The following is a 57671-nucleotide window of genomic DNA, read 5'->3' as shown; positions in this document are numbered from 1 at the left end:
CTACCCCAGCGGGCATTGGCGGCATTGAGTGCGTAGCGGGCGTTCATTACCGGGACTACCAGCTGCGGACCAGCCAGCGTAGCGATTTCCTCGTCCACATTCTCTGTGGAAACATTAAAGTCTGCAGGCTCTTCAACCAAATAGCCGATCTCGCGTAAGTATTCCCGGTAGCCTTCAAGGTCACGAAAAACCTCGGGGTTATCTGTGTACCAACGATCCAGGGTTTCCTGTAACTCATCGCGCTTTTCCAGCAGGGCCCGATTAGCCGGCGCGAGGTCACGGACAATAGCGTCAAGCCCAGCCCAGAACTCATCGGCGCTGACCCCCGTTCCTGGAATCACTTCCTCGCAAACCAGATTGTAAAGCTCTGGTGCTATTTGCAGATCACCGATTTGGACTCGTTCCGTCATACCCTGGGCCTCTCACTGATTGTTGGAATTACGGCATTCTAAACAGCCATTTCGACATACCGCTAATTTATAGGTGCAATTTCCACTATTCATAAACTAAATTTTTATGAGCTCAGTCACCACGTGAAACACTTTCGGTAGAACTGGCCGTTCACTACCAACGCGTATGATTCCAAACCTGGCCGGTCACCTACAGCGCCCTGCCAATATCCAATATCAGGCGCCGCAACCAGCGGTGTGGTGCACTCTGCTGCAGCAACGGGCTCCATGCCATTTTGAGTTCCAACGGGGGGATATCCAATGGCGGGTCCCTGCGTACCACCCGCGGATTATCGCTAGCCAGCTGTGCCAGGCGTGTAGGCACCGTCACAATTAGGTCACTCTGTTCTGCTAACAACGTGGCCACTTGATAGTGACGGGTGAATACAGAGATATCGCGCTTCTCTCCCAGCTTACCAATGGCTTCGTCAACCCAGCCGAGCCTCTGTACATCTTCGGGGTTGACCCCCACCCCCACCCCCATACCGGTTTTGCTCACCCAGATATGCTGGGCCTTTAAATAACTTTGCAGATTGTAGTCCTCAAGGATCGGGTTATCCGCACGCATCACGCAGGAAAAGCTATCGCGCCATACAGTAGCCTGATGAAAACTCTGGGGCATGCTATCAAAGCGGTTAATCACCATATCCACTTTGCCCTGCTCCACATCCACAAAGCTCACATCACTCGGCGTCATGATATCCAGGCTAATGCCAGGGGCGTCGTTGCGAAGCTGCTTGAGCAGGGGCGGTATCAGGGTGGACTCAGCATAATCACTGGCCATGATACGGAATGTGCGGCGGGTGTTAGCTGGGTCAAAATCCCGGTTTGGCTGGATTACCCGGTCGATACTGGAGAGGGCTTCTCGCACCATCGGCTGTAATTCCAGCGCCCGCTCAGTGGGCATCATACCCTCGCGGGTCCGCACCAGAAGTGGGTCATCAAATAGCTCGCGTAGTCGCTTGAGGCCATTGCTCATGGCGGGCTGGGACAGCCCGAGATAATTAGCAGCGCGGGTGACGTTGCGTTCACGAAGAAGGACATCCAGATATACCAGTAGGTTCAGGTCAGCTCTTTCCAGTTGCATACATTATTTGCCAGATCGATAGTGAAAATAAAATCAATAAATTAGGCAAATTATGCCACTCCTCCTAAGATACTCAACACCTAATCGCAGTCACCGTTTTAAGGAAACACTGTCATGTCCACTTACACTCAAGACATCGACGCGGTAGCTAAGCTCCGTGACAGCAAGAGCGGCACTTGGGATGCTATCAACCCTGAATCTGTTGCCCGTATGCGCGCCCAGAACAAGTTCAAGAACGGCCTGGATATTGCCAAATACACTGCCAATATCATGCGCGCTGACATGGAGAACTACGACAGGGACTCTTCCAAGTACACCCAGTCCCTGGGCTGCTGGCACGGTTTTATCGGCCAGCAGAAGATGATTTCCATCAAGAAGCACTTCGAAGGAAACACCGACCGCCGCTATCTGTACCTGTCCGGCTGGATGGTTGCTGCCCTGCGCAGTGAGTTCGGCCCCCTGCCCGACCAGTCCATGCACGAGAAAACCTCTGTTGCGCACCTGATCAACGAGCTGTATACCTTCTTGCGCCAAGCTGACGCCCGCGAACTGAACGACCTGTTCCGCGAGCTGGACGCTGCCCGCGAAGCCGGTGACAAGGCTACTGAGAAAGCTGTTCAGAACAAGATCGACAATCATAAAACTCATATTGTACCGATCATCGCCGACATTGATGCCGGTTTCGGTAACGCTGAAGCCACTTACCTGATGGCCAAACAAATGATCGAAGCGGGTGCTTGCTGTATCCAGATCGAGAACCAGGTTTCCGACGAGAAGCAGTGTGGACACCAGGATGGAAAAGTGACTGTTCCCCACGAAGACTTCCTGGCCAAGATCCGCGCAGTTCGCTACGCATTCCTGGAGCTAGGCGTAGATAACGGCGTTATTGTTGCCCGTACCGACTCACTGGGTGCCGGCCTGACCAAGCAAATCGCGGTAACCAAGGAACCGGGTGACCTGGGTGACCAGTACAACGCCTTCCTGGATTGCGAAGAAATCGACGCTGCCCAGCTGGCTAACGGTGACGTTGTAATCAACCGCGAAGGCAAGCTCCTGCGTCCCAAGCGCCTGGCTTCCAATCTGTTCCAGTTCCGCAAAGGTACTGGCGAAGCCCGCTGCATCCTGGACAGCATCACCTCCCTACAAAACGGTGCTGACCTGATCTGGATTGAAACCGAGAAGCCCCATATTGGTCAGATTGGCGGCATGATGGACGAGATCCGTAAAGTGGTTCCCAATGCGAAACTGGTTTACAACAACAGCCCGTCCTTTAACTGGACCCTGAACTTCCGCCAGCAGGTATTTGATGCCTGGAGTGAAGAAGGCAAAGACGTATCCGCTTACGAACGCGCCAACCTGATGAGCGCCGAGTACGATAACTCTGAACTTTCTGCAGCGGCTGACGAGAAGATCCGCACCTTCCAGGCCGACGCGGCTCGCGAAGCAGGTATCTTCCACCACCTAATCACCCTGCCGACTTACCACACTGCGGCCCTGTCTACCGATAACCTGGCCAAAGAGTACTTCGGTGAGCAAGGTATGCTGGGCTACGTGAAAGGTGTACAGCGTAAGGAAATCCGCCAGGGTATCGCCTGCGTTAAGCACCAGAATATGGCTGGCTCTGACATTGGCGACGACCACAAAGAATACTTCGCTGGCGAAGCTGCCCTGAAAGCAGCTGGTAAAGACAACACTATGAACCAGTTCGGCTAAACAGGCTTTATACCTTTTCGATGCATAGAGGGCGGCGCAAGCCGCCTTTTTCTTTTGTATATTAGACGGCCACAACTCCGAGGCCACTGACTTCACTTGGGTTTGTTAATGCCTTCTTTGGGGGCTCTGCCGAAGAAGAACAGTAGGGGCAAATTCTGATTCAATCGCTGCACTTTGAATTTGCGCTGCCATCTTGGCCCTTATTCGCTCTTCGCCATTACCAGCCTTTTTGGAGAATTTTGCGCCACCTCGACTAACCTTACTTTACACCCTCCATGATTTGCCCATATGCCCGATCCAGGCTTGGTACTCATACTCAACTGCGGCAGCTCCTCATTGAAGTTTGCTGCGCTGGACCCCACCAATGGGGAGGAGCACTTGAGCGGCCAGGCTGATGCTCTGGAAAGTTCCGTGGCCACACTCAAGTGGCGATACCGTGGTGAAAATAATCTCCTTCAACTGTCCCCCAACGATGACTTCCGGAGTGTAATTGAAGGATTAGTTGAACGGATGGATGGTCCCTGGTCCACCTTGAAAACCCAGTTACTGGCCATTGGCCACCGGGTGGTTCATGGAGGCGAACACTTTGCCAACTCAGTTTTGATAGACCAGCAAGTTTTGACTGCGATCCGATCCTGCTGTGAGCTGGCACCGTTGCACAATCCCGCCGCCCTGCAGGGTATACAGGCCGCTCTACTGGCCTTCCCACAGTTGCCACAGGTAGCCGTATTCGACACCGCTTTCCATCAGGATATGCCAGATTACGCCTATCTCTACGCCCTCCCCTACAAGCTGTACCGGGAGCATCATATCCGTCGTTACGGTATGCACGGCAGTAGTCATCGCTATATTGCCGAACGCAGTGCAGAGCTGCTGGGAAAGCCCTCCTCTGAAATCAATGTCATATCCGCACACTTGGGAAACGGCGCCTCCATTGCTGCAATCAAGGGCGGGCACAGTGTAGACACCAGTATGGGCCTGACCCCATTGGAAGGCTTGGTCATGGGCAGCCGCTGCGGTGACCTGGACCCCGGCCTGCTACTGCACCTGGGTGAAGCCTTGGACTACTCCTTCACTAAGTTAGAGCAACTGTTAAACCGGGAAAGCGGTCTGCTCGGTCTATCAGAACTGAGCAACGATTGTCGAGAATTAGAAGAGGCCATGGAAAACGGCCACAGTGGAGCCCGCCTGGCTCTGGAGGTATTCAGTTACAGGCTGGCAAAATATATCGCCGCCTACACGATACCCTTACACAGGGTAAACGCTCTGGTATTCACCGGCGGTATCGGGGAGAACTCCACCTGGGTTCGCCAGAAAACCACTAACTGGCTCAGTGCCCTCGGCTATCAACTGAGCCAGGAGCAAAATGAATCCACCCGCTTTGGTATCGAAGGACGCATTTCCAAAGCCAGCACACCAGAGATATTAGTGATCCCTACCAGGGAGGACTGGGTGATAGCGAGGGATGCTGCACAGTTGGCATCGGGAGCCCGCTGAACATGTCTCAAAATACCCGTATCCTGATGCTGGTACCCCTTGGCGCGGGTGTGGGCATCACCTCAGTCAGCCTGGGTCTGATCCGCGCCCTGGAACGCAACCGAGTTGAGGTGCAGTTTTTCAAACCGGTATCTGAACCAACACCACCAGACGGGACAATAGAACGCACCACGGAAATACTGCGGCAAACTTCCAGCTTAGATATCCCGAGTTCTTTTAATGCTCAGCACGCTGAGTCCATGATGTCTACAGGGCGAATGTCGGAACTGCTCGAAGATATTTTGGCCCGCTGCCGAAGTAGTAGCCAACACGCCGAGATAATAGTGGTTGAGGGTATCTTGCCCAGTAGTGACAGCCAATTCGCCAACCAGCTCAACTTTCAGATTGCCAAGACCCTGGATGCGGAAGTGATACTGGTAGCCTGCCCACAGACGGGCAATATCAAACAGTTGAAAGAGCGATTGCAATTCGCGGTACGCACTTTTGGTGGTGACGTATCCAACCGGGTGGTGGGTTGTATTATCAATAAACTGGGCGCCCCCTCACAACTCTCGGATACCCCCGGCGCTCACTTCGCCAGCGTCCACGCACGACGGGAGATACACCAGGAAATCAATGCTGCAGTTACCCGTGATTCCCTTTACCGCCAGATTCCGCTGCGGATCGTCGGGTGTGTTCCCTGGAATAAAGACCTTTTAGCCCCCCGCGCAATGGATCTCGCCCGACATTTTGATGCACAGATTATCAACCGGGGCGAACTGGATACCCGGCGGCTGCGCAATGTCACTTTCTGTTCGCGCTCCCTTGCAAATATGCTTAGGCGTTTTAAACCCGGCGCTATGTTGGTAACTTCCGCCGACAGGCCCGATGTAGTCGCTGGAGCCTGCCTGGCAGCAATGAACGGGGTAAAAATTGGCTGCCTGCTGTTAACCGGCGGTTATCGTTTGGAGCGTGAGGTACACAAACTCTGCACTCCCGCTATGGAGACTGGCTTACCGGTATTATTAGTCAGCGCGAATACTTGGCGCACCGTAGTAGACTTGCAAACTTTTAACCTGCGTACACCAGCAGATGACCGCGAACGGGTAAACCGGGTGCAGGACTTCTTTGCCAGCCATATGGACGATAACTGGGTGGAGTCCCTGAGCCGGATTTCCACCCGCCCCCGAAGACTATCACCCCCAGCTTTTCGCTATCATTTAACGGAACTGGCCCGCCGTGACTTGAAGCGTATCGTCCTACCAGAAGGGGAAGAACCTCGCACGATCAAAGCAGCCCTGATCTGTGCCGACCGCGGCATTGCTCAGCCCATCCTGCTGGGCGACAGCAAAAACATTGCAAGGGTAGCCGAACAACAGGGATTAAAACTCTCTGACAAGTTGCAGATCATTAACCCGAAAGATGTGCTGGACAACTATGTTGAGCCCATGGTTGCATTGCGCAGGGGCAAGGGGCTGACTGAAGTGGTGGCAATGGAACAGCTCCATGACAATGTAGTGCTGGGCACTATGATGCTGGCGCTGGGTGAAGTGGACGGGCTGGTATCTGGAGCGATTCACACCACGGCAAACACCATCCGCCCCGCCCTGCAACTGATCAAGGCAGCACCGGGGGAGAAGCTGGTGTCCTCTATTTTTTTTATGCTACTGCCAGAACAAGTATTAGTCTACGGTGATTGCGCCATCAATCCTGACCCCAATGCGCAACAACTGGCCGCAATCGCCATACAGTCCGCAGATTCCGCAACCGCATTTGGTATCGAGCCTCGCGTTGCCATGATCAGCTATTCTACCGGCACATCAGGCAGCGGCTCCGATGTGGAAAAGGTGCGCGAAGCCACCAAAATTGCCAAGCAAAAGAGACCCAAATTGATTATTGATGGGCCCCTCCAATACGATGCGGCAGTTACAGAAAATGTGGCTGCGCAGAAGGCGCCACATAGCCCGGTGGCTGGGCGTGCGACTGTTTTTATTTTTCCCGATTTGAATACCGGCAACACTACTTATAAAGCGGTACAACGCAGTGCTGATTTGGTGAGTATTGGCCCTATGCTACAGGGGCTGCGCAAGCCAGTGAATGATTTATCCCGAGGAGCTCTGGTGGATGACATTGTCTACACCATTGCCCTCACGGCGATTCAGGCCCAACAGCGGGATGATAATTAAGCTGGTAAAGAAATACTGGGGCAAATTCGCGTAACTTCGCCAGTATTTCACGGGTCTCGCCTACTATGGCCAACGGTGGCGCATCCTTATGCCGCATTAACCTGTTAACATATTCGTTTGCCAAGTTAATAGGCACTATTCCCAGCTCAGAGGACGACGCATATCTAAATAGTCCTGCAGTGCGGCGGCAACGATATATGCTTCCAAGCGGTGCTCATAAGTATCGGTGTGATCATAACCCATGCGCGCCAGGCAACGCTGAATATGCTCGGTACTTGTGGACTTGTCATGCCAGACCTTACGCCCTTTGATCACTGCTACTAACATCCTCCACCAACTGCGATCTGCCGCCCGTAATTGCTGTAATGCTACCGCTAGCAGTGCCTCTTCGTCAGTAAAATCGGTACCCAGAGGGTAATAGGGTAACATTGATAAGGATTTTTCATCGGAGAAAATCTCAGCGATATGCTCCGGTGTGTTATTGTTGAACTCTGCGGGAATGGTAAAGCTCTTTTCAATTTTTCCAGCGTATTTGGCCTGCTCAAGCAAAACTGCCTGAAAGCGTGTATCGCAAATACTCAACATACTCACCATGACATCCCGATCAGTTTTCCCTCGAAGGTCCACTGCTCCGTATTCAGTGACCACCACATCACGTAGATGTCGCGGAATAGTCGTATTGGAATACTCCCAGACAATATTGCTCTCACAAATACCACCGCGCATCCTTGTGCTGGGCAGGGCAATAATCGAGCGCGCATCGGGCAACGCAAAAGCCTGGGCAACAAAATTGTACTGCCCCCCAACACCACTAACCACTTGGTTATCAACCAACCCGTCGGATACCACTGCACCTCCCAAGGTGACCATCATGGCAGAGTTTACGAAACATGCCTGTTTGCGCTGTGCCTGCTTCAGCTCCCGCTGCGCTTGGACGTCATTGGTAAAATCAATGTCTATCATATCAATGCCAGCGCGTTCCTCGGGCAAAAGGTCCCGCAACTCCTGATACATCACTTCAGGGCCAAGGTAAAATCCACCGTGCAGCCAGGTTCCACCCCGCAGTTTTTTATTCAAGCAATTTCCAATCAAACGTCTGCGGCCGTGCTCACTGTGTAAATCACACTCTTCTTCTTCTCCCTCCGGGGTCAACAGCTTGTGCCCGCGCCAACTATAACTGTCATCCACAATGCCAAACTGCTGAAGGAATTGAGTGTCCTCGGGTGTCAAGGGACAGCTGATACGACCAGCTTTTTTTAATGCCAGCAGGGTTTCCTCACTCACTATATGGATGATTTCATCGGCATCAAGAAGTTGCTGCAATTGAGCATCCCCGTATACCTCACGGGTTAAGACCCCCGCCTTACGCAATTGCAGAAATCCATGAGATACCATTTCGCTGAGACCGTACAAACCCTGCTGAAAAGTCTCAACCATCAGGGGCAAGTCTTCGCGGTAAGTCAGGGATTCACAGCCGACCAATTCTTCAACCAGTCGCCGATAGAGAGCATTTTCCTTATGGCGCAAGCGTAGCGCATGGCAAACAGCATCCCCGAGAGCGCCAATGCCTACCTGCAGGGTACCGCCATCGGCAACCAGGCTAGCGATATGAAAAGCAGTGCCATACTCGGTAAAACTGACTGGTATCGCGGGAGCGGCAAAAAGCGGTGTATTGAAGGTATCACCTTCCAAAAGGAAATCGAATTTTGTTTCCTCAAGCTCACTGCTGCCAATCATGAAGGGTAGCTGGGGGTTAACCTCTCCCACGAGAAACAGCGGAGGTTCTTCGCGATTGCCAGCCATTTTCAGCAGGGGCAGAGTCAAATCGGGGTTACAGCTCAAACTGTAACGCCCTCCCCCCTCTGCTGGCGCCACCATCTGAGCTATTACATTTACCCCATAACGCAGAAGATCTTCCGGCACCTGCGTATAATTTGCACTCACATAATGCTGCTGGGCATAGTGATTCCCCAGCAGCGCACCCGGTTCCATATAGAACTCAATAACATTGATATTATCCGGCAGCCGTCCCTTGCGGCGAGTGACAACATAACCGAGGTCCTGGTAGTTACTGTATAGGCGGTCCAACAGTGGCTGGATAAAGCGGCGGCTAATATCACTATCGCCTCTGGGGCGTTCCAAGGTCAGGGCGGTGTATATCGTTAAGGAAATTGAAGGATCGGAAACGGCGCGTGCGTAGATAGCATTGGCAAAATGATTGGCCTTTCCTAACCCCAAGGGCAGCCCCAATACAATTTTCCGCCCGGCTTTCTCCAGCAGTGCATCAATACACTTCTCGACATTGGTAAATCGCTCAGGGGGTTCTTTGCAAGGAGTTTCCATGGTGGTCTGTTTTCCCATGCAACGCTATTCAACCCTCCCCGCTGCTTCCCCTAAATGATCGAAATGATCAACCTGTATCGCTTTATCCACCGCATCGGCGGCATCAATCAGGGCTTCGGCCTCCTCATCGCTGATCAGGTTACGCTGCAACCCGTCTTCCACTGACTCGCGGCTGAGTGTGCGTATTCCGCCCCTCTTCAGCTTTTCCCGGGCCTTTTCTGTGGCGCAGACTTTTAAAAATGCTTGCTCAACAATTTCCACACCATCGCCAGGATTACCGACAAATACACCACTGGTGAGGCGATCTCTTGTTTTGGAGGGACTCAATAACAGTTCTGCACATGCGCGGGCCTGACGATCCGACGCGGTATGGATACTATGCCCCCAGGGCATAGTAAGAAAATGCAATAGCTGGCCAAAGAAGGGGCGAGGGAAATTTTGAAAGACCTCCAAGAGGTTAACCTCTATTTTATGTAGACCATCGCGCATGGAGTATTCAAGCAGGGGCAAATCGTCTTTGGGGTTGCCATCATCATAAAACCGCTTGAGGGTGCAGCTGAGCAGGTAGAGCTGGCTAAGTACATCCCCGAGGCGGGAGGAGATCAGCTCCTTCCTCTTCAGTTCCCCACCCAGACTCATCAGTGAGACTTCCGTTACCAGAGTAAGTACCGCGGAATAACGGTTCAATTGGCGATAATATTTTGCTGCGCCACCCACATTACGTGGACTGCTGGCAAAGAGGCCCACTGTCCAACCATGAAAGATCCCGCGCAGCAGAGTTTTGAACTGGAACCATATATGCTTGGGCAGTAATTTATCCAACTGCTCCAAACCCTCCTCTTCGTCAGGATTCTCTGCCGCGAGCATTTCATCCAGCAGGTAGGGGTGACAGCGAATTGCGCCCTGACCAAAGATCATCAGGCTGCGGGTCAGCAAATTAGCGCCTTCCACTGTAATCGCCACGGGTACCGCACGATAGGCATTGCCCAGGTAGTTCATTGGGCCATCCATAATCGCCTTGCCAGCATGAATATCCATGGCGTCATTAATGGCATGACGCAAGCCGGAGGTGGCACTAGCCTTCATAATGGCAGTGATTACCGCAGGCTTAAGCCCATCATCAAGGGCGCGGGTGGTCGTTTTGTGGGCGCTATCAAGTACAAATGCGATGGAAGCAATCTCTGCCAAGCGCCGCTGCACCCCTTCAAAGCGCCCCACCGGTACATTGAATTGCTCACGAATACGCGCGTAAGCGCCAGTAGTGCGTGCCGCCATCTTGGCCCCACCAGTCGAGAGAGAGGGAAGAGAAATCCCTCGCCCGGCGGCAAGTGCGCTCATCAACATTTCCCAGCCTTTGCCAACATTTTCCTGACCACCAATAATCCAACCCATGGGAATAAAAACGTCTTTTCCCCAGTTCGGACCATTTTGAAAAGCCTGCATGGCTGGCAGGTGGCGCTGGCCGATAGTGATCCCCGGTGTATCGGTAGGGACTAAGGCGACAGTAATTCCCAGTGCCTCCTGATCCCCCAGGATATGCTCAGGATCGTAGAGTTTGAAGGCCAGCCCCAACACTGTGGCAACAGGCCCGAGGGTAATATAGCGCTTATGCCAATTCACACGCATACCGAGCACCTTCTCACCCTTGTACTCCCCGTAGCAAATCTCACCGCGATCAATCATCGAGGCAGCATCGGAACCAGCCTGGGGGCTGGTAAGGGCGAAACAGGGAATATCAGAACCATCCGCAAGGCGAGGTAAATAGTGATCCTTCTGCTCTTGTGTGCCGTGTGAAAGCAATAGTTCTCCTGGGCCGAGGGAGTTCGGCACCATTACGGTGACTCCCACACTATTACTGCGTGTGGAGATCTTGGTAACAATTTCGGCGTGGGCCGTGGGAGAGAAGCCAAGACCACCATACTTCTTGGGAATAATGATGCCAAAAAAGCGGTGTTTGCGCAGAAAATCCCAGACATGTTCGGGAATACTGTGATCGACATAACTGATCTGCCAGTCGTTCACCATCTGGCAGAGTTCTTCTGTCGGTCCATCCAGAAAAGCCTGCTCTTCCTCACTCAACTCCGGCGGCCCCATTTTCAGCAACTGGTCCCAATCCGGTTTGCCAGACAACAGTTCGGCATCCCACCAGACTTCACCGGCTTCCATCGCCTCCCGCTCAGTCTCCGAGATTGGCGGAAGAACTCGCCTGATGATATTTAAAAGAGGTCTGGTAAAGTACTTCTTGCGCCATTCGCTCATTTTTACCTTCCATATCGGCAGTAACAGCGAAATACCCTGCCATTTCCTACGGGCCTTAAAGGGGTATCAAAGCACAATGATAGGTGACAATTTCTGGCGGGGAGATTTCACCCGAGGAAATGGATGACCCGCCTGTCGAGCTCGTTGTAAAGCTGGCAAAGACGGGCGCCCATTGGCACCGCTATCACTCAAAATCGACCTATCCTTCTGACGCTTTCAACTGGGCTCCCAGCCCCCGTTTTATTTCAAGTGACCTAACCCTCTACCAACTAATTACTTTGAATCGCTATCACCAATTTATCCCTCCAAGTGATTGGAGGTTAAAAAAATAGAATAAGGGTATAATCATGAAAATTATTTCAACAATATCACTTATCGGCATCGGATTAGTATTTCCTCCATTACTCCATGCCGACCTTGTGGGGGAAGGCCCCCGCTTAAATCCGGAAGACAGAATTACCCAGGATCAAATCTCTACCGGGGAGCTGTCCCTAAAGGAAATTCGTAAAGCAGGCCTGCTTATTTTCTCCACGCCCTTTAATCGCCACGATGGGTATGGCGATGGTGCACATGACACATCAGAACCCGACAATCATTCACCAGAAGCAGGCAACAGACCCACACTACAAGGCAATCGTATTTTTCTGCGCGTAAATGGCCTGGACTCTCAAAATTGCCTGGAGTGCCATACAATCGTCAGCAACCGAACGGTCCCAGCAACTCTGGGCATTGGAGGTGGAGGTGGCTTCAGTACCAGCGCCATGTTCCGCCCAGTCAATATTGATGTGATTGATGAAAGCTTCGACGGCCATGCCGAATATGACGGTCGTCTGATTAACCCCCTATTCCTGTTTGGAGCTGGCGGAATCGAACTGGTTGGCAGGGAGATGACCCATGAACTTCAAGGACTCAAACAATACGCCCTGGATAACCCTGGGACCATCGTTAACTTGGATACCAAATCGGTTAACTTTGGCTCCATCGTCGCCGATGGAAGTGGCAACCTGGACACCTCCAATGTAGAGGGTATTGATGTAGACTTGATAGTCCGGCCATTTGGCAGAAAAGGGGACAATGCCTCAGTTAGGGAATTTGATGTAACCGCCCTGGCATTCCACCTAGGCATGCAGGCAGCGGAAGGTTTTGGCGGTGAGTATGCCGATGCAGATAACGACGGCGTAACTAACGAAATCTCGATCGGCGACCTGTCTGCTCTCAGTATTTTTATCACTACTTTGGATCGCCCTTTCGAACTCGACTCCAAGAAACACAGGCAAGGTCGCAATCTGTTTACCGACATTGGCTGCGCGGATTGCCATCGCCCCACCATGGTTACTGAACGTAGAACACTGCCCTACAAGCTAACCGGCTCACCGGAAAAGCCTTTTGAAGATACTTTCTACGAAGTGGACCTGACCAAACATCCCACGTATTTCCAGCCTATTTTCAATGGTGGAGTTGAGGTGCCCATGTTCTCCGATTTAAAACGTCACGATATGGGAGAAGAGCTTGCTGAGAGCGCTTTCTTTTTTGATGAGCAGCAAAAACGCGAGTTTATTACCGCTCGCCTTTGGGGCGTGGCCGACACCGCACCTTACCTTCACGATGGCAGGGCACTTACGCTGGTGGAGGCCATCCTACTCCACGACAATCCCGGCAGCGAAGCCAGTGCTGCCGCGCAAAATTTCAAAAACCTGAGCGAGGAAAAACAAAATAAGATATTAAATTTCCTGATGTCGCTGCGCATGCCAGAAAACCCAGTGGGTGATCTGATCGAATATCGCTAAGGTTTTGCTGTGGAAACTTGCAGCTACTAAAAAGGGGGAAGGGAAGAATACACGGCGCTCGGGACCGTATGAGGCATGGATGCCGATTACGAGCTTACAGGGATGTATTCACAGCACGTCTCGAGTGCAATGTATTCTTTCCTTCTGACCCAGTAGTAAATGCCCTGCCATCTTACCCTTTAAATGGACAGGCAGCTCATCATACACCGCCGGCAAAAATAAGCGTTGTGCCAACAGTGTATGAGCGGCATTTTTTATGTGAAATACTTTTAAGTAAGGGGTTTATCTGCAACGATAATGCCATTATTGTCGGCATAGAGATAATCACCCGGGCGAAAAGTAACCCCACCAAAAGTTACTGACCGCCCTCTTTCGCCAATCCCTTTCTTCTCAGTTTTCATTGGATGTGTTCCTAATGCTTGCACTCCAAGGTCCAGGCTCGAAATTTCATCCACATCTCGGATACAGCCAAACATCACAATCCCCTCCCACCCATTGATCACCGCTTTCTCTGCAAGCATATCTCCAAGGCAGGCGCGGCGCATGGAGCCTCCAGCGTCCACTACTAATACTTTTCCATACCCCGGCTCTGCCACCAGTTCACGGACAAAGGAATTATCTTCAAAGCACTTGATGGTTTCGATCTGCCCACCAAAGTGTTCACGGCCACCGTAATTGATAAACATCGGTTCAACCACCTGAATCTCATCACCATGGGCATCACACAGATCGGGAGTTGAAATGGACATAAGCTATCTCACAATCATTGGCAAAGAATTGATGATAGCGATAGTGGGGCAATGGTGGCAGGTGGACTAAGAAATGCCGGGTATTACCTCCATGGATAATACCCGGCCAAGCCTTCGCTGCTACAAATCCTTCTAATGAGTCACACGAACCGGAGTGCCAACACGTACATGCCGGTAGAATTTTCTCGCCATGTGCGGCGGCATGCGTACACAACCATGAGAGGCCGGGTAGCGAGGCACATGGCCAGACGCATGGAGACCAATACCGCCATTAAATCGAATGTAATTATTCATTTTTGCTCCACGGTAGACAGTTCCCGCAGGGCGACGATGTTTACGGGTGTTTACATTGGATCTCACCACGCGTCCCGTGCGCCTGTCTACAAAGCTGCCGTAGATAGAAGAGCGGTGATAAGGATGCTTGGAGAGTACACGAAAGTGCCCGGGACGCGTGCCATAACCCCGTTTGCCCGAGGATACCCTGGAAACACCGACCAACTTGCCACCCTTGTACAAATAAGCGCGCTGTTCGCTTAAATCAATTCTGATAGATGGACTCCCACCCCTGGCCGCGGCTCGATCATCAAACCAGTTACCTCCGCGGGGCTTCGCCATTGCAGGGGGCGCGACTAGTAATGCTAAGACGCACAACATCAGAAAGATGTGCAGAAGGGGAATCTGTAACTGTCTGCTCGTATACATAGATCACCTCAACAACTTACTCTGCTTTGTTTTGGCGGATGGACAGATACACAGCCCGACCAGTACCACCTGCGCTTCAACACGATGGCTTCCTGTCTCAGCGGTGAGCCTGTTCCAAAGCAAATTGCGCGAAGTTTTATTCCAGTTTACGCGCAGCCTCCTGACTCTAAAGATTCTATCGAGGCGGCAGCGGACATTTAGAATGAATTCTTCTCTAGCGGAGAATTAATAGAGATTTGAATTTTTTGGTTAAGGTGTGATCGTTAAGTCTCACACAGTTATTGCAGGACAAAGTTTGGCGGTTTCACGGTAATCAGCAACAGCTGACTAACATTTTGACAGTTGCACACCAGGGAGAGCGAAAAAAAATATGGGGAGTTTTCAGGGGATGGGACGCTGATAAACGAAAAAGCAGCCCCAAAGGGCTGCTTTTGGGAGGAAATCAGGCCTCCTCATTGGCCAAAAATAGCCAGGTGTCCACAGCGGTATCAGGGTTCAGGGAAACACTATCTATTCCTTCATTCATCAACCACCGAGCAAAGTCTTTGTGGTCAGATGGGCCCTGGCCACAAATACCGACATATTTGCCGGCCTTCTTACAGGCCTGAATAGCGCGGGACAGCAGCGCCTTCACTGCCGGGTTGCGCTCATCAAATAGATCAGCCACCAAGCCAGAATCTCGGTCCAGCCCCAAAGTGAGCTGAGTCAGGTCATTTGAACCAATGGAGAACCCATCGAAATGTTGCAGGAACTCCTCAGCCAGTAGGGCATTGGAGGGCAGCTCACACATCATAATGACTTTAAGTCCACCCTCACCGCGACGCAGGCCATTATCAGCGAGCAAGCCGACAACTTCCTCGGCCTCTTCCGGGGTACGTACGAAGGGCACCATAATTTCCACGTTGGTCAAACCCATCTCATCGCGTACTTTTTTCAACGCACGACATTCGAGAGCGAAGCACTGACGGAAATCTTCAGAGCGGTAACGCGCAGCACCGCGGAAACCGAGCATCGGATTTTCTTCGCTGGGTTCATACAATTGGCCACCGACCAGATGCGCATATTCATTTGACTTAAAGTCTGACAGGCGAACAATAACCCGGTTGGGGGCAAAAGCAGCGGCCAGGGTAGCAATCCCCTCCACCAGCTTCTCGACAATGAAATCTTCGGCAGAAGCGTAACCACCGATGCGTTCACGGATATTTTGCTGTAGGTCCTCCGGCAGACTATCCAGCTCCAGGAGTGCCTTAGGATGAATACCAATCATGCGGTTCAGGATAAACTCCAGACGCGCCAGGCCAACACCCTGGTTGGGCAGATGGCTAAACGCAAATGCGCGATCCGGGTTGCCCACATTGAGCATAATTTTGAAAGGCAGATCTGGCATTTCAGAAACTTCAGTTTCCTCACGCTGAAAATCCAGCTCTCCAGACATCACGAACCCGGTATCGCCCTCTGCACAAGACACCGTGACCGGAGTACCGGTTTCCAGCAACTCAGTAGCGTTGCCACAGCCCACTACAGCAGGAATACCCAGCTCACGGGCAATAATTGCAGCGTGACAGGTACGGCCACCACGGTTGGTAACGATCGCGCTGGCCTTCTTCAGTACTGGCTCCCAGTCTGGATCGGTCATATCGGTCACCAGGACTTCACCATCCTGCATAGCAGCCATATCTTCCACAGACCTCAATTTACGCACACGGCCGGCACCAATACGTTGGCCAATCGCCCGGCCCTCGCACAACACTTCACCCCGCTCTTGCAAGCTGTAGCGCTCTATATTGGTGCCTTGGTCACGGGAACGCACGGTCTCCGGGCGCGCCTGTACTATAAACAGTTCGCCGGTGTCGCCATCTTTGGCCCACTCAATATCCATCGGGCGGCCATAGTGCTCTTCGATTTTACGAGCCTGCACAGCCAAACTGGTCAATTCTGCATCATTGAGGGCGAAGCGTTGTCGGTCCTCTTCCGCCACTTGCACAGTTTTTACCGAGCGGCCACACTCACCGCTCTGGTCGTACACCATCTTGATCGCCTTGCTGCCGCGATTGCGGCGCAGGATTGCTGGGCGGCCGGTATCCAAAGCAGGCTTGTACAGATAGAATTCATCAGGGTTTACCGCCCCCTGCACCACTGTCTCACCCAGACCGAAGGCAGCAGTGATAAAGATTACATCGCGAAAACCGCTCTCTGTATCCAGGGTGAACATTACACCGGCAGCCCCGGTCTCACTGCGCACCATGTGCTGGATACCAGCAGACAGGGCTACCCCCACATCCGCATAACCTGTATGTACCCGGTAAGCAATAGCGCGATCGTTATAGAGAGAAGCAAAGACTTCCTTTACCGCTTGCAATACTGCATCAACACCTCGGATGTTTAGGAAGGTCTCCTGCTGGCCTGCGAAAGAAGCATCCGGCAAGTCTTCTGCTGTTGCGGAGGAGCGCACAGCGACAGCGGTCTCACCGCCGCCCAAAGCCTCATATCCATCACGAATCTCTTTTTCAAGCTGAGCAGGGAACGGAGTTTGCAGAATCCAGTTGCGAATTTCGTCGCCTGCCTTCGCCAGCTCCACAACATCACCAACGTCCAACCCTTTCAGACGCTCGGCGATTCGCTGTTCTAACTGTTCGTGGGCGAGGAAAGCCCGGAAGGCCTCCGCGGTAGTTGCAAAGCCGCCTGGCACACTCACGCCAGCACCGGCGAGTGAAGATATCATCTCGCCGAGTGATGCGTTTTTACCGCCGACCTTGTCGACATCGTCCATACCCAGTTTTGCGAAGTCGATGGTGAAGTTCGTCAAGTGAAGCCCCTCTGAAATCAGGTATTAGTGGGCGCTGATTATAAGGATGAGTCTTGTAAAAAATAGCCCGTAAAAGATGGCAAAAATGTTGTAAATTTTCTACAAGATATACAGTGCCAAAGAATAAAAGATCTTTTGTCGCCCCCCTTCTATACTGGGCACTTCCTCGCCACCTGGCTTTGCTGATAAATAGAGAAGAAACATGGCAAAAGACAAGCGTACTGCCTTTTTTATTTCCGACGGAACCGGCCTGACAGTGGAGGCTATAGGCCACAGCCTGTTAGCGCAATTCCAGGACCAGCATGTCGAGCAGGTAACCCTGCCCTACATCGATTCCACCGAAAAGGTACAACAGGCGCTCCAGCGTATTGAGAAAGCCGCAAGAGAATCTGGACTACAACCGATCATTATCACCAGTATTGTTTCAGACAAGATCCGCGACCAGCTTCACCAAAGCCCGGCCTTGATGCTGGATATTTTCGAAAATTATCTGACACCACTAGCCAACTTATTCGGCCGCGACCCGGCTCAAACAGTCAATGTCTCCCACGGCATTGCAGACAATCGCCGCTATAGTGAGCGCATTGATGCGGTGCACTTCGCTATCGACAATGATGATGGCCGCAGGATTAGTGAATTTGAGCAGGCCGATGTGATACTCCTCGGCGTGTCCAGATCCGGCAAAACACCGACTTGCTTGTACCTGGCCCTTCAGTTCGGCCTGCGGGCCGCTAACTACCCCATTACTGAAGAGGACATGGACTCCACCACTCTGCCGAAGATTTTACGCCCTTATCGCCAGAAGCTATTTGGATTGACCATAAAGCCTGAACGCCTGATGCAGATTCGACAGGAAAGGCGCGCCAACAGCCGCTACGCTTCTAAAGAGCAGTGTGAATTCGAAGTGCGCCAGGTCGAACAGATGTTACGCCGAGCCCAGGTGCCCTTCCTCAATGCCACACAACTTTCGGTGGAGGAGCTCGCTACCCGCCTGATGTCCCAGGCCGGAATCGAACGCAGAATTGACTAAAGAGCCACTCAGTCTTTTCACACCGCCGCAAAGTGTGTAGTGTGCGCCGTCTTGCGGACAGCCATGTTTTGATATGCAAATTGTTTCCCTGCCCTATTCACTGAACTCTGCAACAGCCTTTGCGACAGTAGCGGATCTGCCCGCCCCGGTCTGGCTCGATAGTGGCCGGCCACTCAGCAATGGGCGCTTTGATATTATCAGCGCCGATCCGCTGAATACCCTGGAGTTAAGCGCTGAAAGCCCGGAGCCATTTTTGCAGTTGGATGACTTAACTTGTGAGCTTTGCCCTCAAGATCGCGACTCACAACTGCCATTTTGTGGCGGTGCAATCGGCTACGCAGGCTATGAACTTGGTGTAGAGGGCAACTATCTGCCCGCAGATACCCGCTCAACTGACTTACCGGCAGGGTATTTCGGCCTTTACGGCTGGGCCTATATTGCCGACCACCAATTGGGCAGCAGCCACTTGGTATTTCACCCCGCCTGTCCCGGTCGACAGGTGCGAGAATTGACCCGCCGCTTTGAGTCAGTGGAGTGGGTGAAGCCCCTGATGCCAGGCAAGTTTCGACTGCTGGCACCCTTCGAGCATGAACTCAGCGCCTCAGATTACTGCGTGCGAATCGAGCGTATTCTTGAATATATTGCCGCCGGTGATATTTACCAGGCCAACTTCACCCAGCGTTTTTGCGCTCCCTACGAAGGGGATCTTTTTGGCGCCTATCTGGCGCTGCGGACACGTGCAGCGGGGCCCTTCTCGGCCTATATGAAACTGCCCCAAGGCAGCCTGCTAAGCATGTCACCGGAGCGTTTCATTCGAGCAGACGGCAGCAGCCTGCGCACAGAGCCCATCAAAGGTACCGCCGCCAGGGTCACCGATCCGGTGAAGGACCAACGCGCGGCATCTATTTTGCAGAAAAGCCCCAAGGATCGCGCCGAGAACTTGATGATCGTGGATTTATTGCGCAACGACTTCAGTAAGTTGTGCCGTAGTGGCAGCGTGCGAGTCCCGGAGCTGTTTCAACTGGCTAGCTTTGCCAATGTCCATCACCTGGTAAGTGTGATAACCGGTGAAATGCCCGAGGATGCCGCCTATAGTGATTTGCTTACCGCCTGCTTTCCCGGTGGCTCTATCACTGGCGCACCTAAGCGGCGCTCAATGGAGGTCATTCGCGAGTTGGAGTCCAGCCCCCGAGGCATCTATTGCGGCAGTATCGGCTATATCAGTAGCTGTGGTCGTGCAGACACGAATATTGCCATTCGCACCTTCAGCGCCAGCAATGGCCGCATGACGTGTGCGGCGGGTGGCGGCATCGTCGCGGATTCAGATCCCGCAGATGAGCACCGCGAATGCTTGGCTAAGGTGCGGCTGCTTTTGGACACTGCCGAGCAATTTCTGTGCTAACCACTTCTCCCGGGCATTCCAGGGTCTCCCAGAAAGCAAAAATATGTAGCACAGCTACAGTTTTTGGTTATAAGTCTATCCTAGATTGATATTTCAAAGTTATTAGGCCCTTTGATAGATTCAAAAGCACTAGCACCGATCCCGGTGCTGAAACCAGATCAAGGAATTTATTGTGAAGATCACGCTGGTTAAAAAAATACTCGACGATGGCTCCCTCTGCACCAAGTGCCGCGATGTGCAGGAGAAGCTCGAGGGGAATGATCAACTGAAGTTTATCGATCAGACATTGATAGCCGATGTGCGCGATCCACAAAGCCCGGGCATGAAGATTGCCCAACAATATAAAGTAGAGCGCGCACCTTTCTTTGTGGTTGAAAATGAAGGCCAGAAAGCGGAAATTTTTACCGTTTACTTCAAATTCGCCAAAGAGGTTTTGCAGCCATTGATCCAGGTAGAGGCCTCCTGACCTCTACCCCCTCCCCGCTCGCACCCTCCAACTTAATAAACCGGTAGCTCCAGCTCAGAGAAAAGTGCGTCCACTTCTGCCCGGGAAGTGGCATGAGCGGCTTTGTCTACCAGCTCACGGGTAAGGTGCGGGGCAAACTGCTGGATAAATTCATACATAAAGCCACGCAGAAAAATTCCCTTACGGAAGCCAATCTTCGTTACGCTGGACTCAAATAGATTACTGGCATCCAAAGCCACAAGATCCTCGTCCTCTCCATCCACCGCCATATCTGCCACTATACCAATCCCGAGGCCGAGACGGACGTAGGTCTTGATCACGTCCGCATCCGCAGCGGTAAACACCACTTTCGGTGACAAACCTTTCTCGAGGAAAGCCTCATCCAGTTTTGAACGCCCGGTAAAACCGAAAACATAAGTAACAATCGGGTACTTGGCGACCTCTTCAAGATCCAGCTTGCTGACTTGGCACAGCGGATGGTCTTTCGGTACCAGCACGCAGCGGTTCCACCGGTAAACCGGCATCATCACCAAATCGCTGAACAGCTCCAGGGCCTCGGTGGCGATGGCAAAATCCGCAGTACCATCCGCTGCCATCTCTGAAATCTGCATGGGCGTGCCCTGATGCATATGCAGGGAAACATCGGGATAACGAGAGATAAAAAGCTTGATCACCGGCGGCAGCGCATAACGAGCCTGGGTGTGGGTAGTGGCTACCGCAAGGCTGCCCTTCCTATCATTGCTGAATTCCTGGGCAACCTGCTTAATATTCTCAACCTTGCGCATTATTTCGCCGGCGGTTTTTAAGATTGCCTCACCGGCAGGGGTCACCCTGGTAAGATGCTTGCCACTGCGCGCAAAGATTTCCACTCCAAGCTCATCTTCAAGCAGGCGAATCTGTTTACTGATGCCTGGCTGGGAGGTATAGAGGCTCTGCGCAGTAGCAGAAACGTTGAGGTCGTGATGCGCCACTTCCCAGATATATCGCAACTGCTGCAGCTTCATAGGTCCTCCCTTGTATCACTCACCCCACCCCAGGACGAGCGCAACCCTGACAGAAAAAGTGTTAGTTATAAAAAGCATCTTGAGTTATGCGAGAAAAGAATAGCAGCGAATCAAAGTCCAGGCCATCAGACAGTTGAATATCCGGCGAAGAGTCGCGAGTGTCAATCGACTTTGGGAGATCTATCTCATTCTGGCGGCTTAATTCGATCAAGCGTCAACATTAGCAATTCCGTGGGGCACGTGGCCCGTTGCAACATGCTCGGCTGCAGAAGCACATTGAGCCGGCTGATCATCGAAAAAGACATCTGCACCAAAAGCGCGCAAGAATTCACCTTTTGGTAGCCCCCCCAAAAACACTGATTCATCCACACGGATATCCCAGGCGCGCAAAGTACGAATGACACGCTCATGTGCCGGAGCAGACCTCGCCGTGACCAGCGCTGTGCGAATCGGGCAACTATCCAGCTCAAACTCTGCCTGCAGTTTCTGCAACGCTTCGAGAAACCCTTTAAATGGTCCGCCACCCAGCGGTTTTTGTGCCGACGCACGCTCCGCCTTGGTAAAAGCCACGAGCCCTTCTCGTTTATAAATCCGTTCTGCCTCATCGGAAAATATGACGGCATCGCCATCAAAGGCAAAACGCAGCACGTCATCCCTACGTTTACGGCTGTCACCGGCCACCAGGGTTGCCGCCGCCACGCCCTGATCCAGAGCGCGCCGCACATCCACACCATCCGCAGACAAAAACAGGTTGCACCCAAAGGGCCCAATATAGCGATAAGGGCTCTCACCATTGCAAAAAGCCGCGCGGGTTATATCCAGGCCGTAGTATTCAATGGAATTGAACACCCGCAAGCCAGTGTCTGCACTATTGCGGGAAAGCAAAATAACTTCCACTCGGGGCTCCCCCCCAAGCAGCTCATTAATTTTTAAAAGCTTCTCTACCAATGGAAAGGCATCGCCCTTCTCCAGCACATCATTTTCCCGTTCAATCTGATAACGGGAAAACGCCTGTAATCCCTGCTCTTCAAACACCCGATGGCTTTCACCCAGGTTAAAAAGCGCACGTGAGGAAATTGCAATTACCAGCTTGTCCGGTCGAGCAGCCATCAGGGTGCCTCCACATCATCCAGCCCTTGGGGCTTGATCTCTTTACGTCGCCTATCAAGCAGGACAAACAACATTCGCTGCAGATCCTCAAGAGTGCGTTCAGCACGGCTCTCCGCTTGATTGGCCACAACCAGCTGCAGAACATGATTCACACGGGTAATCATGAAAGTGGTCAGGTCGTTTTGCCCTACGTCCCTCAAGTGAGCCTCGCAGTGTTCAGAATCTGGCGGGGCCTCTCTCGAGCGCGGGCCTAAACAGGTTCGTGCCTGGGAATAAGCCGGCTTTTGCGTTTTCGTTATTCTGAGTGGTACAAGCACAGGCTCCCAGGTTTCAATCCGTGGCATTTTATCATCAAAGCCAGTTCTAACTACTGGGCAGGAACCAAAGAATACTCTCCTCTCACGACACGCTGTGGATACATCCTTGCATGCTCGTAATCAGCATCCATGTCCCTTACGGCCCCGGGTCAAGTGTATTCTTCCCCTCCGCCTTTTTTGTATGTCAAGCTGACTTCAGATCGCTGCGTACTCCTTGAACGGAGGCAAATTGTCAGCGCCCAAATCTGTCCAGCAGACTGTGATAAAGCATACCCAGTACCAATCCCGGCCAGCGCAGTAGAGTGCCACCAGGAAAGGTTTCCGTAGGTATTCGTGCCATGATATCGAAGCGCTCTTCGGTTCCGGCAATCACCTCAGCCAGGAGCTTGCCAGCAAAAGTTGCTGTGGGGACACCATGGCCAGAGTAGCCCTGGCTATAGAATACGTTCGGCTCCAGCCGACCCATATGCGGCATGCGGTTCATTGTGATAGCCAGAGTTCCCCCCCAACCATAATCAATCTGTGTTGTCTCCAGTTGCGGGTACACTTTTAACATATTCTTGCGCACAAACCGGCGGATATTCGAGGGGAAGCGAGAGGTGTAATTCTCCCCCCCGCCAAAGATCAAGCGGTTATCCTCGGATAGCTTCCAGTAATTGATAACAAAGAGGGTATCCTGCACTGCATGATCATTGGCGATCAACTCTCTGGCCAAGGACTCTGACAAAGGCTGGGTAGCAAGCACAAAATTGTTAATTGGCATGATCTTGCCGGCCATGCGCGGCTCAAGGTTACCCAGATAGCCATTGCAGGCCAGCACTATATTATTCGCCCTAACCCGCCCCTTTGCGGTTGTCACTTCACAGGGGCCACTTCCTCTGTACTGCAATACGCGGCTGCGCTCAAAGAGTTCAACCCCCATCTCTTTGCAGGCCGCTGCTAATCCCAACGCATAGTTCAAAGGATGCAAATGTAAAGAGCCACTATCCACCTGTGCCCCCAAATAACGCCTGGAACCTATCAGCTCCTGCACTTCCTGTTCATCCGCATAGCGAACCTCGGTATAACCATAACGGTCCTGTAGAAGGTCCGCCTCCTGCCGCAGGTAGTTGTCGTGACTGGGTTTGGCGGCAAGATGCATGATGCCTCGCTTCAAGCCACAGCGAATCTTGTACTTAACAATAAGGCGCTCAACCAACTGCACAGCCTCAATGCCGAACTGCCATAGCCTTTTGGCGATATCAATGCCAAACATTTCCTCCAGGTCACTCTGGCACCGGCGCTGTCCTACGCCCACATGGCCACCATTGCGCCCTGAAGCACCCCATGCCACACGCTCAGCTTCAAGCACTGCCACCTTGTAGCCACGTTCAGCCAGATGCAGCGCTGTTGAAAGTCCTGTGTAACCTGCGCCAATTACGCAAACATCGACGTCAGTAACACCCTCCAGTTGCGGATAGGCAGGAATGACATTTGCGCTTGCAGCGAAATAGGAATCCGTGTGCCCTTGTAGGCCTTTCATCAATGCAAGTCCTTGAATTAATGAAATCAATATTGATCTCAATCTCGCAAAATATGCATCCGCATTTTACTGAATACTAATTCGGCTTTATGCCATTATCAAAGTCAGAACTCCGAAATGCTCTGATGCTCCACTGCTCCGTTAGGCCATTTCCTTTAGATCGCGTGTGGGGTGGTGAGGCATATACTGAATCTACCTCCATACGAGGCACATAAAATACAGGTATGCGATGGACAAAATCACCCGCTGGCTCGCCGAACACGAGATCGCTGAAGTGGAGTGTCTGGTGCCAGACATGTCAGGCAATGCCAGAGGAAAATTCACACCAACGGATAAGTTTCTTAAACAGGACAGCCGGCTCCCCGAGAGCATCCTGGTACAAACAGTCACTGGCGACTTTGTGGATGAACACAACGAGCTGGTAGACCCGGCAGATACCGATATGCTGCTAGTACCCGATCCCGATTCTGTTCGTTTAAACCCTTGGGCCAACGATCCCACTGCTCAAATTATTCATGATTGCTACACACGGGATGGTCGACCACATCCGATTAGCACTCGGAATATTCTCAAATTCGTTCTAGAAAAATATTTGCTAAAAGGCTGGAAACCAATTGTCGCCCCGGAAGTAGAATTTTACTTGGTTAAGCGCAATCTGGACCCTGACGAAAAACTTTCCGCTCCCGTTGGCAGATCTGGCCGCACAGAAAAAACCCGGCAATCCTACAGCATTGATGCAGCCAATGAATATGAACCCATTATTGAAGACATGTATGATTTTTGTGAAGCGCAAGGTCTTGATGCAGACACGTTAATCCATGAATCCGGAACTGCACAAATGGAAATCAATTTTCTTCACGGAGATCCTCTTCAACTGGCCGACCAAATTTTCACATTTAAACGCACAGTCCGAGAGACCGCCCTGCGACATGGAATTTACGCAACCTTCATGGCCAAACCAATGGAAGATGAACCTGGTAGCGCACTGCACCTACACCAGAATGTCATCGATGTAAAAACTGAGAAAAATATTTTTGTGGACGAGACCGGAAAAGAAAATAGTAAATTTCTGCATTTTATCGGCGGGATGCAAAAATATACTCCTGGATTTATAAGCTTTTTTGCCCCAAACGTAAATTCTTACCGACGCTTCACTCCAGAAATGGCAGCGCCAACCAGCTTGCACTGGGGTTATGATAATCGCACCACTGGGTTGAGGGTTCCAGACAGCTCCCCTCAAGGAAAAAGACTGGAAAATCGTTTTCCCGGCGCTGACTGCAACCCCTATCTCGCCATTGCAGCCTCTCTTGCTTGCGGTTATCTGGGAATGATCAATAAAGTGGCACCCAGTGCACCCTATCAGGGCGACTGCTCCATGGAACCCGTCACCTTACCAAGAACACAAGAACACGCACTCAATCTTTTATCGGAATGTGAAGAGGCAGCTGAAATGTTTGGCAGGAAATTCGTAAAAGCATGGAGTGCAATAAAACGTGATGAATATGAAGAATTCAACAGAGTAATAAGCTCATGGGAAAGGGAATACCTACTCCTCAACGTATAGAAAAAAATGATCACAACTTTTTTCTAAAAAAATAATTGCTTGGCGCTCTGCTCATTTAACAGGATTATTTATGCGAATCTAACGAATTTCTTCGGCAGGATATTAATTGCTGATTTGTGACTACCCGAGCAAAAATATCGAAAACAATTCAAATATATAGGTTTGTCATCACCTTTTTGTTGCCAGTATGCGTACGCAAGGTAACCTCAGGTTGCCCGGTAATATCGGGTAACAGGTTTGAGAAAGCGCGCGTCAACACCGCTAATGCGGCCCCACCCCTGACGCCCGGCCATCTTCTGCTGTCTGACCACATTAAAAGATCGAGGTGCTTCGGCCTGGCAGATTTATCGCTATTACCCACATGGGTTTTCCTGGCTTCGAGCACCCGGTTTCATATAAAAAAGTTATAAAGGGAAAGCTAGCAATGAAGCATCTAGTAGGAGTTACCTGCACTTTAGCCTTGGCTATCAGTGCCCAGGCCGCCGACCGTATCCCAGCCACCCCGGATATGCTCTCGTCCCAAACGCTGACATCGGTCGCAGGGTCCGACATGGCCCTAGTGAAAGTACGTGAGCGCACTCTCGGAAATGGCAAAACAATTGCCCGTTATCAACAGACCCATAAGGGCATTCCTGTCTGGGGCCAGACAGTAACGAGTTCCGGCCAGGGCCTGATTACCGAAGTTCACGGCAATGTACTTACTGGCCTTGAACTCGAAGTGCCGACTGTTCGCGCAGCTATCGATAGCGACAATGCCATCGACCGCGCTATGCGTCACCAGATCACTGAACGGGTTCAGCAGGGCATTATGCAGGGTGCACTGTCACTGCCAGTCCTAAAACTGGAAGCCCAAAATCAGAAAAAAGAACTCTATGTCTATATCAATGAACAAGATGAAGCACGTCTTGCCTACTTGGTAAACTGGGTAGAGTATGGAGATGAACCGCGCCGCCCATTCTACTTCATTGATGCAATGACTGGTGAAGTAATCAAGCACTGGGATGGCCTCACCTTCAAGGATGCCCAAGGCCCCGGGGGCAACCAGAAGACCGGCCGCTACGAGTACGGCACCGACTTCCCATCAATGGAAGTGACTGATGACTGCCGCATGAGTACAACTAATGTTGAAACCGTAGATTTAAACCATGCGACCAGCGGCGGCAGTATTCACCAGTTCCCCTGTTCCTACAATGATCATAAGGAAATAAATGGTGCTTATTCTCCGCTGAATGATGCCCACTTCTTTGGCAATGTGGTCTTCAATATGTTCAGCGATTGGTACGACACTTCGCCACTCACACAGAAGCTGCGCCTGCGGGTTCACTACAGTAGTAATTACGAAAATGCCTTCTGGGATGGCAGCCAGATGACCTTCGGTGATGGCCGCAACACTTTCTATCCGCTGGTTAGCCTGGACGTTACTGCACACGAAGTCAGCCATGGCTTTACCGAGCAGAACTCAAATCTTGAGTACAGCCGGCAACCTGGAGGCATCAATGAGGCCTTCTCCGATATCTCAGGTGAGGCTGCCGAGTACTTTATGACCGGTAGCAATGACTGGCTGGTTGGAGCACAAATCTTCAAAGCTGATGGAGCGCTGCGCTATTTTGAAGATCCCACGCAAGATGGTAGATCTATCGGACATGCGAGCGACTACTACGATGGCATGGACGTACACTATAGTTCTGGCGTCTACAACCGCGCTTTTTACCTGCTTGCCAATACCAGTGGCTGGAATACCAAAACAGCATTTGATGCCTTTGTCCTCGCCAATCAGATGTACTGGGGCCAGTATTCTGACTACGATGAGGCCGCCTGTGGTGTCGTATCCGCAGCGGAGGATTTAGGATATAACTCGTCAGATGTCACTGCAGCATTCGATACAGTGGGCGTTACCTGTGATGATACCCCTCCCCCCCCTCCCGGTGAATTGGAGAACGGGCAATCAGTAGATGGTTTGTCTGGTAGTTCCGGCGATGAATTTCACTACACCATGGATGTACCAGCAGGTGCTACTGACCTGAGCTTCGCTATGTCAGGCGGAAGCGGTGATGCAGACCTCTATGTACGCTTCGGTGCTGCTCCAACGACTTCCTCTTACGACTGTCGCCCATTCAGCAGTGGCAACAACGAGACCTGTGACATCGCTGATGGAGACGTACAGGCTGGCACCTACTATGTGATGGTACGCGGCTACAGCTCCTTCTCCGGTGTGAGCCTGGTAGGTAGCTTTTCTGGCGGTGACGATGGTGGTTCAAGCAGCTGGGAAGAATCAAATCTTTCTGGCTCTGAGGGAGAGTGGCAGCACTTCACTCTTGAGGTAGGTAGCGATGCCACATCTATCACTGCAACCATGTCTGGCGGAAGTGGTGATAGTGATCTCTATGTTCGCTACGGATCTGCACCAACGCGTAACAACTGGGATTGCCGCCCATACGAGTGGGGTAATGATGAGAGCTGCAGCATGAGCAACCCACAGACTGGTACTTGGCACATCAGTATCCGTGGTTACTCCTCCTACTCAGGCGTAACTCTCAGCGCCAAGGCAGAATAATAGATTTTGTTGAGTAGGCTTGGTTTAACCCGGAAGCCATACCGGCCGGGTCATAACCAAAAAAGGCAGCCACCTGGCTGCCTTTTTGGATTTGATCCAAGAAAATCCCACTATTTATGGCTTGGGTCCTTCCAGTAGTCCTTGACGGTATCTTTCATTTCCTTCGCCAACACGGATATACCGAATAGGTTGGGTAAGGTCATGATTACAATTGCTACCGCAGAAAGGTTCCAGATAACCGTGGTGTCCTCGATCGCCGCCCAAAAAAATGCGATTACATATACAATCCGATATGGCATCACCGCTTTAGGGCCAAACAGATAGATCATGGATCGGTCGCCGTAGTAAGACCAAGCGATAGCGGTTGAGAAGGCAAACAGCAGGATCCCCAGGGTAACGATCAGGCCACCATAGTCCCCAAAGAAACCGCGCTGAAAAGCCTTGTTAGTAAGCGCAACGGAATGGACCAAGGATTTACCCCAAATATCCACATCCTCATTGGCGAATTTACCGTCCACCACATTGAGAACACCACTGAATTCGTCATCGCCTACGCGGAAATCCAGATCCTCGGCAATAGAACGCGCATGGATCAGTGTAAAGTCCTGAGCATTCAGCGGGTGTCCATCAGTCACAACCACTGAGCCATTGTAGGCTTCAACATCACTGGGCTGGCCACTCAGGTAGCTGAACAACTGCTTCACTTCTGCTGGATTTTCTTCACTATAGTTACCAGCCACCACATAAGTATCCGCACCTTCAAACAGGTTCTCATGCTTCTCAGTCCAAACACCGGATGAAAGGATCACCAAGCCGGTCAAGGTACAGATAATAATGGTATCGATAAACGGTTCGAGCAGTGAAACCATACCCTCGGAAACAGGTTCATCGGCACGTGCCGCAGCGTGGGCAATGGGCGCAGACCCCTGCCCCGCTTCATTGGAAAAGAGCCCCCGGTTAACACCGCGGTTAAAAGCATAAGCGAAACTGGCACCCAAGAAACCTCCCACTGCAGCACTACCATTAAAGGCATCCCTGAATACAGCAACGAAAGAAGGGATAATATTTTCGATATTGTAAAAAATCACCCCTAAAGCGCCTACCACGTAGATCAGTGCCATCGCGGGAACAATAGTGGAGGTCACTTTGGCGATCCGAGTAATACCACCGATGATTACCATACCCAGCAAAATAGCAAGTACACCACCGGTCAGCGCTTTCTCAATACCAAAAGAGTCATGCATCGCCTGGGCGATGTTATTCACTTGGGGCAGGCTTCCAGTACCGAAAGAGCAAATTACAGTGGCAATGGCAAACATTACTGCCAACCACTTCATATTGAGACGGCGCTCCATATAGAACATGGGGCCACCAGCGTAGTAACCATCTGCCGCTTTTATACGATACTTATGCGAGAGAGTTACCTCGACAAACTTGGTTGTCATACCCAGGAAAGCGGTCATCCACATCCAGAACAACGCTGCTGGGCCGCCCAAGAAGATAGCGAGGCCCACACCACCAATATTACCGGTACCCACAGTACCGGAAAGCGCGGTGGCCAAGGCCTGGAAGTGCGAGGTATCTCCCGGGTCACCGGGCTTATCGTATTTACCCTGGACAATCTTGATTGCGTGCCCGAAATAGCGAATTTGCGGGAACCCAAGATAAATTGTGAAAAAGAAACCTACCCCGAGCAACACCCAGGGAAACCAAGGTGCTGAACCGAGCATGCCGTCCAATGACAGCAGCAGTTGATTAAAGGAATCCAAGCTAACCCCCCACTCCTCTGAATTAATTCTGATTGTTTTATATACAGCTACAGCCGTAATTTGTTGCGCAGGTTAGCAGCTTACGCTGCACTAGAACAGTAACGGGGGGCTAATCCTGTTGAAATGAAAAATTTTTCCGGTAGGGGAATAGAGAAAATTGCCCGCCAGTGTGGACAAAAACCACATTGCTACAACCTTGATAAATACCATTGCGTAGCTGTTGTAAAAGTCCATGAAAGGCTTTGCCTGTATAGACCGGGTCGAGCAAAATTCCCTCAAGGCTGGCCACTTCAATAATTGTCTGGTAGACCTCAGGATCCGCCACTCCATATCCAGGCCCAATGTAGTTCGCATTCACACCAACCTTTAGAGATGACAGATCAAGATCAATTCCCGTCAAGCGGCTCCAGTGACTGATATCCTCGCGAACTTTACTCTGGAAGTAGGCAGCGCTATCACATACCGCGTATCCGGTAACCCCGGTTTTAACCTGGAGTAACTGGCAACCCAGAGTCAACCCCGCCTGGGTTCCTCCGCTGCCAGTGGCACAGACGATATGCTCTGGCTCAAAACCTTGACTGCTGTAATCCTCTATTAACTCCTGCGAAGCAGCCAGGTAACCCCAAATGCCCAACCCATCACTGGCGCCAGTCGGAATACAAAGAGAGTGATGGCCGTGGGCAAGGTATTCCTCGTGCCAATAGGCAAAAATCTGCTCCAGGTTAGCTGCATACTCACTGGGTGAATAGATGGATACATTCGCGCCAGCGAGATGGTCCAACAACAGGTTCCCATCCACTGCAGTATCCGGCTCACCTCGCAGTATAAGGTGCACCCCAAGTCCAAGGCGCGCACCGACAAGCGCCGTAGTCCGACAATGGTTGGACTGAGCTCCACCACAGGTAATCAAGGTATCACAACCCCGGCTGAGTGCCTCTGCAGCAACAAACTCCAGCTTGCGCAGTTTGTTACCAGACATCCCAAATTCAGTCAGGTCGTCCCTTTTTACCCAGATTCTGGGGCCATCAAAAGGGAGGGAGTAACGCTCACTGATTCGAACAAGAGGCTGCAGTGGTGTTGGCAGGTTGCCAAGACAAAGGCGCTCAGGCAACTCGACAGGCAGGCTTTTGGGCACAACAGACTCCTTTTCTAAGGACTGGGCTAATAGTGGCGTCAATGCTCTTTCCGCACTTCCAAAATTACCGTAGTAGAAAGGATTAATTGGAGGCGAAAACTGCTTTCGTCATAATTCGAGAGCCCACCTGAATTTTGTATAAATCTGAAAAGCCCACTACTTTTTTGATTATCGCGGGCTCCGATTCACATTGACTATTACCTTACACTGCTCTTCCAAGAGGTTTTTTCTTTATGGGAAAACATAGGTTGCAAAGAATCAAGCTCACAGAAACGAGAAAGCCCGGCAATCGCCGGGCTTTCTCAACTGGACAATCATAAGATCAAGCCAAAAAACTATCAGATCTTTTTAATTGTACCTTTTGGCAAAACAGCGTGAACTGCCACTTTCTGGAATTTCAAGGACATGTTGTCCGCAACTTCCAGAACAATGTAGTCTTCATCCACCTTATCAACACGGCCGAGCATACCGCTGCTCATCACCACTTCATCACCTTTTTTCAGGGCGCCAACCAGCTCCTGGTGCTCCTTTTGACGCTTGCGTTGAGGGCGAATAATAAAAAACCACATGAACGCGAACAGGCCTGCAAACATCAGCAGTGTAATCATTGGATTACCTTGTGGTGCCGGCGCGGTTTGCTGTGCCATGGCAGAGGGAATAAAAAAGCTCATGCAAAACCTCAAAGAGTCAGCTTATAAAATTGCCGCCAACTCTAACGGGTTTACCACGCGGAGGCAACGGATTGGGCCGATCCCAAAAGGATCGGCCCAATCAATTTGCACTCAAAAGCGTTGGCGGACCTGACGGCGATAGCCAGTTGGCGACATACCTGTCCAGCGTTTAAAGGCGCTGGTAAAGCTGGTTCTGTCAGAGAAATCGAGAATCCTTGAGATTCCGTCAACACTGAGCGCAGTGTCCTTGAGGAAGTGCACCGCATGGCGGAAGCGCACGTGATCACGCAATGAGGCAAAGCTCAGGTTGTGCTCCTGCAAACGACGCTGCAAAGTCCGGGTGGACATGCTTAAGTCAGATGCAACGGGGCGGATTGCGAGGGAGGCCTTGCCGATGCGCTGCTCAAGCACATCGATCACCCTGGCAGCAATGCCAAAGCTGGTAGCCTCCGGGGGAGCCAGCAGCTGGTCGAGAATATTCGGGTCACCGGATATCCTGGCCTGCTGGAGGGATTTGTCTTCAGAGAGCGAAGTCTGGTCGGGCTGAGTATGGTTCATCGAGCTGCTCCTTTTGAGTTCCGTGAGCCGCAGTTATTTTTCTATGTCCGCGTCCAGCGAATCCCGGTTGCCCTTGCCCACACCAACTTCTTCGGCGGACTACTACTCGATGCGGGATGCACCTAAAACAGACATCGAATCCTTCACAGAGATGTACAATTTTTAAACTAACCGCTCCGACAATACCCCACAGAGAAATACTCTCTTGCCGGCGCACCTTTCCTTTACAACGACCAGTATAGACCAAGAATTGAGAATGCAAGGGGCGACAGTGGTTTTTTTCATCTTATTGTGCTGTATGGGGCAGAAATACATGGCTGCGGTGCTCGCTTTCTCTACCCAACGCCCAAAAACGGGGCCTGGAGACAGCCTACATGTCCACCAGGCCGTCACCTATCCGAGTAACTAACCTAGGTTTTCCTCAATCCAACTGAGCACATCCTCGCTGTGTGTCTTGGTTTTGACCTTATCGATGATGTGACGCAGACGGCCGCTCTTATCAATGATAAAAGTAGTTCTGATCAACCCCATGTATTCCTTGCCCATAAACTTCTTCAGGCCCCAGCAGCCATACTTATCTGCAATCTTGTGATCTTCATCAGACAAAAGGTCAAAATTCAGTTCGTGCTTTTCAATAAAGCGCTGCAATTTGGCTTCGGGATCCGGGCTGACTCCAAGTACTACGGTACCAACGTTTTTATAATCACTTTTACTATCGCGGATTCCGCAGGCCTGAGTAGTACATCCCGGTGTCAACGCCTTAGGGTAGAAATAGAGTACAACGTTACTTTTGTCACGAAAGTCCTTAAGAGAAACCTTCTCGCCACTTTGGTTTGTAAGGGTAAAAACCGGCGCCAAATTGCCAATCTTAGGAAAAGCCATAAGAAATCCCCTCGGGAGTTTTTTTCAAATAATGTGGGGATTATATCGAAAAGTGCTTAATGGGATGCCACCCAGTGGAGAAATCAAAACTGGCGCAAGTGAAACTCCTGCTCTTTACGTGCGGCAATACCAATCCGTCCGAGCTTCTTCACCAACTCAGCCTTCTCTGCATCTGTGAGGAATTCTCCAACCTCCAGGCAGCCCTCAGGCCCACTGAAGCTGACCTTGGCCGGCTCAGCCGAACTGGCTCCCATACGCACCAGGAGAGCCAATTTATCGCGGGAAAACTCGCGATGGTAAACACTCTGCTGCCTAAAACCCTTACAGCAGTCAAATACCACCTGCTTATCATTGATCCGTATCACCTGGCGACGGGTTCCCTCCATACACACATAGGCAAATAACACCGCCAGCAGCAAGATCTCCAGACCAGCAAATGGCAGGATCATCCAGGCGCCGGCAAAAGCGAAAGCCAGGCTGATACCCAAGGAAACTGCGACTAGAGAGAAAAATACCCATAAGTTGCCAGAAACCGAAAGAGATTGGTTTGGCTGCAAGAGAATACAGGCGCAGCGGGAGGAGTGGCGGCCGACTTCTGTGACCATGGCAACAAGTTCCGGCAAATACTTACAATCAGTGTAGTGCCAGTGTTATCAGCCCACATTCTCAGGGCGACCCGATGGTTCAACCCTGTGTGCCGTAAAGGATCAACGTAAAAAGCCCGCACTATTATGCGGGCTTTCTTGATTCGACCAACCTGTCGACAGGCTGATCAACCAATACGCTTATGGCAGCAGGTGCGCTACTGCATCGCGCTCTTCCGCCAGCTCCTGCTCAGTGGCAGTCATTTTCTCACGGGAGAAATTGTTGATCTCTACTCCTTGTACGATTTTCCAGTCACCATCTTTACAGGTGCAAGGGAAGGAGTAGATCAGGCCTTCCTGAATGCCGTAGGAACCATCGCTGTATACAGCCATGCTGGTCCAGTCGCCTTCAGCAGTGCCCAGCGCCCAATCGCGCATATGATCGATAGCCGCATTAGCGGCAGATGCCGCAGAAGACGCACCACGCGCTTTAATGATAGCTGCGCCACGCTGTTGCACAGTCGGAATAAAGTCGTTTTCGTACCAATCCTGCTCCACTTTATCCATAGCCGGAGTGCCAGAAACTTTAACCTGGTGCAAGTCCGGATACTGGGTGGAGGAATGGTTGCCCCAGATAGTCATGTGGGAAATATCATTAACGCTGGACTCAGTCTTATTGGCCAGCTGAGACAGGGCGCGGTTGTGGTCCAGGCGGGTCATGGCGGTAAAGTTACGCGGATCCAGGTCTGGTGCATTGCGTTGGGCAATCAAAGCATTGGTGTTAGCGGGGTTGCCGACAACCAGTACCTTTACATTGCGCGAGGCAACATCGTTCAGGGCCTTGCCCTGTGCAGAGAAGATGGCAGCGTTAGCTTCCAGAAGGTCCTTACGCTCCATGCCCGGCCCGCGGGGGCGCGCGCCAACGAGTAGAGCGTAGTCAGCATCTTTAAATGCGACAGTAGCATCATCGCTCTGAACGATACCCGACAGCAGCGGGAAAGCGCAGTCTTCGAGCTCCATGGCTACGCCTTTCAGCGCCTCCAGCGCCGGAGTAATTTCCAGCAGCTGCAGAATAACCGGTTGATCTTTACCCAGCATTTCACCGGAAGCGATACGGAACAGCAACGAATAGCTGATCTGACCGGCGGCGCCGGTAACAGCAACACGAACAGGTGCTTTCACGATAGTTCTCCTCGTTTGTAAGCGGCCGCATTATAGGGCCTCGTGTGCAAATTTCACCTCAAGCAATAGAATTACCAGCTCAATTTCTTCGACGAAATTCTTCATCGTTAAGCCGGCGCGTTTAAAGAACGATTATGCCAGTGCAATTTCCCGATAACGCTCTTGCAGAGAGCGATACACCTGATCAATGTAATCCACTGCTGAGGCGTCGAGCTGTCCGGCAATTTCTGCCAGGTGTTCATTATCTTCTCGACCAGTCCAATTTTTTACATAAGTACCGTCTTTATAACCGTTATCCTGACGGAAACGGTTGAGTACATTTTTACCGACATAACGCTGGTACAGTTCAGCAAAGGACATTTCGACATCGGCAAGTAATTGCGCAAAACCGACCAAATCAAACTGCTTGCTGGCCAGGGTGTTGAGTGTGAAAGATTCGAGGTTCTCGCGGAAATCTCCCGGCGTTCGCTGCTCCACTTTCAGTTCACCCAGCATGGTTGCGGCCACTTTTTCTGGTGATCCCTGCTGCAGCTCCAAGCTAAGACCAAAGTGCCAAATATCTACCAGCTCAAGTTTTACCTGATTCATTTCCGGCTGCTGTTTTTTCCACCACTTCCACCCGTAGTGGTCCAGCAGCTCGGCACTTTCCACCCAGATAGCGCGATACCAAGCAAAATTCTGGGCCCGCCAATTTTCATTGACTACTGTATTAATTTCATCCTGCAGAGTCAGCATGACCTGCAATTGCTGCTTCATCATTCGGGTACTTCCTATCGTGGGAACAGGCTAGGCTGCCCGTGGGAATAATCTGAAAAAGTTTTCTGTGGTAATTTCAGCCAACTTTTCGTAAGGGATACCGCGTAACTCGGCGATAAACTCCGCCACTTCACGCACATAAGCTGGAATATTGGCCTTACCCCGATAAGGGACTGGCGCTAAATAAGGTGAATCGGTCTCCACCAGTAGGCGATCAAGAGGCAGTTTGCGCGCTACATCCCGCAACTCCTCAGCATTCTTAAAAGTGACAATACCGGACAGGGATATATAGTAATTGAGATCCAAGGCGGACTTCGCCATCTCCCAACTTTCGGTAAAGCAATGCAAGACCCCAGCAGTTTCCAGGTTACCGTGTGTACGGATGAGCTCAATTGTGTCTTTACGTGCATCGCGGGTATGCACGATCACCGGTAATTCTGCGCGCCCAGCGGCTTGCAGATGAGCAATAAAGCTCTGCTGCTGAATCTCTTTGGTTTCCGTGCTGTAGTAATAGTCGAGACCGGTCTCGCCCAACGCCACTACATTGGGCCGCTCAGCCATTGTGATCAATTCATCGACACCGGCCAAGCCGGACTCCACATCTAGCGGATGAATGCCTATCGAGCAGACAACATCCTGATAGCGGGCTGCAATTCCAACAACCGCATCAGCATTTTTAAGGCTAATGCCAACACAAAGGAACTTACCGACACCTCGGCTACGAGCCAGATCAAGCACCGCATCGAGATCGCCATCAAATTTATCGAGCTTTAATCTGTCCAGATGACAGTGGGAGTCTACGAGCATGTGTGGGTTACAACGTGTGAGTGGGTCGGCTGGACTCAAGTGTGCCAGCCAAATAAGTTTCTATCTTATTTTGAGCGATATTGTCTTTATCGCCAAATTGAACGCCGATTCCCGGGGTGCGATTGCCCTGGGCTCCATTTGGAGTAATCCAAATTACCTTGCCAGCGACTGGTAGCTTCTCCGGCTCATCCATCAGGCTCAATAGCAGGAACACTTCATCGCCAAGACTGTAAGATTTATCCGTACTGATAAACAAGCCACCATTCTTCACAAAGGGCATATAAGCCGCATAGAGAACTGATTTGTCCTGAATCTTCAGCGATAGGATGCCATTACGGGCACCGCCTCCCATGGCTTTCATGATCAACCTCAATGTTCTTTAATGATGCGCTAACTTATCTGAGCGTACTGATTCTGTCCAGAAATAGCGCTTTTCCGTCTTTTTCGCGCCTTTAGCTGTAAATTCGTGTCCTGGCTTAAGAGCAATAGCTAAACAGCAAAGAGCCTGGCCCAGCGAATCATCAACTCCTCAAGCAGCAAGCGACGGTTCGGATTCGCTCCACTCACCAGCCCCTTGCGCGCTTGTAACAAGTGATCGTAGAAACTGAACAATGGGCGCAGACTTTCCTCGCCTACTCCAGGCAGCCGCTGTAACAATGCCATCAGCTGTGTATCACCAGTTAAGTCACAGCTGCGTAGCTGGGCCATTTGCGTAATCCACTGCTGCCAAAATTGCAGAAGTTGCTCCAAGCTCGTTTGCTCAGAGGGTGCCTCCCAATGCTCAGCTGCCCTAACCACACTGGTACTTCCCTCAGCTACGCTGGTGAGCTCCCGCAGGAACTGTTCACGCACCTCGCACAAATCCGGCTCTGCCAGTTCAGCCGCCAACAATGGAGCGCCGCCTGATAGGATCAAGGCCCGTCGAGCCAACTGCTCATCCAGGCCATGATTGCGTAGCCATTGCAGGGCCACTTCCTCAGGAGGGGAAGGAAAGGTAACCGACTGACAGCGGCTACGGATTGTCGGTAACAGCCCTGCCGGAGAATCACTAATCAGCAAAAAAATCACCGATGCTGCGGGCTCTTCAAGGTTCTTTAGCAAGGCGTTGGCCGCATTGATATTCATCGCTTCTGCCGGTGCCAACCAAACTAGCCGGGCTCCACCACGACCGCTGGTACGGGAGACAAAATCACCCAGTTGGCGAATTTGCGCCACTTTCAGTGGCGAACCGGCCTTCTCCGGCTCCACTCGCAGGAAATCGGGGTGGGAACCCGCCTGCCACAGGCGACAGTCCTTACAGCTGCCGCAAGCCTGCCCATTTCGCGGCTGCTCGCACAGCACCAGAGCTGAAAAAGCTTCTGCAAAAGCACGCTTGCCCAGACCTGCCTGCCCGGCCAGCAATAGAGCATGGGGGCAACGCCCCGCCCGCCACTGCGCACACAGGCGCTGCCACTGCAGAGTTTGCCAGGGCATTAACTCGGGGATAGGAAAATGTTCAATAGTTTCAGGCACTGACAATCGCCAAATTTGTAATCCTAAAAAATATGCTCGAAATGACACGCTCTGATACCACCAAAATCAGTGCGGACAACCGAATCACTACAGCAGACGTTCCAGCTCCTGGCCAAGATCCCGCTGGACCCGCTCCAGGGATTGGCTGGCATCGACAATGGCATAGCGGGATGGCGAAGCTCCGGCACGCTCGCGATAGGCATTGCGCACCCGATGGAAGAAGGCCAGGTGTTCACTTTCGAAACGGTCGGCAGCGCCCGTGCGCGCTGCCCGTTCGAGGCCAATCTCGGGGTCAAGATCCAAAAGCAATACTTTGTCGGGGCGCAGCTCCCCTTGTACTGTTTTTTCAAGCTGCTCAATCAGCGACCTATCGAGCTGGCGGCCGCCGCCTTGGTAAGCATAAGTGGCATCCGTAAAACGATCGCAAATTACCCACTCACCACGCTCGAGTGCCGGCACAATGACCTGGACCAAGTGCTGGGCACGGGCAGCAAATACCATCAGTAACTCAGCGGTCGAGTCCACAGGCTCATCCCGCTTAGCCAAGAGTAATTCCCGCAATTGCTCAGCCAATGGTGTACCACCGGGCTCACGGGTTTGAATAAACGGGATGTTATGATCTGTTAACCACTGGGTGATAAATTTCAGGTTGGTAGACTTACCAACGCCCTCGCCCCCCTCCAGGGTTATAAATTTTCCACGCGACACGATTTCTAATTTCCTTTTGCCGGACTGGATCGGTAATCCGCCCGTCGCTTCAACTGGTACTCTCGCACTGCACGATTGTGCTCTGTAAGCGTTGCCGAAAAATGATGGGAGCCATCCCCCTTCCCCACAAAGTAAAGGCTCTTGCCCGGTTTTGGATTCAACGCAGCCCTAATAGCCGCACGTCCAGGCAAAGCGATCGGTGTCGGAGGGAGTCCATCAATGACATAGGTATTGTACGGAGTTGACTGGCGCAAATGCGCTCGAGTGAGATTGCCATCGTAATCCTCACCCAACCCATAGATTACGGTGGGGTCCGTCTGCAACCTCATTCCCTTGTGCAAGCGACGAACAAAAACACCTGCAATTTCACCGCGCTCTGAGGGCTGTCCAGTTTCCTTTTCTATCAACGAGGCCATAATCAGTGCCTCATAGGGGGATTTGTAAGGAAGTCCATCCCCCTTGGCCCGCCACTCCTCTTCCAGAACCTGCTGCATCCGCTCATAAGCTTCACGCAGGAGTTCAATGTCGGTAGTGCCGGAGCGGTACACATAAGTATCCGGGAAAATCCACCCCTCCACAGCACCCTCGTCCAACCCCAGCGCTTTCGCTGCAGCGCCGACCGTTCTGCCCGCTTCAGATTTTACAATTTTCTGCCCGGCCCTAATTTTTTGTAGTGCCTGCTGAAATGTCCACCCCTCCACCAAAGTCACCCTGTAACTGGTGACCTCACCGCGATTCAAGCGCGCAATCAGGTCCATAGCTGTGCTGCCTTGGGGCACTAAGTATTCTCCGGAGTGAATATCAGTCTTACCTTCCCAATAGGCATAGGCCAGAACCAAACGCGGCCAGTTGATTATTCCATCGCGTCCCAACTGCCTAAGCGTTTTCGAGAGGCTGCCACCCTTCTCTACCTGCAACTGCAAACCACTTTCCTGTAGCTGCAGTGGTGTCGCCAAGGCTGTTTGCAAGACCCACACGGATGCCGCCGCTATCATGCATGCCAGTAGAACGCCTGCAAAGAGGAACTTCCACAAATTTCCGAGGATACCCACCCGCTTCTTCTTCACCACAATGCTTCCACGATCAACTGCTGTAACCTCCGTGCATCAGGCCCTATCGACCAGCTTTTATAGCCAACAATTTCAACAACAGGTATAACTCCACGAACACTGTTGCATAGGACCACTTCATCCGCCTCACAGAGTGCCTGGATATTCATTTCCCGTGCCTGCCACTGGATATGACCAGAAAGCCACTCCAGCATGACACCACGAACACCACACCTGCTCAAATCTGGAGTCGCCCAGGTGCTTCCAAATCGTGCCAATAGGTTGCAGCGCAGGCTTTCGATCACTCGACCCGAGCTATCAAGTATCAAGCCATCGACACGCTCACCATCCGGCAGTTCGGCTCTCGCCGCATTATATCGACTGCGATCCAAAAATTTGCAGCCCAAGTTCTTACTTTCTGATGCTGGCAACTTAGTACGGCACAGGTATAAACGAACTCCAAACTCCACTTCAGGTGCCTTTAACAGGGGCAAGAAAGCCAAGTCCCAGCACTGCTCTCCATTAACAAATCCTGCACGAAGCCGTGCAATAGCCGCATTTTGGCTACATTTGGAAGCCAATTTTTTAATAGAGCGATCAATTTCAGAAAGAAGCGACTCGCTTAGGGTGGAGCTGCGCTCCAGTCGGGATCTGTGCAATGGCCACAATGGCAGACCTCCATTGTGACAGCGCATGGTTTCGAGGATTCCATTTGCATAATCACTATCGGCAATTAGCTGGGTAGCAGGTCGCCCCTGAAAATAGAAGTGAGGCAATTTAAGCATGCTCTCCTCGAAGCGGGAGTTGCCCGCCTCTACGACGGGCAGAAGGATCAGACTCGCTTAAAGATCAAAGACCCATTAGTGCCACCAAACCCGAAAGAGTTGGAAAGTACTGAATCAATGGTCATTGACTGCGCTTCCTGGGGTACCAGGTTAATGCCGGCACAAGCTTCATCAGAATCATATAGATTGATTGTCGGCGGAGCCACTTGGTCGCGTATCGCCATCACAGAAAAAACGGCTTCAATCGCACCGGCGGCACCCAGAAGGTGGCCGGTCATCGATTTGGTCGAACTAACCGCCAGATTTTCTGTGGCGCCAGCAAAGATCTTGTGTACCGCCTGAATCTCGGCTTTGTCGCCCAGAGGGGTAGAGGTACCATGGGCATTGATATATTGGATATCGTCTGCGTTCATACCGGCATCCTTCAGCGCATTCTCCATAGATAACGCCGCTCCCGCGCCATCTTCTGGTGGCGATGTCATATGGTAGGCATCACCACTCATACCAAAGCCAGATAACTCAGCATAGATAGTTGCCCCGCGCGATATTGCGTGTTCGTACTCTTCCAGTACCAGTACCGCAGCCCCTTCACCCAGGACAAAACCATCCCGGCCTTTATCCCACGGGCGGCTCGCTGTCTGCGGATCATCGTTTCGCGTGGAGAGCGCACGCGCGGCACAAAAACCACCAAGCCCGACAGGCGTGGAGACCATTTCGGCACCACCACACACCATAACATCGGCGTCGCCATATTGAATTGTGCGCATACCAAGACCCAATGCATGGGTTCCGGTCGTACAGGCGGTGGTTACCGCAAGGTTTGGCCCTCGCAAACCATATTTAATCGATAAGTTTCCGGCTACCATATTGATAATCGCGCCCGGCACAAAGAAGGGCGACACACGGCGAGGCCCCTTCTCGGCAATCAACATCGCATTGTCTTCGATGGCCATAATGCCACCCATTCCGGAGCCGATACAGGTGCCCATGCGCGGCGCACCCTCTTCACTCACCTCCAGGCCACTGTCCTGCATCGCCTGGATGCCCGCTATTAAGCCATATTGCAGAAACGTATCCATCTTGCGCGCATCTTTTGCGGGCATATACGGAGTGGGATCAAAATCTTTTACCGTAGCGGCAAAGCGGGTTGAGAAAGCTGAAACATCAAATGTTTCAATCGGAGCCGCTCCGCTAGCCCCCTTGAGAATGCCAGACCAAGTCTCTTCTACGGTGTTACCCAGTGGGCTGACTACGCCCATTCCAGTTACAACAACTCTTCTGTGCGACACTGCGGTCCCCCCGAAACTCTTACAGCCGCTGCATTCCCTCAGCACGATGAGGAAAACACCATTCGGTCAGCGGTCAAAATTCCATAGTGCTAATAAAAAGAGAGCCGCGCTATGTAACATAGAACGGCTCTCGAAATCGCTTGGCCACGTACAGAATAAACTGCTCGCGCCTAAACTACCCAGCAGGAATTAACCAAGGTTGTCCTTGATATAATCCATTGCCAGCTGAACAGTAGTGATTTTCTCAGCTTCTTCATCGGGGATTTCGGTTTCGAATTCCTCTTCCAAAGCCATTACTAACTCAACTGTGTCGAGTGAGTCCGCGCCCAGATCTTCAACAAAAGAGGCTTCAGGCTTAACGTCTTCTTCCTTCACGCCCAGTTGTTCAGCAACGATCTTTTTAACGCGCTCTTCAATGCTGCTCATGATTCAATTTAACTCCTAGTGGGTAAAAATCTGTTTTTAGTCGCTATTGTTATTCCACCAATCCAATTAATGGTGATAACGACCGGCTCACACAGCTTTTGGATAATTCAGAGGCCATTGTACCCCAAGTTCCTGGGGATGTAATGCACGGCCCTGCACCTCCATCAGCAAATATCTAAATATCCTAAAAATCAATGACTTCCAGAGATATTTTTTAGGAACACATCAGCTCATATACATGCCGCCATTGACATGGATTGTCTCACCGGTGACATAGCCACCAGCATCACTCGCCAAAAAGGCTACTACGGAGGCAATCTCTTCGGGCTGACCGAGTCGACCCAGGGGGATCTTGCCAAGCAGCGCCTCGCGCTGAGCTTCAGGCAGAACTTTAGTCATATCGGTATCGATAAAACCAGGTGCAACAGTATTTACGGTAATTCCTCGGGAACCGATTTCCGCAGCCAGGGAGCGTGCAAATCCAGCAACACCAGCCTTGGTAGCCGCATAGTTACTCTGACCTGCGTTCCCCATACTACCAACTACAGAGCTGATATTGATAATCCGCCCCCAGCGGGCCTTGGTCATATCCCGCAGACACGCTTTGGTCATACGGTAAACTGCGGACAAATTTGTCTCAACAACCGAATCCCACTCATCATCCTTCATGCGCATCAACAGGTTGTCTTTAGTGATTCCCGCATTATTTACCAGGATGATGGGTACGCCAAACTCACTTTTTATAGCTGAATGCAACTCAACAATACTTTCAACGTTGGTAACATCAAGCACCATACCGGCTCCCTTGATGCCCTTCTCAGCAAAGCGTGCGCTAATCTTCTCGGCGCCGCCCTCGCTGGTGGCGGTGCCAACCACTGTGGCGCCCTGCCCACCCAGCATATCTGCAATGGCCGCACCAATTCCGCGGCTAGCACCAGTAACTAGGGCTACTTTGCCCTCGAGGGAAATATTCAAACTCATATTTGCTTTATCCTTATTCGGCTAATAGCCGTCGCTCTCGGGCGACTTAAACCGCAGTAGATCTTAGCGCTTCATTAAAGCTGCCGGGATTATCGATGCTGTGGCAAGTAACACTGCGATCAATCCGCTTGGTCAATCCAGCCAGTACTTTACCAGGGCCACACTCAACCAATTGCGTAGCTCCGTCGGTAATAATCTTCTTGGTACAAGCAGTCCAGCGCACGGGGCGGTAGATCTGCTCTATCATAAGTGCCTTTATCGCCGCCGGATCTGATTCAGGCTCCGCATGCACATTATGCACAACGGGAATATCAGGTGCGTTAAATTCCGCCGCCTCAATCTGCGGGGCCAGCTTCTCTGCTGCAGGGCGCATCAACTCTGTATGGAATGGTGCACTCACCGGCAGTGGCATAGCCTTCTTGGCACCGGCAGCTTTACAGGCTTCGATCGCACGTGCAACTGCGGCGCTGTTACCGGCGATAACAATCTGCCCCGGGGAGTTGTAGTTCACAGCAGCAACCACCTCTCCGTCAGCTGCGCTGGCGCAAGCGGCCTCGACAACCCCATCTTCAAGGCCAATGACCGCCGCCATCGCACCGGTACCCACAGGAACGGCTTCCTGCATCAGGCGACCGCGCTCGCGCACCAGGTGAACGGCATCTCTAAAGGCCAGCACACCGGAACACACCAGAGCGGACCACTCTCCGAGGCTATGTCCGGCCATGCGCGCGGGCAGGGCCCCACCTCGGGCACGCCAAAGGCGGTACAGGGCAACACTGGAGGTCAAAAGAAGAGGCTGTGTGCGCTGGGTAAGATTAATCGCCTCCTGCTCGCCGTTCTGGCAAAGATCCCAAAGGTCGTAACCCAGGACTTCCGAAGCTTCGGCAAAGGTGGCTTGGATCTCGGAGGCCTCCTGAGCAATCTCGGAGAGCATACCGACCTTCTGAGATCCCTGCCCCGGAAAGACAAATGCAAGCGCGGCATTGGTCATAAGATATCCTTAAACCTATTTGGCAAATTTCAGTAGGAGGGGGAACGTACTTCCTACCCCATTTCCTTTGAGTTTCGCTCGCCAGTTTGCGCCATGGCGGCATCGACTCTGGCAGCCAGGTTGGCATCAGCACACTCTTTCGCTGTCACCATTGCCCGGTAAAACGCCTCACTGCTGGCTCCTCCGTGACTCTTAATCACGTTGCCCTTCACCCCTACAAAGCTGGCGCCATTATAGCGGGCAGGCTCCACCTGTGTACGCCATTTTCGCAACAGCTTTATGGCTAACTGGCCAAAATAACGCTTAAAACACCCCTTCTTCTCAATGGTGAACGCTTTTTGACCCATTAGTCGAATCACCCCTTCGGCGGACTTCATCGCCACATTACCCATCAGACCATCACAAACAACGACATCGACAGAGCCAGTAAATATGTCGTGCCCTTCCACAAAGCCCACATAGTTGATCTCCGGGTCCGCCTCCAGTAACTCTGCAGCCCGGCGAATCTCAGCAGTCCCTTTGTGAGCCTCAGAGCCAATATTCAGCAAAGCAACCTCAATGCTCTCGCGAGGGATAGCCGTATGAATGTACTGGGCCTCAATACCCATACGCGCAAACTGCAACAAGTCTTCCGCAGTGCAGCCAACATTCGCACCGAGGTCCAAAAGATAGCAGGAGCCGTGACCGGAAGGGACCGATTTACCCAGCGCCGGCTTTCGAACGCCATCAATATTACCCAGGATGCTGCGGCTCAGAGCTAATAGCGCGCCGGTATTTCCCGAGGTAACCATAGCCTGGGCATCGCCATCGGCAACCGCCTTCAAGGCTTCCGCCATAGTGGAATTGCGCTTGCGCCGCACGGCCTGCAACGGATTACATTCTTGCGTAACAACTTGAGTGCAATCGACTATTTCGAGGCGGTCAGAAAATCGGGGGCTGTAAAACTCCAGGACCAGAGTCTCAAGCTGTGCGCGAGGGCCAAATAACTTCAACTGCGCATTAGGGAAATTTCGCAGAAATCTAACACAGGCCGGAACGACAGAGCGGGGACCTAAGTCCCCGCCCATAGCATCCACGGCCAATCGCAATTGGCTGGACAAGGCTTACTCTTCTTCGGAGCCGCCGCCGATTTCGATCACCTTGCGACCACGGTAGAAACCGTCTTTGGTCACGTGGTGACGACGATGCTTCTCACCGGTAGTCGGATCTACGGAAAGAGTTGCACCAGCACCCAGGGCATCGTGAGAGCGGCGCATACCGCGACGGGAACGAGTCTTCTTGTTTTGTTGAACAGCCATTGCTAGCTCCTAAAATAAACAAATTTCACTGGAACCGGGGCGCCTACCGGCGAGCCCAAACTCCCCGAACAAATCTAGGATTTACCCGAAGAACCCTTCAACTGCTCCAGCACTTTAAAGGGGTTTTCTCGTTGCTCACCTGCCTCCGTCTCCACTTCACCAATATGGAAGCTCTCCCTGGAGACACATTCCTTATCGTGGTAAGCGACCATCGGCAAGTTGAGCAAAATCTCATCTTCAAGAATCTGGTGCAGGTCTAGCTCATCACTTTCCTGGATCACCGGATCCAGATCTTTGGGAAGGGCCTTGCCCTGTTCCTCAGACCAAACGACACCCCAGCAAAACTGTGCTTCAATCTGCTCGCGCACTGGGTGCAGGCAGCGCTGACACAGCAACTCAACAGTACACGACACTTTGCCGCTTACGGTGAGATGACCTTGCAGATCGCGCCCAAATTGCAATTCAGACACAATCTCCCCATTCACAGATTCCACAGCTGTACGCAGTCGATCCAGTGATTCCAACGGCAAAACACCGTCCAAATACTGTTCGCGCTGCACCAATTTCCGAGCATCAACGCTCTTCGGCAATACTGATTTTGAGGGGGCTATCGACATAAGCGCGCAATTCTATGGACTCACCCTACCCTTGTCAAAACAATTAAGGCACTGCAGTATCGCCCAGTCACAAACTTCGACCAGTCAACTACGGAAACGTCCCTGGAATGGCCCTTTCACTGATACTAGCCTCAAGCTCTCCCTACCGCAGAACACTACTAAAGCAATTGCGCCTTCCCTTTAGGCACTTTGCTCCTCATATAAATGAAGAAGCGAAGCCCAGGGAAAGTGCCAGCGCGCTGGCGCTGAGATTGGCAGAGGAAAAGGCCTGCGCTCTGGCGCCAGCCAATCCACAATCTCTGATTATCGGTTCTGATCAGGTAGCTGAGTGCAATGGCCGCATTTTGGGCAAACCTGGCAACCGCGAAGGGGCCATCGCCCAGCTGCGCGCCTGCTCAGGCAGTAAGATTACCTTCTTTACCGGCTTATCCGTATTCAATAGTGCGACCAAGAAACATCTGAGCTCCGTAGAAACCTTTACCGTCTACTTCCGCCAACTCAGTATTGAGCAAATAGAACGGTATGTGGAATTGGAGGAGCCCTACGACTGCGCCGGCTCATTTAAAGTGGAGGGGCTGGGGATTACCCTCTTTGAAAAACTGGAGGGCTCAGACATCAACACTCTGGTGGGCCTCCCCCTGATTCGCCTGGTAGATTTCCTTGGTGAATTCGGCATCAGCCCACTAGCACCAGCAACTAGGGAACCAAAGGCGGCCAGCTAAGCAGGCCTGAGAACTCATCAATTATGGCCTTGGGCCGACATTCCTGCAGCCTGGTAGGGCAATGGGCGCCATAACTAACACCGATGGACGGCATCTCAATAGCCGCTGCCATGTCCAAATCGTAAACCGTATCACCAACCATGACAGCTTCCTCAGCCTTATGGCAGGTTTCAGACAGCAACTCGTTTAGCATCAGTGGATCAGGCTTGGAGGCAGTCTCATCGGCACAGCGGCTGGCGACAAACAGGTGTCCCACCCCATGCTCTTGAAACTCACGATTGAGGCCCCGCCGACTCTTACCGGTTGCCACTGCCAACTGATGCCCAGCACAAAGCAGCCGGTCGAGGGTATCCAGCACCCCATCAAAGAGTGGCAGCGGCTCAACCCGAGCGGCCATCCACTCTTCAGAGTAGAGCTGACGCAAGGCCTGCTTATCCTCACTTGCAGCTTCCGGGAATAGCGTCGCCACTGCCTCCGGCAGGCCAAGCCCGATAATATTGCTTACCGCCTCAGGTGCCAGGACCGGTAGCCCCACCCGATCTGCAGCGCGCAACATACAAGCGACAATGCGCGACTCCGAGTTACAAACCGTGCCATCCCAATCGAAAATCACCAACATACAACTAGCAGACCTGCTCTTTACGCAATTTCTTCAGTAGCGCCTCAAGTTCACTGGGCAGGGGCGCATCAACATGTACCTTTTCACCGCTGGGGAGTGTACAGCGCACCGACGCGGAATGGAGAAACAGGCGCTTCAGGCCACGGGTGCGAAACTCTCGGTTTACTTCATCCGAGGTGTACTTGCTATCTCCAGCCAAGGGGCAACCTACAAACTGTGCGTGAACCCGGATCTGGTGGGTACGCCCGGTAACAGGCACCGCCGAAACCAAAGTGGCGACCTTAAAACGCTCCAGCAGCTGAAAGCGTGTCTCTGAGGGCTTACCCTCAGGGTGTACTGACACCATACGCTCTCCACTTTTTAGGGTGTTTTTACGCAAGGGAGCCTCAACCAGACGCCGACCACGAGGCCACTTGCCCGCGGCCAAGGCCAAGTATGACTTGCCTATCTGGCCATTGCGCAGCTCTGACTGCACATGCTGTAAAACGGCGCGCTTTCGTGCCACCATAATGGCGCCACTAGTATCTCGGTCTAGACGGTGTACCAACTCTATAAAGCGGCTCTGAGGATACATCTGCCGCAGTACCTCGATCAGGCCGAGACGCACACCACTACCACCATGTACCGCGAGGCCCGCCGGCTTGTTGATCACCATCAATCCATTGTTATCGTACAGTATGGATTCTTTCACCAATTGGCGCAGCTGCTCTCCTGCAACCGGAGCCGACACCTGCTCAGCCGCACGAACTGGCGGCACACGCACCACATCACCCGCCACCAACTTGTATTCTGCCTTTACTCGTCCTTTATTTACTCTTACCTCCCCCTTACGCAGGATTCGGTAGATTCTTGAACGAGGCACACCCTTGAGGCGCGCTTGCAAAAAGTTGTCAATTCTCTGACCGGCCAGCTCATCTGGCACAGTTAAAAACTGTACGCCGCCAGAAGGGTCCCAGGCATCGGAGGGGGTATCGGCCGCAGCCGCTTTAAGGGGAGGTATACTTCGCATGACGCGCATCATAGCGCCGCAGGAGGGACAATTGAAGCACCCTCCTGGCCGTGTTATATTCGACCGGCCTGAATTCTGCTGGTTTTCGGCCACTGGCAACTTCCCACATGAAGAGATAGCCGTGGTCTCTGAGAAAATACCGCTGTTCGGCCGGTGCGCGGAAATGCCGCGTTATTGATAGAAACTTAGCTGATGAGCGCCTCCCAAAAATGAAAAGCTTATGGGGGCCTCAACGGCAAAACAGCCCACAATTTCAGTGGGTAAATATCGCGAAGGTAAGACGGGCCGTGACCCGCAGCGCTTGAAAGGACGACTCATAACCTGCGTCCCGCTCTGTAGAAAATAGTGCCAGCGACCGCACTGGCAACCTGGGTATTCCAGCTTCCGTATACCCAGTCAACATAATATAGGAAACATATATCGGCCAAAAGCCGAGCTACAGAGCCAGAACTGTTGACGCAGACCTTGCCGCCCAGCTAGAAACTGACCGAAGGGTGGCGCCCAACCTTGCCATGGAAGCCTATGGCACAGGTACAGGGCAGTACTAACAAAAGGTACTTAAGGAACAAAGGTACTATTCAGTACCAGCGGATAGCAGCACAGCGACGCTTATCCGGAGTTTTTGCAGTGAGAACAGCGGGTCAAACACCCATCTCAAAATGCCGCGTAGATCGAATTTGCGGCGGAGATAGTGCCCCCCAATTCCCTGCCCCGCTACCCGGTCCTCTCCGGTAGGCGGCCGACAAGCAAGCCTGCGTTTAGCGGTGTCATACCTTTGCGCAACGCAAGGAAAACGACACGCATGAAAAGAATGCTAATCAACGCAACCCAACCTGAGGAATTGCGTGTAGCCCTGGTGGACGGCCAGTGGCTATATGACCTGGATATTGAAAATCGCACGCGTCAGCAAAAAAAAGCCAACATTTACAAAGGCAAGATCACCCGCGTAGAACCCTCTCTCGAAGCCGCATTCGTTGACTATGGCGAAGAGCGCCACGGCTTCCTCCCCCTGAAAGAAATTTCCCGCGAATACTTTCTCAAACAGCCCAAAGACATTGAAGGCCGCATCAAGATCAAAGATGTCGTCAAAGAAGGCATGGAAGTTATTGTTCAGGTGGACAAGGAAGAGCGCGGCAACAAAGGCGCAGCCCTGACCACCTTCGTCAGCCTTGCCGGGCGCTACCTGGTACTGATGCCAAACAATCCCCGCGCCGGCGGCATCTCCCGTCGTATTGAAGGTGACGAGCGCTCAGAACTGCGCGATGCACTAGCCAGCGTTGAGGTACCTTCCGGCATGGGCATTATTGTGCGCACCGCCGGCGTTGGCCGCAGCGGCGAAGAACTGCAATGGGACCTCAACTATCTGTTGAAATTATGGGTCGCCATAAAAGAAGAAGCCGATACTTCGAAGGCACCACATTTCCTCTTCCAGGAAAGCAACGTCATCATCCGTGCCATTCGCGATTACATGCGTGACGATATCGGCGAAGTGATCGTCGATGACAAAGGTGCCTTCGAGCTGGCTGCAGAATTTGCCCGCCAGGTAATGCCGCACTATGCCAACAAGGTAAAGTACTACGAAGATGCCATTCCGCTCTTCAACCGCTACCAAATCGAGAGCCAGATCGAGACTGCCTTCGAACGTGAAGTAAAACTACCTTCCGGCGGTTCTATCGTGATCGATGTCACTGAGGCATTAGTTTCCATCGATATTAACTCCTCCCGCGCTACCAAGGGTGGAGACATCGAGGAAACAGCCCGCAGCATCAACCTGGAAGCAGCAGACGAAATCGCCCGCCAGTTACGCCTGCGTGATATGGGCGGCCTGGTTGTGATCGACTTTATTGATATGCAGAGCAAATCCAACCAGCGCGAAGTTGAAAAGCGCATGGAAAAAGCGCTCAGCATGGACCGCGCCCGAGTACAGGTAGGCCGCATCTCCCGTTTCGGACTACTGGAAATGTCGCGCCAACGCCTGCGCCCCTCCCTTGGTGAAACCACTTTCCGCGTCTGCCCCCGCTGTAGCGGCCAGGGCACTATTCGCGGCACCAAATCCCTAGCCCTCTCCATCCTCCGCCTGGTTGAGGAAGAGGCCAAGAAAGAGCGTAGCGCAGAGATTCGCGCCATCACCCCGGTGAATGTCGCCACCTACCTGCTCAACGAAAAGCGCAAGACCATCTCTCAGATCGAATCCCGCAACAAGACCCGTGTGGTTGTTGTTCCCAATGCGGATATCGAAACCCCGCACTTTGAAGTGCAGCGCTTGCGTGATGACGACACCGCCACCCTGGAAACCTCTTACAAGATTTCCGGCACCGTGGAAGAAACCATCACCAAAAAAGATGAAAAGCCTCAGCGCACCCCGGCCCAACCTGCCGTACAACAGATTGCCCACACCGCTCCGGCTCCCACCCCGGAAAAGAAAGCGGAGCCCAGCCTGTTCAACCGATTGATAACTGCGATTAGCTCCTTCTTCAAGAATGAAGAGGAAGAGCCCAAGAAACACCAGAAATCGAAAAACCGCGGCAAGGATTACCAGCGCGACCGCAATCGCAGCCGCAACCAACGAGGTGGTCGTGGCAGCCGCAGTGGTCGTCCTACACGCCGCAAGGATGATCGCCGCGATGATTCCAAGCGCGAAGATCAACGTGAGGACAGACAGCAGGCCAAGCAGTTCGAAGAGCGCGAAGCTGGAGCTGAGCGCAGTGAAGGCCAGCGCCGTCGCCGCCGTCGCCGCAGTGGTGATAACCGCCGCAGGGACGACAATCGCAATATCGTAGCTGAGAGCGAGAGCACCAGAGAATCCATTGAGCAAGCAGGGGAAGGCGGTGAGCAGCGCCCAGCGCGTCGCCCAAGTAATGTTCGCGGTCGCCCACAGGCCCGCCGCCGCGGTCGACGCACTGAAAATACTGCAGCAGCTGCCGTAGCTCAAAGCCAGGAAGAGCTGAATCGCGAAGTCAATGAAGCTATTGACGAAGCGGAGAGCGAAGCAAGGCAGTCTCGTGATACCGCCGCAGAGAGCCGTAGCGAAGCGCCCAAGCGCAGAAGTGAACGCAGAGAGCAAACGCATGCAAAATCCGCCCAGGCAGAACAAGCCAAACCGGCTATAGAAGTTCCTGCAAGTACACCAAAGGCCGTAAAAGCTGAAACCTTGGCGGAAGCACCCCGGGAAACCAAGCCTGCCGAGCCCTATGCAGCTTTTACTGCAAAAGCGGAAAAAGCCTTCGCCCCCACAAAGGAAGCGGTCCCGACACCAGCAGAAGCCAGAAGGCAACCAGCACCTGCAACAGCGGAAAAACCCACAGCTAAAGCTGCAACCGAAGAGGCACCCACTGCTTTCCAAGCTCAGGCGAAAGTGGAAAGCGAAGCAAAAACTCCGGCAAGTGAAAAGCCGGCAGCGCTTACAGTGGAAACCCCAACCTCAACGGAAGTTACCCAGGCTGAACCGGAAGATTCCGAGGAAATCGCACTGACCGAAGCCCATGAGGTTGCAGAAGTTTTGGAGCAGCAGGATGAAGCAGCTGGAGCTGCCGCTCAGGTAGAAGTTGTAGCCGCAGAAGCTGAGGCTTCCGAACAGATTGCCACGCCCGCTACTCAAGGCCGCGCAAGTAACGACCCGCGCATCAACCCCAAGCCACTGCTCGAGTTGGCTATTGTGACTGAGCGCCGCCAGCTAGGCTCCCAGCAACCGTTGGATACCGCCCAACCCGCAGCGATATCCCACAGTCCTCGCTCACTATCGCGCCCAGCCAACGACCCTCGGATGGCTCGCCTGGCAGCCCAGGAAGTTACTGACGCGGACAACGACCGCAACTCAGCAGAAGCCGGCTAAGCGCGGCCACCAAAGCCGCCAACCCCTCCGGGATTGGCGGCTTTTTTATGCCCGACGTATTTGTCGAGGTTGGTCAATAAATCACCTAACCTATTGAACTACTTAAAAAAAATCACAATGGCGCTTGTATGTAGCACGAAGCTATGTATAATGCGCAGCACAATTTGGTGGGGTGGCTGAGTGGTCGAAAGCGGCGGTCTTGAAAACCGTTGACTGTAACAGGTCCCAGGGTTCGAATCCCTGCCCCACCGCCATATAAAGTCTTGTAAATCATAGACTTACAAGCATCGAAGGGCGGTACCAATTTCCTTGGTATCGCCCTTTTTCGTTTACGTCTCAACAAAGTCTCAACGCAAAAATATCTCTTACTGCCAGGGAGGCGGGAAGTGCATGCCTTCATGGCGCCGGTACCCTTCTCCAAGCTGAAAGAAAAAGCAGAAAGCCATTTGAAAAGGAGTTTATATGGCAGCCTATAAGCTGAGCATGCGCGAGGAACTAGAGCGCAGGTATACCGAACTCAGACGGCAATCGATCCAAATGGCCAATGAGGCACTGGATCTACCGGATACCCGCCTTGCACTTGTCGATAGCGCCTCCTACACGGCTTTCCGGCATTGGGAGAATCATCCCAACCGGAAGGTTGATTGGGACTGGCCTTCTTCCTGGATAAGCTGGAAACTCAAGTTCCCTAAACGATTTGAATCTGCTACTTGGGCTGGGAACCGTCTAGTAGGCTTCGCTATGGGGCGCCCAACATATCACGCTACAGGGCTAAGGCTGGACTACATCGAGAAATCACCAGAAGCTGGGGAACCACATTTAGACCTAACCTATTTGGCCCTATACGCCTATGCCACTCTTCTCGGCGCTACGCATGTGAAAATCATGCACCCCATAAATAGTGATGTCCGAGATTACTATGAACACAAAGGGTTCCAATACGACCCAAAAAGCGACAGCTGTATCCGGAGAATTATTTGATGAAGGACAAAATCAAAGACTTCAATACTGCTCATGATGAGAAGCTCAAAGGGCTTTCCAAAGAAGAACGAGCAAAAGCTGGGCTAAAGAAGCTGGCTCAACAAATGAGAGCTGAGAAAGGCAAAATCAAAGAGCCTGAAGGCCTGGCGTCCGGCAAAAGTGACAAAGACGGAAAAATGATCATTGATCTTGATAAGGACCATGACGATGAGTAACAAGCCGCTAACCGACAAAGAAAAACAGTTCACTGTTCTGCCTAATGAAGCAGACCCTAAGAGTTCTTACACAAAGGCAAAGAAAGCAATCTCCAAGGCATTAGCTGAGGTAAAGAAAGGTAAGGGCACAAGATAACTGCCTGAACAATGCTGCCATTACAAATCAAGCCAGAGCGCGCCAGCCCTAGCTACAAAGATGCTCCTGTCGCCCTCTTCCCTTGTAGCCTGTACCAGTATTCTGAGGTTCTGATCAGTGAAAAATCTGTTCAAAGCACTTCAAAACCTTTCACTTTGTGAAATCCCTAATAGCCCTAGAGCCCGCACCAGATCACGGCTCCGCCCAATTCTCAATTTCACCAACCAAAAGAGTGCCCAAAATCGGCAGGCGTGGGGAGGAGTGACCGGCGCCCCTTTTTACAGTACGTTTTATGAGCAAACCTGTTTGAATGCCTAAATATAAGCGAAACCTAGCGTAAAATTGCTTGGCAGTTAGCTCTAACATGCTTTGAAGAATTTTGAAATTTGATAAACACATGACTGTAGCCTGTCACAAGTTTCGGGGCAGACCTATAAAGTGATAAGATTCCATAGAAGAGATTAAGCAGCTTTCGACACCCACCAATAAAGACTAGAAGGAGCTAGTTATGCATATCTTGGCAAAGTTACTAGTAGTAACTACAAGCTTTATACTTTTATTTGGCTGCGAAAAAAAAAGTCTACCCAACTGTTAACAATCTCATAGAGATTGGAAAGTGACCGACTCAAAATTATGGAAGCTAAAAATTCCAACAGCGGTGTCCTGATTGTTGCTGGTGAACCTTCAAAGCGCTTATGTGAAATTATTGCTTTTGACACAACTCTAGAAGAAGGAATTAGCATCAATTCTATAGCGTCCAGAAAAAAGCTAGAGGCTAACTGCATATGAAATAGCATTCATCATGAACAAACCAGAGAACTCCATACATCTGTAGCTCTTAATATAAATAAGACAGCCACTATTGACCTACAACTTACAGATAATAAAAGAAGGACTTATTTAGCTTTCACTTTAGTATGAGAAAAATTCAGCCCGACAATAAGCCGCCGATATAATCGGACAAGATTTACGATACATTAGGGTTGAAAAAGTATTTGGACATGAAAGATACAAAATCAAAGAAAATCTAGATAATCACTCTGAATGTAATCATTTACGATGGTGGATTCCGGGTGCAAAAACTGAAAACTACTCCAACTAATAGTACAATGATCTTAACTAGCTTCACACCGAACCTGTGAATTTACACGAAGAAAACCTAGATACTTTTACTGCGAACACCAGCAAGCCTCGATACAACTCATGTTATTTCATCCAGGAAAATATGATTAAACTCAAAAAATTAGTAATCAATGGACTTTTCGGCCACTTCAATCATGAAATAAAATTCAAGGAAGGTAACATAACAATAATTACAGCACCTAACGGATATGGGAAAACTATATGCCTTAAAATTTTAGACGCCATCTTCAATACAAAAATGGATTTTTTAAGTGAACTACAATTTTCATCAATAAAATTGTACTCATCAAACGGCGCAATCTTAATTGAAAAAAATGAAGAAGATTCCTCAAAATCTTTCACCATATACAAAGGCGAAACAAAAAATGACCAAGAAAATTATACCTACTCCCCTAAAGATGATAATTTCATCAACGATAAGATCTACTCCATTATTAGAGAAAAAGACTTACACTTAGGAAATGAACAAATACTAGAGTCACTTAAAAAAGACAAATTAAATGAAAGAGCCGATATTCTTGATGCTTATTTGAATTTTAAAATACATAAAAATCACCATATCGATATTGACATAACCCCAAAATGGCTTTCTATATTTAGAAGTAGCTTAAATGTCCACTTTATTCAAGATCAGAGACTAATTCAAAGAGACGACACCTCCAGCCATAAACAAGTTAAAAATAACTTTGTTAACACAATAGAAAAATACGCAGCTGAACTGGCAACACTAATTAAAGAATCCAGGGATGAATCAGGTCGCATATCTCAAAGGCTAGACAGCTCCTTCCCTCAAAGATTACTAGCAGAAAATCTCAGCTTAAGTATATCGAGCCCAGATACTCTAGAAAACGATCTGAAACATCTAAAAGAAAAAACAGCTAAATTAGTCTCCTATAATTTATTTGCTACAGAACACCACCCGCCCAACCCAGAAATCCCAACTAAAATAAAAGACGAAGATCGGAAAGCCCTCACCCTATACGTCAAGGACACTAAAGAAAAACTTTCTGCTTACGACGATATACATCGAAAAATAGAAATATTTTCAAGAATATTGAACAACAACAGATTATCATTCAAGAAAGTTAAGATTGCCCCTGATAGCGGATTCTATTTTTTAACTAAAGATGAAAGAAAATTAAAATTAACTCAACTTTCTTCAGGTGAACAGCATCAAGTTGTCCTCCTTTTTGAATTAATATTCAAAACCGAAGCGAATGTGCTTGTATTAATTGATGAACCAGAAATATCTTTACATGTCGCATGGCAAAAAGAATTCCTAAATGACTTAAAAGAAATAATTGAAATTCAAAATATGCCTGTAGTTATTGCAACACACTCACCACAAATTATAGGAGACAACTGGGATCTAACTATCAACCTGGGGAAGGATGACTGACGTGAGGAACTCCTTAGGCCCAATTGACAAAATAAATGAAATTCGCCTTTTATTTGATCACCCATTATATACGGATAAAGTAATATTCTTGGTTGAAGGAGGGTCAGACTTAAGGCTACTTAGGGATATCTACCCGGAGGATAAAGTTAAAATTTCAGACGTCAATGGCAAAAAAACTCTTTTACCTGTAATGGAAACTTTATTTGCTGAATTCCCAGAAAAAATCTTGGGTATTTGTGACGCTGACAACGAACACCTAATGGAAACGGCAGCCCCAAAAAGGGATTTTGGTGTTTTCATGACTGATTATCACGATTCGGAAATAATGATAATAAATTCACCCGCGCTCAATTCATTTATATCTGAATATTCGAATGAAAACATCCTAACAACCCTTCGTGAAAACTTGTTAAACACAGCTCTTGAGTCAGCTTATGTAATTGGCTTGCTGCGCTGGGCCAATATCGAACTTAATCTAAATATAAATTTTAAAAAATTGAGTCTACAGCCATTTACAACAGTAGACCAAACACATATCACAGTTGAACTTGACAAGCTATTTGACACACTTATACAAAGAAGTGATACCCTGAACTCAGACGTTAATAGTGAATACTTAAGACAAATTGTAACTGAATATGGCGATAGAGGAGCTTGTAGATTACAAGTTTGCTGCGGTCATGATGTCACCAACATCATATCTTTGATCTATAGACAAAGTCAGGTTTCACTGGATACCAACATGTCTAACCAAAAAGTTGAGTCCTCACTTAGACTTGCTTATCAGGATCACTATTTTCGAGAGACGGAGTTATACAGTTCGATTCTTGAACATATGGAAGGGTTAAATATTTTGCCAATAGCTGATTAAATAATTATTCGATAAATAAAATAACCATTTCCATTATGCCTTCATCGTTAAATTCTGCGAATTAATAATGAGGCATATTTCATTTCACAACCAGTGTGAGACTAGTGGTCCATGCGGAAAGTAATGTAACTAATGGAGAATTGTCCGTATAATGTATCTTCTATGCGTACACCTAAACCTTTTCAAGTTTCTGATAATGAAGCGTCCATTCTGAACGA

The 57671-nt window shown here is 51.1% G+C and carries 50 protein-coding genes and 1 tRNA gene (1 of these 51 running past the window's edge); 17 read left to right on the top strand and 34 right to left on the bottom strand.

The genetic code is table 11. From position 1 onward, the window contains the following. Both ACCI49_RS11295 and ACCI49_RS11290 read right to left on the bottom strand, forming a co-directional pair. Window positions 1-410, bottom strand: the beginning of a protein-coding gene (locus tag ACCI49_RS11295) for a malate synthase G (protein ID WP_371839064.1). It extends 1765 nt beyond the left edge of the window; 410 of the gene's 2175 nt are visible here — the first part of the coding sequence; the start codon lies at window positions 408-410; its stop codon lies off the left edge, out of view. Between the two features lie 190 nt (window positions 411-600). Continuing rightward, window positions 601-1536: a LysR family transcriptional regulator gene (locus ACCI49_RS11290; RefSeq protein WP_371839062.1), complete on the bottom strand. Its 936-nt coding sequence runs from the start codon at window positions 1534-1536 to the stop codon at window positions 601-603. A 114-nt stretch (window positions 1537-1650) separates the two neighbouring features. Between ACCI49_RS11290 and ACCI49_RS11285 the strand changes: the two genes are divergently transcribed. The 3 genes from ACCI49_RS11285 to pta all read left to right on the top strand — a co-directional run bounded on the left by ACCI49_RS11285 (window position 1651) and on the right by pta (window position 6911). Beyond that, window positions 1651-3249: an isocitrate lyase gene (locus tag ACCI49_RS11285; protein ID WP_371839060.1), complete on the top strand. Its 1599-nt coding sequence runs from the start codon at window positions 1651-1653 to the stop codon at window positions 3247-3249. Between the two features lie 288 nt (window positions 3250-3537). Beyond that, entirely contained in the window at window positions 3538-4746 is a 1209-nt protein-coding gene (locus tag ACCI49_RS11280) for an acetate kinase (RefSeq protein ID WP_371839059.1), read from the top strand. Between the two features lie 2 nt (window positions 4747-4748). Further along, window positions 4749-6911 (top strand): phosphate acetyltransferase, encoded by a 2163-nt coding sequence (gene pta / locus ACCI49_RS11275; protein ID WP_371839058.1) that lies wholly within the window; start codon window positions 4749-4751, stop codon window positions 6909-6911. 135 nt (window positions 6912-7046) lie between these two features. Here the strand turns inward: pta and ACCI49_RS11270 are convergent, their stop codons facing one another. Then, the gene (locus ACCI49_RS11270; protein WP_371839057.1) at window positions 7047-9254 is read right to left on the bottom strand and encodes an acetyl-CoA hydrolase/transferase C-terminal domain-containing protein; all 2208 of its coding nucleotides are present in this window, start codon (window positions 9252-9254) and stop codon (window positions 7047-7049) included. Between the two features lie 24 nt (window positions 9255-9278). After that, entirely contained in the window at window positions 9279-11534 is a 2256-nt protein-coding gene (locus tag ACCI49_RS11265) for an acyl-CoA dehydrogenase (protein WP_371839076.1), read from the bottom strand. Between the two features lie 326 nt (window positions 11535-11860). On the opposite strand from ACCI49_RS11265, the gene ACCI49_RS11260 reads away from it, so the two are divergent. Continuing rightward, complete coding sequence (locus ACCI49_RS11260) at window positions 11861-13300, top strand: di-heme oxidoredictase family protein (protein ID WP_371839056.1); 1440 nt, start codon at window positions 11861-11863, stop codon at window positions 13298-13300. A 269-nt stretch (window positions 13301-13569) separates the two neighbouring features. Here the strand turns inward: ACCI49_RS11260 and rraA are convergent, their stop codons facing one another. The 3 genes from rraA to ppsA all read right to left on the bottom strand — a co-directional run bounded on the left by rraA (window position 13570) and on the right by ppsA (window position 17557). Then, the gene (gene rraA, locus ACCI49_RS11255; RefSeq protein WP_371839055.1) at window positions 13570-14049 is read right to left on the bottom strand and encodes a ribonuclease E activity regulator RraA; all 480 of its coding nucleotides are present in this window, start codon (window positions 14047-14049) and stop codon (window positions 13570-13572) included. Window positions 14050-14181: 132 nt separating this feature from the next. After that, window positions 14182-14751, bottom strand: coding sequence for a L,D-transpeptidase family protein (locus ACCI49_RS11250; RefSeq protein WP_371839054.1), 570 nt, complete (start codon window positions 14749-14751; stop codon window positions 14182-14184). 442 nt (window positions 14752-15193) lie between these two features. After that, window positions 15194-17557 carry a phosphoenolpyruvate synthase gene (gene ppsA, locus ACCI49_RS11245; protein ID WP_371839053.1) on the bottom strand — a complete coding sequence of 788 codons (2364 nt, stop codon included), beginning with the start codon at window positions 17555-17557 and terminating at the stop codon, window positions 15194-15196. A gap of 202 nt (window positions 17558-17759) precedes the next feature. On the opposite strand from ppsA, the gene ppsR reads away from it, so the two are divergent. The 3 genes from ppsR to ACCI49_RS11230 all read left to right on the top strand — a co-directional run bounded on the left by ppsR (window position 17760) and on the right by ACCI49_RS11230 (window position 20455). Further along, on the top strand, window positions 17760-18587 hold the full coding sequence (gene ppsR, locus ACCI49_RS11240; protein WP_371839052.1) for a posphoenolpyruvate synthetase regulatory kinase/phosphorylase PpsR: 828 nt from the start codon (window positions 17760-17762) through the stop codon (window positions 18585-18587). Window positions 18588-18660: 73 nt separating this feature from the next. Then, on the top strand, window positions 18661-19989 hold the full coding sequence (gene pabB, locus ACCI49_RS11235; protein WP_371839051.1) for an aminodeoxychorismate synthase component I: 1329 nt from the start codon (window positions 18661-18663) through the stop codon (window positions 19987-19989). A gap of 172 nt (window positions 19990-20161) precedes the next feature. After that, window positions 20162-20455: a hypothetical protein gene (locus ACCI49_RS11230; protein ID WP_371839050.1), complete on the top strand. Its 294-nt coding sequence runs from the start codon at window positions 20162-20164 to the stop codon at window positions 20453-20455. Window positions 20456-20487: 32 nt separating this feature from the next. Here the strand turns inward: ACCI49_RS11230 and cysB are convergent, their stop codons facing one another. From cysB to ACCI49_RS11210, 4 genes are all read right to left on the bottom strand, one after another. Next, window positions 20488-21459 (bottom strand): HTH-type transcriptional regulator CysB, encoded by a 972-nt coding sequence (gene cysB / locus ACCI49_RS11225; RefSeq protein WP_371839049.1) that lies wholly within the window; start codon window positions 21457-21459, stop codon window positions 20488-20490. A gap of 207 nt (window positions 21460-21666) precedes the next feature. After that, window positions 21667-22569 carry a 5'-nucleotidase gene (locus tag ACCI49_RS11220; protein ID WP_371839048.1) on the bottom strand — a complete coding sequence of 301 codons (903 nt, stop codon included), beginning with the start codon at window positions 22567-22569 and terminating at the stop codon, window positions 21667-21669. Beyond that, window positions 22569-22769 (bottom strand): hypothetical protein, encoded by a 201-nt coding sequence (locus tag ACCI49_RS11215; RefSeq protein ID WP_371839047.1) that lies wholly within the window; start codon window positions 22767-22769, stop codon window positions 22569-22571. The genes ACCI49_RS11220 and ACCI49_RS11215 overlap by 1 nt, the downstream gene beginning before the upstream one ends. A 349-nt stretch (window positions 22770-23118) precedes the next feature. After that, entirely contained in the window at window positions 23119-24408 is a 1290-nt protein-coding gene (locus ACCI49_RS11210) for an NAD(P)/FAD-dependent oxidoreductase (RefSeq protein WP_371839046.1), read from the bottom strand. A 229-nt stretch (window positions 24409-24637) separates the two neighbouring features. Here ACCI49_RS11210 and ACCI49_RS11205 point away from each other — a divergent pair, with 229 nt between their 5' ends. Continuing rightward, complete coding sequence (locus ACCI49_RS11205; protein ID WP_371839045.1) at window positions 24638-25972, top strand: glutamine synthetase family protein; 1335 nt, start codon at window positions 24638-24640, stop codon at window positions 25970-25972. Between the two features lie 424 nt (window positions 25973-26396). Next, window positions 26397-28526, top strand: coding sequence for a M4 family metallopeptidase (locus ACCI49_RS11200; protein WP_371839044.1), 2130 nt, complete (start codon window positions 26397-26399; stop codon window positions 28524-28526). A 110-nt stretch (window positions 28527-28636) separates the two neighbouring features. Here the strand turns inward: ACCI49_RS11200 and ACCI49_RS11195 are convergent, their stop codons facing one another. The 21 genes from ACCI49_RS11195 to ACCI49_RS11095 all read right to left on the bottom strand — a co-directional run bounded on the left by ACCI49_RS11195 (window position 28637) and on the right by ACCI49_RS11095 (window position 46526). Further along, window positions 28637-30295: an alanine/glycine:cation symporter family protein gene (locus tag ACCI49_RS11195; protein WP_371839043.1), complete on the bottom strand. Its 1659-nt coding sequence runs from the start codon at window positions 30293-30295 to the stop codon at window positions 28637-28639. Between the two features lie 109 nt (window positions 30296-30404). After that, window positions 30405-31430 (bottom strand): D-cysteine desulfhydrase family protein, encoded by a 1026-nt coding sequence (locus ACCI49_RS11190; protein ID WP_371839075.1) that lies wholly within the window; start codon window positions 31428-31430, stop codon window positions 30405-30407. Between the two features lie 338 nt (window positions 31431-31768). Further along, entirely contained in the window at window positions 31769-32101 is a 333-nt protein-coding gene (gene yajC / locus ACCI49_RS11185; protein WP_371839042.1) for a preprotein translocase subunit YajC, read from the bottom strand. 111 nt (window positions 32102-32212) lie between these two features. Continuing rightward, window positions 32213-32659: a helix-turn-helix domain-containing protein gene (locus ACCI49_RS11180; protein ID WP_020415217.1), complete on the bottom strand. Its 447-nt coding sequence runs from the start codon at window positions 32657-32659 to the stop codon at window positions 32213-32215. 405 nt (window positions 32660-33064) lie between these two features. Then, window positions 33065-33541: a thioredoxin-dependent thiol peroxidase gene (bcp, locus tag ACCI49_RS11175; RefSeq protein WP_371839041.1), complete on the bottom strand. Its 477-nt coding sequence runs from the start codon at window positions 33539-33541 to the stop codon at window positions 33065-33067. A gap of 83 nt (window positions 33542-33624) precedes the next feature. Beyond that, window positions 33625-34146, bottom strand: a complete 522-nt coding sequence (locus ACCI49_RS11170; protein ID WP_371839040.1) for a DUF2244 domain-containing protein — start codon at window positions 34144-34146, stop codon at window positions 33625-33627. A 180-nt stretch (window positions 34147-34326) separates the two neighbouring features. Next, the gene (locus ACCI49_RS11165; protein WP_371839039.1) at window positions 34327-35307 is read right to left on the bottom strand and encodes a malate dehydrogenase; all 981 of its coding nucleotides are present in this window, start codon (window positions 35305-35307) and stop codon (window positions 34327-34329) included. Window positions 35308-35439: 132 nt separating this feature from the next. Beyond that, complete coding sequence (locus ACCI49_RS11160) at window positions 35440-36066, bottom strand: dUTP diphosphatase (protein ID WP_371839038.1); 627 nt, start codon at window positions 36064-36066, stop codon at window positions 35440-35442. A gap of 27 nt (window positions 36067-36093) precedes the next feature. Further along, the gene (locus ACCI49_RS11155) at window positions 36094-36870 is read right to left on the bottom strand and encodes a TatD family hydrolase (protein ID WP_371839037.1); all 777 of its coding nucleotides are present in this window, start codon (window positions 36868-36870) and stop codon (window positions 36094-36096) included. A 7-nt stretch (window positions 36871-36877) separates the two neighbouring features. After that, window positions 36878-37231: a PilZ domain-containing protein gene (locus ACCI49_RS11150; protein ID WP_371839036.1), complete on the bottom strand. Its 354-nt coding sequence runs from the start codon at window positions 37229-37231 to the stop codon at window positions 36878-36880. A 128-nt stretch (window positions 37232-37359) separates the two neighbouring features. Beyond that, on the bottom strand, window positions 37360-38382 hold the full coding sequence (locus tag ACCI49_RS11145) for a DNA polymerase III subunit delta' (protein WP_371839035.1): 1023 nt from the start codon (window positions 38380-38382) through the stop codon (window positions 37360-37362). 87 nt (window positions 38383-38469) lie between these two features. Continuing rightward, complete coding sequence (tmk, locus tag ACCI49_RS11140) at window positions 38470-39090, bottom strand: dTMP kinase (protein WP_371839034.1); 621 nt, start codon at window positions 39088-39090, stop codon at window positions 38470-38472. A gap of 5 nt (window positions 39091-39095) precedes the next feature. Then, a complete protein-coding gene (gene mltG, locus ACCI49_RS11135; RefSeq protein ID WP_371839033.1) occupies window positions 39096-40157 on the bottom strand; it encodes an endolytic transglycosylase MltG in 1062 nt (353 codons plus the stop codon). Further along, window positions 40154-40924, bottom strand: coding sequence for an aminotransferase class IV (locus ACCI49_RS11130; RefSeq protein WP_371839032.1), 771 nt, complete (start codon window positions 40922-40924; stop codon window positions 40154-40156). Before ACCI49_RS11130 ends, mltG begins: the two co-directional genes overlap by 4 nt. Before the next feature lie 47 nt (window positions 40925-40971). Further along, window positions 40972-42213: a beta-ketoacyl-ACP synthase II gene (gene fabF, locus ACCI49_RS11125; protein WP_371839031.1), complete on the bottom strand. Its 1242-nt coding sequence runs from the start codon at window positions 42211-42213 to the stop codon at window positions 40972-40974. Between the two features lie 189 nt (window positions 42214-42402). Continuing rightward, window positions 42403-42639, bottom strand: coding sequence for an acyl carrier protein (gene acpP / locus ACCI49_RS11120; RefSeq protein WP_020415205.1), 237 nt, complete (start codon window positions 42637-42639; stop codon window positions 42403-42405). 225 nt (window positions 42640-42864) lie between these two features. After that, window positions 42865-43620: a 3-oxoacyl-ACP reductase FabG gene (gene fabG / locus ACCI49_RS11115; RefSeq protein WP_371839030.1), complete on the bottom strand. Its 756-nt coding sequence runs from the start codon at window positions 43618-43620 to the stop codon at window positions 42865-42867. Between the two features lie 46 nt (window positions 43621-43666). Further along, entirely contained in the window at window positions 43667-44611 is a 945-nt protein-coding gene (gene fabD / locus ACCI49_RS11110) for an ACP S-malonyltransferase (RefSeq protein WP_371839029.1), read from the bottom strand. A gap of 53 nt (window positions 44612-44664) precedes the next feature. Continuing rightward, window positions 44665-45711: a phosphate acyltransferase PlsX gene (plsX, locus tag ACCI49_RS11105; RefSeq protein ID WP_371839028.1), complete on the bottom strand. Its 1047-nt coding sequence runs from the start codon at window positions 45709-45711 to the stop codon at window positions 44665-44667. Between the two features lie 3 nt (window positions 45712-45714). After that, window positions 45715-45909 (bottom strand): 50S ribosomal protein L32, encoded by a 195-nt coding sequence (rpmF, locus tag ACCI49_RS11100; protein WP_020415201.1) that lies wholly within the window; start codon window positions 45907-45909, stop codon window positions 45715-45717. Window positions 45910-45983: 74 nt separating this feature from the next. Then, the gene (locus ACCI49_RS11095; RefSeq protein WP_371839027.1) at window positions 45984-46526 is read right to left on the bottom strand and encodes a YceD family protein; all 543 of its coding nucleotides are present in this window, start codon (window positions 46524-46526) and stop codon (window positions 45984-45986) included. A 107-nt stretch (window positions 46527-46633) separates the two neighbouring features. Between ACCI49_RS11095 and ACCI49_RS11090 the strand changes: the two genes are divergently transcribed. Next, window positions 46634-47248 (top strand): Maf family protein, encoded by a 615-nt coding sequence (locus tag ACCI49_RS11090; RefSeq protein WP_371839026.1) that lies wholly within the window; start codon window positions 46634-46636, stop codon window positions 47246-47248. Here ACCI49_RS11090 and ACCI49_RS11085 read toward each other — a convergent pair. Together ACCI49_RS11085 and rluC are read right to left on the bottom strand one after the other, a co-directional pair. Further along, window positions 47223-47867 carry an HAD-IA family hydrolase gene (locus ACCI49_RS11085; protein WP_371839025.1) on the bottom strand — a complete coding sequence of 215 codons (645 nt, stop codon included), beginning with the start codon at window positions 47865-47867 and terminating at the stop codon, window positions 47223-47225. The two genes, ACCI49_RS11090 and ACCI49_RS11085, sit on opposite strands and share 26 nt — an antisense overlap. Window positions 47868-47871: 4 nt before the next feature. Next, window positions 47872-48876 carry a 23S rRNA pseudouridine(955/2504/2580) synthase RluC gene (gene rluC, locus ACCI49_RS11080; RefSeq protein WP_371839024.1) on the bottom strand — a complete coding sequence of 335 codons (1005 nt, stop codon included), beginning with the start codon at window positions 48874-48876 and terminating at the stop codon, window positions 47872-47874. On the opposite strand from rluC, the gene ACCI49_RS11075 reads away from it, so the two are divergent. The 7 genes from ACCI49_RS11075 to ACCI49_RS11045 all read left to right on the top strand — a co-directional run bounded on the left by ACCI49_RS11075 (window position 48875) and on the right by ACCI49_RS11045 (window position 57453). After that, the gene (locus tag ACCI49_RS11075) at window positions 48875-49054 is read left to right on the top strand and encodes a hypothetical protein (protein ID WP_371839023.1); all 180 of its coding nucleotides are present in this window, start codon (window positions 48875-48877) and stop codon (window positions 49052-49054) included. The genes rluC and ACCI49_RS11075 overlap by 2 nt on opposite strands. A gap of 624 nt (window positions 49055-49678) precedes the next feature. Next, window positions 49679-52708, top strand: a complete 3030-nt coding sequence (locus ACCI49_RS11070; protein WP_371839022.1) for an Rne/Rng family ribonuclease — start codon at window positions 49679-49681, stop codon at window positions 52706-52708. A gap of 166 nt (window positions 52709-52874) precedes the next feature. Next, window positions 52875-52962 (top strand) — tRNA-Ser (locus ACCI49_RS11065). Window positions 52963-53170: 208 nt separating this feature from the next. Beyond that, complete coding sequence (locus ACCI49_RS11060) at window positions 53171-53689, top strand: hypothetical protein (protein ID WP_371839021.1); 519 nt, start codon at window positions 53171-53173, stop codon at window positions 53687-53689. After that, on the top strand, window positions 53689-53904 hold the full coding sequence (locus ACCI49_RS11055; RefSeq protein WP_371839020.1) for a hypothetical protein: 216 nt from the start codon (window positions 53689-53691) through the stop codon (window positions 53902-53904). The genes ACCI49_RS11060 and ACCI49_RS11055 overlap by 1 nt, the downstream gene beginning before the upstream one ends. A 1361-nt stretch (window positions 53905-55265) precedes the next feature. Further along, complete coding sequence (locus ACCI49_RS11050; protein ID WP_371839019.1) at window positions 55266-56582, top strand: AAA family ATPase; 1317 nt, start codon at window positions 55266-55268, stop codon at window positions 56580-56582. Window position 56583: 1 nt separating this feature from the next. Then, complete coding sequence (locus tag ACCI49_RS11045) at window positions 56584-57453, top strand: hypothetical protein (protein ID WP_371839018.1); 870 nt, start codon at window positions 56584-56586, stop codon at window positions 57451-57453. Window positions 57454-57671: the final 218 nt, after the last annotated feature.

The sequence above is a fragment of the Microbulbifer epialgicus genome (genome assembly GCF_041447265.1).
In the GTDB taxonomy this organism is placed as follows: domain Bacteria; phylum Pseudomonadota; class Gammaproteobacteria; order Pseudomonadales; family Cellvibrionaceae; genus Microbulbifer; species Microbulbifer epialgicus.
This window is presented reverse-complemented; position numbering and strand designations above follow the sequence as displayed.

Coding starts and splice junctions, on each gene's coding strand:
- ACCI49_RS11280 (WP_371839059.1), top strand. CDS start 3,538: ATGCCCGATCCAGGCTTGGTACTCATACTCAACTGCGGCAGCTCCTCA.
- ppsR (WP_371839052.1), top strand. CDS start 17,760: ATGGCAAAAGACAAGCGTACTGCCTTTTTTATTTCCGACGGAACCGGC.
- fabD (WP_371839029.1), bottom strand. CDS start 44,611: ATGACCAATGCCGCGCTTGCATTTGTCTTTCCGGGGCAGGGATCTCAG.
- ACCI49_RS11285 (WP_371839060.1), top strand. CDS start 1,651: ATGTCCACTTACACTCAAGACATCGACGCGGTAGCTAAGCTCCGTGAC.
- fabG (WP_371839030.1), bottom strand. CDS start 43,620: ATGAGTTTGAATATTTCCCTCGAGGGCAAAGTAGCCCTAGTTACTGGT.
- rpmF (WP_020415201.1), bottom strand. CDS start 45,909: ATGGCTGTTCAACAAAACAAGAAGACTCGTTCCCGTCGCGGTATGCGC.
- ACCI49_RS11075 (WP_371839023.1), top strand. CDS start 48,875: ATGACGCGCATCATAGCGCCGCAGGAGGGACAATTGAAGCACCCTCCT.
- ACCI49_RS11170 (WP_371839040.1), bottom strand. CDS start 34,146: ATGGTCACAGAAGTCGGCCGCCACTCCTCCCGCTGCGCCTGTATTCTC.
- ACCI49_RS11160 (WP_371839038.1), bottom strand. CDS start 36,066: ATGATGAAGCAGCAATTGCAGGTCATGCTGACTCTGCAGGATGAAATT.
- ACCI49_RS11085 (WP_371839025.1), bottom strand. CDS start 47,867: ATGTTGGTGATTTTCGATTGGGATGGCACGGTTTGTAACTCGGAGTCG.
- ACCI49_RS11050 (WP_371839019.1), top strand. CDS start 55,266: ATGATTAAACTCAAAAAATTAGTAATCAATGGACTTTTCGGCCACTTC.
- yajC (WP_371839042.1), bottom strand. CDS start 32,101: ATGAGCTTTTTTATTCCCTCTGCCATGGCACAGCAAACCGCGCCGGCA.
- ACCI49_RS11220 (WP_371839048.1), bottom strand. CDS start 22,569: ATGGCTGCTCGACCGGACAAGCTGGTAATTGCAATTTCCTCACGTGCG.
- ACCI49_RS11210 (WP_371839046.1), bottom strand. CDS start 24,408: ATGAAAGGCCTACAAGGGCACACGGATTCCTATTTCGCTGCAAGCGCA.
- ACCI49_RS11150 (WP_371839036.1), bottom strand. CDS start 37,231: ATGAAAGCCATGGGAGGCGGTGCCCGTAATGGCATCCTATCGCTGAAG.
- cysB (WP_371839049.1), bottom strand. CDS start 21,459: ATGAAGCTGCAGCAGTTGCGATATATCTGGGAAGTGGCGCATCACGAC.
- ACCI49_RS11060 (WP_371839021.1), top strand. CDS start 53,171: ATGGCAGCCTATAAGCTGAGCATGCGCGAGGAACTAGAGCGCAGGTAT.
- ACCI49_RS11095 (WP_371839027.1), bottom strand. CDS start 46,526: ATGTCGATAGCCCCCTCAAAATCAGTATTGCCGAAGAGCGTTGATGCT.
- ACCI49_RS11180 (WP_020415217.1), bottom strand. CDS start 32,659: ATGAACCATACTCAGCCCGACCAGACTTCGCTCTCTGAAGACAAATCC.
- acpP (WP_020415205.1), bottom strand. CDS start 42,639: ATGAGCAGCATTGAAGAGCGCGTTAAAAAGATCGTTGCTGAACAACTG.
- ACCI49_RS11290 (WP_371839062.1), bottom strand. CDS start 1,536: ATGCAACTGGAAAGAGCTGACCTGAACCTACTGGTATATCTGGATGTC.
- ACCI49_RS11200 (WP_371839044.1), top strand. CDS start 26,397: ATGAAGCATCTAGTAGGAGTTACCTGCACTTTAGCCTTGGCTATCAGT.
- pabB (WP_371839051.1), top strand. CDS start 18,661: ATGCAAATTGTTTCCCTGCCCTATTCACTGAACTCTGCAACAGCCTTT.
- ACCI49_RS11055 (WP_371839020.1), top strand. CDS start 53,689: ATGAAGGACAAAATCAAAGACTTCAATACTGCTCATGATGAGAAGCTC.
- ACCI49_RS11270 (WP_371839057.1), bottom strand. CDS start 9,254: ATGGAAACTCCTTGCAAAGAACCCCCTGAGCGATTTACCAATGTCGAG.
- ACCI49_RS11260 (WP_371839056.1), top strand. CDS start 11,861: ATGAAAATTATTTCAACAATATCACTTATCGGCATCGGATTAGTATTT.
- rraA (WP_371839055.1), bottom strand. CDS start 14,049: ATGTCCATTTCAACTCCCGATCTGTGTGATGCCCATGGTGATGAGATT.
- ACCI49_RS11250 (WP_371839054.1), bottom strand. CDS start 14,751: ATGTATACGAGCAGACAGTTACAGATTCCCCTTCTGCACATCTTTCTG.
- bcp (WP_371839041.1), bottom strand. CDS start 33,541: ATGGCTTTTCCTAAGATTGGCAATTTGGCGCCGGTTTTTACCCTTACA.
- rluC (WP_371839024.1), bottom strand. CDS start 48,876: ATGCGAAGTATACCTCCCCTTAAAGCGGCTGCGGCCGATACCCCCTCC.
- ACCI49_RS11090 (WP_371839026.1), top strand. CDS start 46,634: ATGGCCCTTTCACTGATACTAGCCTCAAGCTCTCCCTACCGCAGAACA.
- ACCI49_RS11155 (WP_371839037.1), bottom strand. CDS start 36,870: ATGCTCGTAGACTCCCACTGTCATCTGGACAGATTAAAGCTCGATAAA.
- ACCI49_RS11070 (WP_371839022.1), top strand. CDS start 49,679: ATGAAAAGAATGCTAATCAACGCAACCCAACCTGAGGAATTGCGTGTA.
- pta (WP_371839058.1), top strand. CDS start 4,749: ATGTCTCAAAATACCCGTATCCTGATGCTGGTACCCCTTGGCGCGGGT.
- ACCI49_RS11130 (WP_371839032.1), bottom strand. CDS start 40,924: ATGCTTAAATTGCCTCACTTCTATTTTCAGGGGCGACCTGCTACCCAG.
- ACCI49_RS11205 (WP_371839045.1), top strand. CDS start 24,638: ATGGACAAAATCACCCGCTGGCTCGCCGAACACGAGATCGCTGAAGTG.